The organism is Sphingomonas humi, from assembly GCF_039536725.1.
Classification (GTDB): Bacteria; Pseudomonadota; Alphaproteobacteria; order Sphingomonadales; family Sphingomonadaceae; genus Sphingomicrobium; species Sphingomicrobium humi.
In genome coordinates, this window is sequence record NZ_BAAAZD010000002.1 from 162,683 (window position 1) to 218,516 (window position 55,834).

Below are 55,834 nucleotides of genomic sequence, written 5' to 3' on the forward strand. Positions count from 1 at the left end.
GCGGCGAGGCGGCCGACTTCGGGACCATGCTTGAAACCGTGGCCCGAGCCGCCGCCGACCAGCGTCACCTTCGCATCCTGAGGGTGCGGGGCGATCAGGAAGTCGCCGTTCGAGCTGTTTTCGTATTGGCAGACTTCCGAGGTCGCGAGCGGTGCGCCGCGGAGGAGCGGGAAGCGGCGGTCGCGAAAGGCGATAACGGCGGCGAGCGCGGCATCGGTGAAGCGGCGGTCGTTGCGGTCGGGATCGACCTCGACCCCGTGGGTGTCGCGCGCGAACTTGACGCCTTTGCCTTCAAGATCGGGGAAACCGTAGAACAGGTCGCCTCCGTTGAAATCGGCCCAGCCCGGCATCTGCGCCGGCGTGAAGCGCGCGTCGGCCGACGGGGGCGCGAAGGTGAAGACCTCCTGCCGGGTCGCGACGATTCGGCCACGCAGCAGGCCGGGAAGGACGCGCGGAAGCCAGGGGCCGAGCGCGAGGACCAGGTGATCGCTCGGCGCAAGGCTGCTGGTGCCCTGGAACTTGCGCTGTTCGAAGCTGCCGCCGCTGGCGAGGAAGCGCCCGACCAGGGTCTGCACCGCGCGGCGGGCCATGAGCGCGCCGAACCCGGGTTCGTAGGTGCCGACGGCAATGCCGGTCATGTCGATCATCGGGAAGCGGCGGGCAAGCTCGGCGGGGCCGAGGGCCTGGGTCGGGAGGCCGAGGCGGCGGTGCGCGGCCATGGTGTCGAGAAAATACTGCTCTTCGCGGGGGAAGAGCATGAGAACGCCGTGCGGCACGAAGATCGGCAGGCCGGCGGCGGCGCTGAGCGTCTTCCATTCGGCCAGGCTGGCGAGCGCCATGCGAGTGTAGATGTCGTCCTTGCCGTAGGCGGCGCGGGTCATCCGCGATTCGCCGCCCGAACTGGCGCGGCTGTGGGCCGGCCCATAGGCATCGACGAGGGTGACGCGCGCGCCGCGGCGGCGAAGCTGCTCGGCGGTCCAGCTGCCGAACACGCCGGCGCCGACCACGGTCACCTGCGGGGCCGAGCCGAGCCGCTGCGCGGGGACGATCGCAGGCGCCGAAACGGCAGCGCCGCCCGCCCCGATGAGGAGCGAGCGGCGCGTGACGTCGGCTGGGCCGGAGCCCGTCATCCGCGCACGGGCGCGGGCGGCGGGGGTGGCGGCGGAGGCGGCGGTGCGGCCGGGCAGGTGTCGGTCGCGAGGATCACCGCGCCGTCGCTGCAGGTCTGGGTCGCCGGCGGCGGAGGCGGCGGCGGCGGCGGAGGCGGCGGCGGAGGCGGCGGCGGCGGCGCTACCTCGCGCGGCTTGTCGCCGAACTTCTGGCGCAGGGTGATCCCGATCTCCCGCGGGCGGCCGATATTGTAGCCGAGGCGGGCGCGGCCGCCGCGTTCGCGGTCGAAGGACAGCAGCGCGTTCTCGTCGAACAGGTTGTTGGCGTAGAGCTGGATGCCGAGCCCGCTGTCGAAGTCGAGGCCGGCCGACAGGTTCACGAGGTCATAGGCCGGAAGCAGGAGATTGACCCGGGTCACGCCGGTTCCGGTCGCGCCATTGAAGGGCAGGCCGGACACGAAGTTGCGCGGGTTGTTCTCCTGGTCGGCGGGCTGGGTGTAGCGATTGCCGACCCGCTGCCAGCTGGCAGTGACGAACCATTCTGCGCTGTCGCTGATCCGGCTGCCATAGGTCGCCGAGGTGGCGAACTGGTATTTGGGAACGCTCGGCAGGCGGTTGCCGTCGCGGATGCCGGTTGCCGCGGTCAGCGCGCCGGGCAGGGTGGTGTCGAATTCGGCGTTCACCAGGCTGCCGGCGAAGCTCAGGTCAAAACCTTCGAGGAGGCGAAGGTTGAACTCGGCCTCGACGCCGCGGGTGTGGGCCTTGGCGACGTTGAACACGACGCGGCTCGAGCAGCTGCCCGCGTCCAGCGTGACCTGGAGGTTCTTGATGTCGGTATAGAAGGCCGCCGCGTTGAAGGTGACCGGGCCCTTGCTATACTTGACCCCGCCTTCGTAGTTCCAAAGCGTTTCGTCGTCATAGTCCTGGAAGCCGCCGAACAGCGCGCGGTCGCCCGCCGAGCAGAGCGGAAGGTTGAGCGGATCGTTGACGCCGCCGAGGCGGAAGCCCTTGGCCGCCTGGAGGTTGAAGGTGAGGTTGCGGTTCGGTTCGAACGACAGGATGGCGCGCGGGCTGAAGCCGTTCGACTTGGTCTTGTCGCCGATCCGGCGGTCGCCGTTGGCGAACAGGCCGCCCGAGATGAAGTCGCGGCTTTCGGAGAAGTCGTAGTAGCGGCCGCCGCCGGTCACCTTGACCTGGCCGAAGTCGTAGGTGGCTTCGCCGAAGATCGCCTTCTGCTTGATGTCGTAGGGAAGGTCGGCGTTGTAGGGCGAATTGGTCGGGAAGCCGTTGCGGACCGCGGCGGACGTGCCCGCGCCGAGCTTCGCGTCGGTGGCCGCGTCATAGCCCGGGGTGGGCAGGCGCTGCGTATATTTGCGGTCAACCTTGGAATAGAAGCCGCCGACGACCCAGCTCAACGGACCGCTGCCGGTCGAGGACAGGCGAAGTTCCTGGCTCCATTGCTTGAGATCGGTGGTGTCGACGAGGTTCGACGGCAGGTTCACCGCCGCGGTCGGGAAGCCGAGATCGACCGACACCGAGCCGGTCAGCGCCGAGGCGTCGCGGCTGACGAGGATGTCGCGGTCGATGTAGCTGGTGATCGAGGTCAGCTCGGCCGGGCCCATGTCGACGCTCGCGGTGAGGTCGGCGAGGCGGGTCTTGTCGCGAAATTTCTCGCGCAGGAGGAGATATTGCTCGCGCTCGTCGAAGATGCGCTTGGGCGTGGTGAAGGCGTTGGAATAAAGGTTGAAGATCTCCTGCCGGTTGAAGCCGTCGGCCTCGACCTCTTGGTAGACGACGCGCGGGGTGAGACGGACCGCGTCGGTCGGCTGCCACAGCAGCGAGATGCGGGTGCCGAAGCGGGTGCCGTCATTGACGTCCTTGCCGCCGGCCGGTCCGACCGCATCGACGAAGCCCGCATATTTGGTGCCGTACCCGACCACGCGGAGCGCCGCGGTGGAGCCGAGCGGGAGGTTTACCGCGGCCTTGAGGTGGCCACCCTGCCCGCCGTCCTTGAGGGTGTTGAGATTGGCTTCGGCGAGGCCCTCGGTGCGGTTCAGCTTGGGCTGGTTGGTGATGTAGCGGATGGTGCCGCCGACGCTGCCCGAACCGAAAAGGGTTCCCTGCGGCCCGCGCAGGGTCTCGACTCGGTTCAGGTCGAACAGGTCGAAATCGGGGGTGAAGAGCGAGAGCGAGACGACGCTTTCGTCGAGGTAGACGCCGACCTGTTCTTTCACGCCCGGCTGGTCGCGAACGATCTGGCCGGCCGAGACGCCGCGCACGCTGACCTGGCTCTGGCCCGGGCCGAGGTTCTGGACCTGAAGGCCAGCGACATTGCGGCTGATGTCCTCGATGGTCGAGGCATTGGCACGCTGGATGTCTTCCTGCGTCTGGGCGTTGATCGAGAAGGGGACGTCCTGCACGCTCGACGCGCGCTTGGTGGCGGTGACGATGATGTCGCCGAGCCCGCGCTCGTCCTGGTCGGGGGCGGGATCGGCCACCGTCGAGGTCGCGGCCTGCGCCTGGGCTTCGCCGCTGGTCTGCGCGGCCGCGGGAACGGCAAAGGCGAGGCTGGCGGTGGTAGCAAGCAGAGTGCGGGCGGCGGGTGCGGTGAGGCGCATGGTCTTTCCCCTGTTCTGTTGTGGGACCGAAACTACTCCCGAGTGACGTCATCGGCGAGGGGTTGCGTGCCAGACTGCGGCCTTCGCGCAGTGCCTGTGGCGATCAGGCCACAGGTCGAACAGGCGCGGAAAAAGGCAAAATTCCCTCGATCGCGGCAAGGTCGGCGGACCTGACCGGGCGGATTCCGCGGCGTTGCAGGAAGGCGTGGCGGACCAGTTCGGCCTGCTGTTCAAGGCCATAGCGAAGGAACGGGCGGCCGGGCTGGTAGGTGTAGCGGTAGCGGCAGAAGGGGTGACGCATCAGCGGCAGGTAGAAGCGGCCCGCGCGCTGGGTCTGCCAGACGTGGGTCAGTTCGTGGATGAACAGGCCCTGCAACGCCCATTCGGCGGTGCTGAAGTCATCGCGCCAGTTGGGATCGTCGGGGTGGAAGTGGATATGGCCGCACGGCGCCATCGCGGTGCCGCACGGCTGGAACGGCCACCATTTGCCGCGCACCAGCCGCACCCGGGCGTAATCGAGGGTGGCGCCGAACACCGATTGGGCCATCGCGACTTCACCGCTGGTCAGGGGGCGGTGGGCCGCCATGGATTGATCCTCTTGGCAATGCTTCAGCGTCTCGCTAACGCACTGGCCAAAGCTACAAGGGAAGGGAAGTGTTGAGATGAGCGAGACCGCAGAACGGGTGAAGAAGATCGTCGTCGAGCATCTGGGCGTCGAAGCCGAGAAGGTGACGGAAGAAGCGAGCTTCATCGACGATCTGGGTGCCGACAGCCTCGACATCGTCGAGCTGGTCATGGCCTTCGAGGAAGAGTTCGGGGTCGAAATCCCGGACGACGCCGCCGAGAAGATCACCACCGTCAAGGATGCGATCGACTATATCGACCAGCATCAGGGCTGAGCCCGTCTCCACGGGTTTGCCGAGGAATCAGGAACAGGCTCGGCGCTACTGCCGGGCCTGTTCTCGTATGTGGGCCTGAGCGCGGGCCGCTGAAAGGGAAAGCTTATGCGTCGTGTCGTGGTGACGGGTCTGGGTCTGGTGACTCCGCTTGGAGCGGACGTCGAAACCGCCTGGAAGAACATCCTCGCGTCCAAGAGCGGCGCCGGGCCGATCACGCGGTTCGACGCTTCCCAGTACAAGTGCCAGATCGCCTGCGAGGTGAAGCCGGCCGACCATGAATATGGCTTCGACCCGGGCAAAAGGGTCGATCACAAGATCCAGCGGCAGGTCGATCCGTTCATCGTCTTCGGCCTCGATGCCGCGGGACAGGCGCTGGAAGACGCGGGCCTGACCGACATGCCCGATGCGATGAAGCTTCGCGCGGGCTGCTCGATCGGGAGCGGGATCGGCGGCCTTCCGGGGATCGAGAGCGAAAGCCTGGTCCTCGCCGAAAAGGGACCGGGGCGCGTGTCGCCGCACTTCGTCCACGGGCGGCTGATCAACCTCATCTCCGGCCAGGTATCGATCAAGTACGGGCTGATGGGGCCGAACCATGCGGTGGTGACCGCCTGTTCGACCGGCGCGCATTCGATCGGTGACGCGGCGCGCATGATCCGCGACGACGATGCCGACATCATGGTCGCGGGCGGCGCCGAGGCGACCATCTGCCCGATTGGCGTGGCCGGCTTCGCGCAGGCCCGTGCGCTTAACATGAGCTATAACGACCGGCCCGAGCAGGCGAGCCGCCCCTATGACAAGGACCGCGACGGCTTCGTCATGGGCGAAGGCGCGGGCGTGGTGGTGCTCGAGGAATATGAGCACGCCAAGGCGCGCGGCGCGAAGATCTATGCCGAGGTGGTCGGCTATGGTCTGTCGGGCGACGCCTATCACGTCACCGCCCCTCATCCCGACGGCGCCGGGGCGGAAAATGCGATGCGCATGGCGCTGCGCAAGGCGGGCATGGGGCCCGGCGACATCGATTACATCAACGCCCACGGCACCTCGACCATGGCCGACACGATCGAGCTGGCCGCGGCGAAGCGGGTGTTCGGCAACGATCTTGGCGGGGCGTCGATGAGCAGCACCAAGTCGGCGATCGGCCATTTGCTGGGCGGCGCGGGCGCGGTGGAGAGCATCTTCTGCATCCTCGCGATCCGCGACCAGATCGTGCCGCCGACGCTCAACCTCGATACGCCCGACGAGGGGACCGAAGGCGTCGACCTGGTCCCGCACGTGGCCAAGAAGCGCGAGGTGAAGGCGGTGCTGAACAACAGCTTCGGCTTTGGCGGGACCAATGCCAGCCTGGTGATGAAGGCGATCTAGGCCGCGTCGTCCGCGCGATTGCGAGGACCGTGGATGAGATAGCGCTGCTGCCTCAAAAGGTCCCGGCCTTCGCCGGGACGAGGGGACGCTACATCTCGCCGCGGGCCTTGCGGATGGCGAACCACTTGGCGACGTTGGCATTATGCTCGGCAAGCGTGCGGGCGAAGACGTGGCCACCGGTGCCGTCGGCAACGAAATAGATAAACTGGTGCGGCTCGGGATCGAGGACGGCGGCGATGCTGGCCTTGCCCGGGTTGGCGATCGGCCCGACCGGCAGGCCGGGGCTGCGGTAGGTGTTGTAGCCGGTGTCGGCGTCCAGTTCCGAGCGAAGGATTCGGCGGCCGAGTGGCTTGCCCTTGGTCACCGGGTAGATGACGGTCGGGTCGGCATCGAGCTTCATGCCGATCCGCAGCCGGTTGCAATAAACCCCCGCGACGGCGCGGCGTTCGGAGGCCTTGCCGGTTTCTTTTTCGACGATCGAGGCGAGGGTGATCGCTTCGGCTGGCGTGCCGACCGGGCAGGTGCCGGGCTTGCGGGCCGGCCAGAGCTCGGCGACGGCGCGGGTCATCGCGGCCTGCATGCGCCTGACGACCTCGGCGCGCGGTTCGCCGCGTTCGAAGCTGTAGCTGTCGGGAAGGACCGAGCCTTCGGCGATGGCGGGCACCGGGCCGGTCAGATAGGGGACGGCAGCAAGCTTCTCGGCGACGAGGATGCTCGGCATGCCTTCGGGGATGGTGACGAGGCGCTGGATCGGGGAGCCGTGCTGGAGGATGTCGAGCAGCCTGGCGCCGCTGGTGCCGGCGGGAATTTCGAATTCGCCGGCCTGGATTCCGTCGCCCGAACCGAGGAACCTCGCGAACAGCCTGTAGGTGGTGCAATTGCCGGGAATGAGGCCGCGCCGGTCGAGTTCGGGGCAGAGGCTGGTGAGGGTCGAGCCTTCCTTGACGGTGACCGTCTCGGCCTTGGCGGCGCCGCCACCCAGCCACAGCAGCAGGAGTGCGGCGGCAATCGCCACCAGCCCGAGTACGGCAGCGGCGAAGAACGCCTTCCTCATGCGCTCAGGGAAGCGGCGGGGACATAGCCGACGAGGTCGCCGGCATAGCCCCAGGCCCAGCCGCCGCGCTTGTCGAGGATGCGCACGATGGCGCCCGGCTCAAGCTCGGCGAGGATGTCGGCAGTGTCGCCGGGGGCAGCCCGAAGCGCGCAGGCCGCGGTGAGGCGGCGTTCGAGCGGGACGGCATAATGGGACGCGATGACGGTGCCCGCGAGCGCGATATCGGCCAGGTCCTGGCGATAGGCGTGGGTGCGCGGATCGGGGTGGGTGGACGGGCCGTCCAGCGGATAACCGCCGGCGGGCGCGTCAGCGGTGGGCGTGGGCGAGCTGGCCGAGGGCCGGTCGGCGGTCGGCGTCGTTGCGCTCGCCACCGCGTTCGCTCCCCCGGATGTTGCGCTTGAACCCTTCAAGAAAATCCGCCCCGCTGCTGGTCCGGACGACGAACACGTTGCGGCGGTCGTCCTGGTCTCGTTCGCGGCGCAGATAGCCGAGCGCACCCAAGGTATTCAAGGCGCGGGTGACAACGGGTTTGGAAACACCAAGGACACGGGCGAGCCCGCGGACGGTATGCGGCCCCGGAGTCAGGTAGACAATCATCAGAAGGGCCATCTGACGGTTGGTGAGATCTGGTGCTCCGGATCGCACGTACGCCACTAAGGCGCGCATCCAACCGCTCAGCGATGCGTCGCTCATGGGAATGGAAACTCCTCGCCTGCCTAGCGTGCCCGATTAACCGGCGAGGAGAGGAAATGTTGCGCCTCCGTGGCAATTTGGACGAAAAATCCGCGTTAACGCGAGACATAACGGCGCTGGAGCGCAGCGTGAACCGCGCGAAGGCCGAGCGCTTCGCCGCCCTTGGGCCGGCCGGGACGCGGCGCGGGACGCCAGGCGAAGGTGTCGAGGTGGGCCCAGGCGACGCCTTCGGGGACGAAGCGGCGAAGGAAGAGGGCGGCGGTGATGGTGCCGGCGAAGGGCGAGTCGGCGCTGTTCGATAGATCGGCAAGATCGCTCTTCAGCATGTCGTCATAGCCGTCCCACAGCGGCAGGCGCCACACGGGGTCGGCGACGTCGGTGCCCGCGGCGAGGAGGTCGGCGGCCAGCGCCTCGTCATTGCTGAAGGTGGCGGGAAGGTCGGGGCCGAGCGCGACGCGCGCCGCGCCGGTCAGGGTCGCGAAGTCGACGATGGTGGCGGCGCCTTCTTCACCCGCGCGGGTCAGGGCGTCGGCGAGGATCAGCCGGCCCTCGGCGTCGGTATTGTCGATCTCCACCGTGAGGCCGTGGCGACTGGAAAGAATGTCGCCGGGGCGGAAGGCACCGCCCGAGACGGCATTTTCCACCGCCGGAATGAGGAGGTGGAGGCGAACCGGCCAGCGTTCGGCGACGATCAGGCGGGCAAGCGCAAGTGCATGGGCCGCGCCGCCCATGTCCTTCTTCATCAGCCGCATGCCGGTCGCGGGCTTGAGGTCGAGGCCACCGGTGTCGAACACCACGCCCTTGCCGACTATCGCGAGCTTGGGGTGCGACGGGTCGCCCCAGCGCGCCTCGATCAGCCGCGGGGCGCGGGCGGGGAGGGCGGCGGCGCCGACCGCATGGATCATCGGATAGCCCTGTTCGAGCGCGTCGCCCTTGGTCACCTCGACCTCCGCGCCCGCAGCCTTCGCCCAGTCGCGCACGGCGCGTTCGAGTTCGGCCGGGCCAAGGTCGGCGGCGGGGGTATCGACCAGATCGCGCACCAGCGCGGTGGCTTCGGCCAGGCGAACCATCTCATCGACGCGGGCAGGCTCGGGGCTGAGCAGGACGCGCGGGCCGGTCGGGGCATCGGGCTTGCTCTTGTAGGCGGTGAGGCGGTGGTGGGCGAGCAGCCAGCCGAGCGCCGCGGTGCCGGGAAGCATGTCGCCGGCAAGGCGGTAGGTGCCTTCGGGCAGGCGTTCGGCCGCGGCAGCGAGGCACCAGGGAGTGAGTGCGCCCAGCTTGGCGACCCCGACCAGCACGTCGAAGTCCGCGGCCGGCGTGGGGCCGGGGATGACGAGGTGCTGCCCTGCCTTGCCCTCGAACCGCGCGGCCTCGATCAGCGCGCGGCGCTGGCCCGCCTGGTTCTTCAGCCATTCGGGAAGCAGCCCGCTGTCGACCAGGTGGAGCAGGCGGGCAGGCCCGCCGCGATCGGGACGGAGGAGGGTGGCGAAATCGGTCATGACGATGGCCTTAGCCGACAAGCTCACCGCGCTGGAAGCCGCGGCTTAGTGCCAGTCGGCATCGGGCGTGGCGGAGATACGCTCCGCGGCCTCCCGCACGTCGCCAAGGTCGACCGCGGTGTCGAAGGGATCGTCGTCGAGCGCCGTGACGCGCTTCAGCCGTCGCTGCCAGCGGTGGAGCGCTTCTAAATAGGGAAGGAAGGGCTTGCGCATCAGCGCGCCGCTGGGGAGCGGTTCGACGTCGGCGAGGCCCATGTGCAGCCATTCGCCGGTGTTCCAGTCGGTCATGTCGACCGCCGGGAAGAGGCAGATGCCGTGGAGGTCGACCCCGCGCTTCACCGCCGCCAGCGCCTCGTTCATCAGGTCGTTGAGCCAGTCGACGCGGCCGCCGTACAGGCCCGAGGTTTCGGCGATGATGCAGGGGCGGCGATATTTGGCCCAGGCTTCCTCGATCAGCGAGCAGAGCGGACGGATACGATCGTCGCCAGGTTCGAGCGGCAGGTTGGGCTTGCCGCCGCCGGTATATTCCATCTGCCCGAAGCTGTAATTGTTGAAGCCGAGGATATCGATGATCTCTCCGCTGCCGCCAAGCTCGGGGCGCTTCTGGCCGGAGATGATATCCCAGGCGAGATAGGCATCGTCGTAGCTTTCGCGGTGGGCTTCGTCGGCAAGGTTGGGGCGGTCGCGCGGCGGGACGACCCAGATCAGGGGGTCGATGTGGACCATGCGCGCGTCCGGGTGATCGGCGCGGATCGCCTTTACCGCGGCGATGTCGGCCGTGGCGAGCTGGGCGGTCCAGCGGCGGCGGTCGTCGGCGGTCCGGCCGCGCGGCGCGCACCAGCCCCACTCGCCGCCCATATAACCCCAAAAGGTCGGCTCGTTGATCGGAGTGAAGCAGAGGGGTCCGTGGTGGGCGTGCCTGGCGACATGCGCCGCGGCGGCGCGGGCATAGGCGGCGAAGCGCTGGACGAAGGCGTCGCTCCACGGGTCGAGGCCGTCGGGATAGCCGTAGTGGCAGAGGTCCCAGATCGGCAGCACGCGGTTGCGCCGCTGGGCGTCGAGCAGGGGATCGATGAGCGAGAAATCATAGTCGCCGTTGCCTCGATCGACGAGCGGCCAGGGAATTCCTTCGCGGGCGACCCCGATGCCGAGCCCGGCCAGCATGCGATAGTCTTCGTCGGCGTGGGAATAATGCTGGAGCTCCGCCGACAGGTCGCGGCGGCCGCGATCCTTCCAGTCGAAGGTCGAACATTCGAAGCCCGACAGGAAAAAGGTTGGGAAGATGCCGGGACTGTTCATGCCGGCACTACGCGGGAGCAGGGGCCGGGGTTCAGTCCGGACCCGGCCCCGCGCCCGCGCTGCGGCCCCTAGGGGGTGATCATGAATTGTTCCCAGCGGCCGTTCTCGCCGGGTTCGGCATAGGTCGAGAGGGTGAGTTCGCGGGTCGCATATTTGAGGCGGTAGGAGCGATTGACGAAGCCGCCGCGAAGGCTTGGCGCGCCGGTGGCGGTGATCTCCGGCGTGCCGAGCGGTGCAAGGCTGGAGCGATAATCGGCGGTGCGGTTCGCGTTGAAGTAATAGTTGAGGTTGTCGGTCAGCCGGGCGCGATCGAGCCTGCCGGAGACGAGCCCCGAATAAAGCGCGCGGATGTCGGCGATCCGGTCGCCCGCGACCACTGCTGCATCGGGAGTGGAAAGGACGATCTTTTCGATCCCGGCGAGGAGGCTGCCGCTTGCGCCGCTGAAATCGGCGTTGGTGAGGACCGTGATCGCCGCGCGCGAATCGGGATAGACGGCATTCTTGGTCAGGAAGCCAACGGCGGCGCCGCCGTGATCGATAGTTCTGCGCTCCCTCACCCAATGATTGGAAACACCGAGGCCATAGCCATTGGAAGCGCCGTCGGTGCGGAGGACAGGGGTCTCCTGCGTAGCCCAGTCTTCCGCGGGCATGCCGGTGCGGGTCAGCCGGGCGATGTTCCACTTGGCAAGATCGCTCGCGCTCATCGCCAGCATGCCGGTCGCATACATCCAGCCGCGGCCAGGCCAGGCGACCGGGCGCACCTGACCGAGCGCGGCGCGCTCATAGCCCTGCGGGTAGGTGGCGGTCATGTTGTCGTCCTGGTTGCGGACGTTCATGCCGAGCGGCTGGAAGATGCGGCGCTGGATGAAGGCGAGCAGCGGTTCCCCGGCGGCCTTTTCGATGATCTGGCCGGCGACGACATAGCCCGTGTTGCTGTACTGCCAGCGCGTGCCGGGTTCGTAGTCGAGCGGCTTCTTCGCCCAGCGCTCGATGATCTCCTGCGGCTGGGCGGGGCGTTCCATTGCGGCGAAGCTGTAATCCTGCGGCCAATAGTCCTGCAGGCCCGCGGTATGGCTGAGCAGCTGGCGAATGGTGATGCGGTCGCCGCCGGTGATGCCGGGCAGCCATTTGGCGACCTTGTCGTCAAGGCTGAGCTTGCCTTCGTCCTCGAGCAGCAGCGCGGCCATGGCGGTGAACTGCTTGGAGATGGAGGCGATCTGGTAAGGCTGTTCGGGCCGGGCATCGCCAAGCGTGTCGGACGCCTTGCCATAGGCTTTGGCGTACACCAGGCGATTGTCGCGGACGATGGCGATCGAGACCGCCGGGACGCCGGTATCCTTGAGCGTGTCGGCGACCAGCCTGTCGACGGCGGCGGTTTCGGCGGGCGACAGCGGCTGGGCTGCAAGGGGAGCGGCGACAAGCGCCAGCGACGCGGCAAGGAGACGGATCATCTGGCCAGAGTAAGGCCGCGCGCCGCCCTGTCGAGCGCTATGATGTCAGTCGCCGGGGCTGGCGGCGGACCCGGCGAGGAGCCCGCCGTCGATGTGGAATTCCGAGCCGGTGACGTAGGCGCTTTCGTCGGCGGCGAGATAGGCGGCCATTGCGGCGACCTCGTCCGGGGTGCCGAAGCGTTTCAAGGGGGTGTCGGCCACCATGGCCGCCATCTTCGCGTCGCGGTCGGGACCAACGCCGATCATTGCTTCCCACATCGGGGTGAGGATTGCGGCGGGGTGGATGCTGTTGCAGCGGATCCGCCAGCCCTGACCAGCGCAATAGAGCGCGACCGACTTGCTGTGGTTGCGGATCGCGGCCTTGGACGAGGCATAGGCGGCCGCGCCGGGGATGCCGACGAGGCCGGAGCGCGACGAGATATTGATGATCGAGCCGTCGCCCTTCGCCTTCATCGCACGGATGGCGTAGCGGCAGCCGAGGAAGGCGCCGTCGAGGTTGGTGCGGTGAACCGCATGCCATTCGGCGAGGCTGGCGTTTTCGGGATCGTGGGCGGCGGGCCCATGCTCGAAACCGGTGATCCCGGCATTGTTGACGAGGACGTCGCAGGCGGGGTGGAGCCGGGCGAGTTCGGCCCAATGTTCTTCTTCGCGCACGTCGAGGAGGAGGAAGTCGGCCCCGAGCGCCTCGGCGGCGGGGATTCCGGTGTCGGCGTCGACATCGGTCAGGAGGAGGCTGGCGCCTTCGTCGTGGAAGCGCCGGGCGATCGCCAGGCCGATGCCGCGGGCGGCGCCGGTGACGATGCAGAATTTACCCTCGAGCCGCCTCATGTGCCTGCTCCTCAAGCGGAACGCCGAACAGGTCGTGTTCGTCCGATTCCTCCACCAGCACGGTGGCGAAGTCGCCGGCCGACAGGTGGCCGGCGTCGCGGAGGTGGACCTCGCCGTCGATCTCGGGCGCGTCGGCCTTGGAGCGACCGGTCGCGCCGCCGGTTTCCGGGTCGACCGCATCGACAATGATGTCGAGCGTCTGGCCAACCTTGGCGGCGAGCTTCTCGGCCGAGATGCGGGCAGTAAGTTCCATCACGCGGGCGTAGCGCTCTTCCTTGACCTCTTCGGGCACGTGGCCGGGAAGATCATTGGCCGGTGCGCCCTCGACGGGTTCGAAGCGGAAGGCGCCGACGCGGTCGAGGCGGGCTTCGGCGAGCCACTGGAGGAGATAGTCGAAATCCTCCTCGGTTTCGCCGGGGAAGCCGACCACGAAGGAGGAGCGGATGGCAATGTCGGGCACTTCGCGGCGCCACTGGACCAGCCGTTCGAGCACGCGGGCTTCGTTGGCGGGGCGGCGCATCGCCTTCAGCACCTTGGGGGAAGCGTGCTGGAAGGGGATGTCGAGATAGGGGAGGACGAGACCCTCGGCCATCAGCGGCATGATCCGGTCGACGTGCGGATACGGGTAGACGTAGTGGAGGCGGACCCACGGCTTGGTGCCGTCGGGCGCGCGCAGCTGCCCCAGCGCACGGGCGAGGTCGGTCATGTGGGCGCGGACGTCGTCGCCCTTCCACGGCCAGGCGGCATGCTTGAGGTCGAGTCCGTAGGCGCTGGTGTCCTGGCTGATGACCAAAAGCTCGCGGGTGCCCTGGGCGAGCAGCTTTTCAGCTTCGCGGAGGATCGCGTCGGGGCGGCGCGACACGAGGTCGCCGCGGATCTGCGGGATGATGCAGAAGGCGCAGCGGTGATTGCAGCCCTCCGAAATCTTCAGATAACTGTAGTGTTTGGGCGTCAGCTTGAGGTGCGGCGTCGCCTGCGGCACAAGGTCCAGATAAGGCGAGCGCGGCGCGGGGGCGGCGTCATGCACGGCGGCGACGACGTCTTCGTAGGCGTGCGCGCCAGTGATCGCGAGGACGTTCGGGAACCGTTCGCGGATGACCTCGGCCTCGCGGCCCATGCAGCCGGTGACGATGACCCGGCCGTTTTCGGCCAGGGCCTCGCCGATCGCTTCGAGGCTTTCTTCCTTGGCGGAATCGAGAAAGCCGCAGGTGTTGACCAGAACGACGTCGGCGCCCTCATAGTCCGGGCTCATCTGGTAGCCGTCCGAACGGAGCTGGCCGAGGATGCGCTCGGAATCGACGAGGTTCTTGGGACAGCCGAGACTGACCATGCCGACACGCGGCGGGGTGGGAAGGACAGTAGCCATGGGAAGGCTCGGGCCCTTAACGGAAAAGTGCGGCCAAAGCTAGGCGGCGGCTATTTGCGGATGGTCTCGTTGAGCACGGCGAGGCGGATTCCGAACCGGCGCGCCTCGAGCCGGTTGAGGATGGTCCTGCCATCCTGCTGGAGCGCGAGCTGCTGATCGATGCGCAGCCCGCTGGGGGTGTGGTAGGTGATCGAGGCGATCGGACCCTGCGTGCGCATCCACACCTCGCCCTTCGCGTCGGTCAGGGTACCGCTGTAGACGCCGTCCTCGCCCTTGCGGATGATCCACACGCGAACGCGCGGGCGCTTCGATCCTTCGCGGATGCGCTGCACCAGCCGGAGGCCGCCGGGGACCGGTGTGCCGACGCTTTCGACCGTGACGTCGACCGGGCTGGCGATCAGCGTATCGAGGCTGCCCCTGCCGCTCGACTTGCCGGTGAAGAAGGCGATGGGGTCGAGCGTCGCGGTGCCCGACGGAAGCTGGATCGCGCTGCAGCCGCTGAGAGCGAAAGTCGCGGCCACCGCCGCGACGATGCCCCTGCGATCAACGGTCACGGACGAGCGCATCGACGACTCCGGGGTCTGCCAGCGTGCTGGTGTCGCCGAGCTGGTCCAACTGGCCTTCGGCGATCTTGCGGAGGATGCGGCGCATGATCTTGCCCGAGCGGGTCTTGGGGAGGCCGGGCGCGAACTGGATGCGTTCGGGGATGGCGAGCGCGCCGATATGCTTGCGGACTTCGGCGTGGAGCTCGCGAACGATGTGGTCGCCGCCTTCTTCGCCGGCGTTGAGGGTGACGAAGGCGTGGATGCCCTGGCCCTTCAGGTCGTGCGGCGCGCCGACCACCGCGGCTTCGGCGACGAGGGGGTGGGCGACGAGCGCGCTTTCCACTTCGGCGGTGCCGATGCGGTGGCCCGAGACGTTGATCACGTCGTCGACCCGGCCGGTGATCCAATAATCGCCGTCCTCGTCCCGGCGGCAGCCGTCGCCGGTGAAATACAGGCCGGGATAGGTGGCGAAATAGGTGTCGATGAAGCGCTGCGGATCGCCCCAGACGGTGCGCATCTGGCCCGGCCACGAACCGCGCAGGCAGAGGTTGCCGCTGACGTCGTCGCCATGGATCTCGCGGCCTTCGGCATCGACCAGCAGGGGCGCGATCCCGGGGAGTGGGGCGGTGGCGCTGCCGGGTTTCATCGAGGTCGCGCCGGGGAGCGGGGTCATGAGGACGCCGCCGGTCTCGGTCTGCCACCAGGTGTCGACGATGGGCAGGCGGCCGTCGCCGACCACGTCATGGTACCAGCGCCAGGCTTCGGGATTGATCGGCTCCCCGACGGTGCCGAGCAGGCGGAGCGAGCTGCGGCGGTGCGATGTGACCGGCTCGTCGCCTTCGCGCATCAGGGCGCGGATGGCGGTGGGGGCGGTGTAGAGGATGGTGACGCCGAGGCGATCGATGGTCTCCCACAGCCGCGAGGCGTCGGGGAAGGTGGGCACGCCGTCGAACATGACGGTGGGCGTGCCGGCGATCAGCGGCCCGTAGAGGGTGTAGCTGTGGCCCGTGATCCAGCCGATGTCGGCGGTGCACCAGAAGAGGTCGTCGGGCTTGGGCTCGAACACCCAGTCGAAGGTGGTGGCGACCCACACGGCATAGCCGCCGGTGGTGTGGACCACGCCCTTGGGCTTTCCGGTCGAGCCCGATGTGTAGAGGATGAAGAGCGGGTCCTCCGCCGCCATCGGTTCGGCCGGGCAGTCGGGGGAAAGGCGGTCCCTGTGGTCTTCCCAGCGCAGGTCGCGGCCTTCGCGCATGGCGACCTCGCCGCCGGTGCGGGTGACGACGATGACGGTATCGATCGCGCCGGACAGGTCGCACGCGGCGTCGACATTGGCCTTCAAGGGAATGCGCTTGCCGCCGCGCATGCCTTCGTCAGCGGTGATGACGATGCGGGCGCCGCAATCGTCGATCCGGCCGGCCAAGCTTTCGGGCGAGAAGCCGCCGAACACCACGCTGTGCACCGCGCCGATCCGGGCGCAGGCAAGCATCGCCGCCGCCGCTTCGGGGATCATCGGCATGTAGATCATCACCCGGTCGCCCTTGCCGACCCCGCGCTCGTTCAGGAGGTTGGCGAAGCGGCAGGTGAGGGCGTGAAGCTCGGCATAGGTGACGGCGTGGCCGGTGCCCGGGTCGTCGGGTTCGAACACGAGGGCGGTATCGTTCGCGCGCTCCGGCAGGTGGCGGTCGAGGCAATTGGCCGACAGGTTGAGGATGCCGTCCTCATACCAGCGGATGTGGAAGTCGGAGCGATCGAACGAGCAGTCGCCCGATCGCTCCGGGAAATGCTCCCATCGAAGCCGCCGCGCCCGATCCAGCCAGAAGGCGTGGGGGTCCGAGGCATGGGCCTCGTGAAGCGCGGCGAGATCGGTGGGGGTCATCTCAGGCGTTCTGCTCCATGTCGATCACGAAGCGATAGCGGACGTCGTTCTTGAGCAGGCGCTCATAGGCTTCGTTGACCTGCTCGATCCTGATGTGCTCGCAATCGGGGTAGATGTTGTGGCGGGCACAGAATTCGAGCATCTCCTGCGTTTCGGGGATGCCGCCGATCGCGGAGCCGCCGACCGCGCGGTTCCAGAAGATGAGGTTGGCGCCGACGAAGCCCGGCATCGGGGTCAGCGCGCCGACGATCACCATCCGGCCCGAGCGGCCGAGCAGCTGCAGATAGCCGTCGATTTCGTGGCTGACGGGGATGGTGTTCAAGATGAAGTCGAAGCGGGTGGCCGCGGCCTTCATCTGTTCGGCGTCGGTCGAGATGATCACGTCATGCGCGCCGAGGCGGCGGGCGTCCTCGCCCTTTTCGGGGGTGGTGGTGATCATGGTGACGTGCGCGCCCATCGCGGCGGCGAGCTTGACCCCCATGTGGCCGAGACCGCCGAGACCGACGACCGCGACCTTGGTGTCCTTGCCGACGTTATACTGGCGAAGCGGCGAATAGGTGGTGATGCCGGCGCACAGCAAAGGCGCGACGCGCTTCACGTCCATGCCGTCGGGGACCTTGCAGACGAAATGGTCGCGGACGACCACGTGGTCCGAATAGCCGCCCTTGGTGACGGTGCCGTCGTGGCGGTCCTTGCTGTTGTAGGTCTGGGTCGCGCCCTGGCGGCAGAAGATCTCCCACCCTTCGAGGCACTGGTCGCATTCCATGCAGCTGTCGACCATGCAGCCGACCGCGACGGTGTCGCCGACAGCATGCTTGGTGACGTCGGGGCCGACCGCGGTGACGGTGCCGACGATTTCGTGGCCGGGAACGACCGGATAGCGGCTTCCGCCCCAGTCGTTGCGGCAGGTGTGGAGATCGGAGTGGCAGATGCCCGAATGGGTGATCTGGATCGCGACGTCATTGGCGCGAAGGTCGCGGCGTTCGAATTCCATGGCACGAAGCGGCTGGTCGGCGGCGTCGGTGCCCCAGCCCTTGGCGGTGGTCGGCATGCTTATTCTCCTGCGCGGCCCAGCGTGCGCTGGGCCTGAATCAGATGGGGTTTGTCGACCATTCGGCCGTCAACGCTCAACACGCCAGCCGAGGGTTCGGCGGCAAAGGCTGCGACGATCGCGCGCGCACGGGCGATCTGGTCGGGGGTGGGGGAGAAAGCGGCATTGATCGGGCCGACCTGTGCCGGATGGATGGCGAGCTTGCCGGTGAAGCCGTCACGGGCGGCGTCGAGGGCCTCGTCGATCAGGCCAGGCTCGTCGCGGAAATCGGCGAATACGCCATCGACCGGCTGGACGTTCGCCGCGCGGGCGCCGGCGAGGGTGAGCGTGCGAGCGAGGGTGTAGGGGGCGGTGTAGCGGCCCTTGCGGTCCTTGTTGGAGGCGGCGCCGAGTGCGGCGGACAGGTCCTCGGCGCCCCAGCTCATCGCGGAAAGCGGGCTGTCCTTGACGTCGCGGTAGGAGAGCAGGCCGAACAGGGAGGCGGCGGTTTCGGTCACGATGGCGTGGATCGGGATCGAGCCCGAACGGTGCGCGAGCTCGGTGATGTCGGCGCCGCTTTCGGCCTTGGGGAGGACAAGGCCGTGGATGTCGGCGGACCCCAGCAGTTCAAGGTCGAGGCGGTGGTCCTCGGTGCGCAGCGGATTGATCCGCACCCACCATTGCGCGCCGCCGGAGCGGGCGGGGAGGTTGCGGAGCAGGTCGCGGGCGAGGGCCTTGTTGGCGGCGGCGACACTGTCCTCAAGGTCGAAGATGATCGCATCGGCGGGGCATTCGATCGCCCTCGAAATCTTCTTCTCGCTGTCGGCGGGGACGAACAGCCAGGAGCGCGGCTCGTTCATGCGGCTGGCGCCTTCTGGATCAGCGCGGTGCGCTTCATGGTGCAGACGGTTTGCCCACGCTGGTTGATCGCGCGATGTTCCCAGGTGACGAGGCCGGCGGTCGCGCGCGACTTGCTTTCGCGTTTGGATAGGCAGCTGCTTTCGAAATGCAGCGTGTCGCCGATGAACACAGGGGAAGGCAGGCGCACCTCGTCGAAGCCGAGATTGGCGACGAGTACGCCTTCGGTGGTGTCGGCGACCGACGCACCGACCAGAAGCGAGAACGTGAAGCAGCTGTTGACGAGGATCCGCCCGAATTCGGTCTCGGCCGCGGCCTCGGCGTCGAGGTGGAGCGGCTGCGGATTGTGGGTGAGGGTGCTGATCAGCAGGTTGTCGGTCTCGGTGACCGTGCGGCGGAGGGCGTGGGCTACGCGATCGCCTTCCTTCCACTCGTCATAATAGCGTCCGGGCATGGGGAGAGCCTAAGCACTCAACCTCGTTCGTGTCGAGCGAAGTCGAGACACCGTCCCTCGACTTCGCTCGGGACTAACGGATCAAAGTAGCAGCCCCGCCATCGCCTCGGTGATCGCTTCCCCGTCGAGGCGATATTCGCCGTAGAGTTCGACGAGGTTGCCGGTCTGGCCGAAGCGGTCGACGCCGAGCGGGGCGACGCGGTGGCCGAGGACGGCGCCAAGCCATGAGAGTGACGCGGGCGCGGCATCACACAGGGTGACAAGCCGCGCGGTCGGCGACAGGCGCGCAAGGAGGGTGGCGGCGTGGCTGGGCTGGCGCTCGCCGCGCCATTCGGCCGCTTGCGCCGCGCTCCAACCGCGGTGGAGAAGGTTGGGACTGGTGACGCTGAGGAGGCCGAGGCCCGGCAGGTCGTCGCGAAGGGCGTCGAAGGCGGCGAGCGCTTCGGGCATGATCGCACCCATGGCGACGATGGCGGCTTCGGCGTTGGGGCCGGGTTCGCGCAGCCAATAGCCGCCCTTCAGCGCATCGGCCTGCCAGTCGGACGACTCGCGCGGTTGCTGCGCGATGCTGCGGGTCGACAGGCGAAGGTAGGTCGATTCGCCCGCAGGATCATCGATCAGGCGGATGGCCTCGCCCATGAACAGGGCAAGCTCGTCGGCGAAGGCGGGCTCGTAATGGCGCAGGCCCGGCTGGCCGAGCGCGATGAGGGGCGGGTTGATCGACTGGTGGGCACCGCCTTCGGGCCCGAGGGTCAGGCCGCTCGGCGTGGCGACCAGGAGGAAGCGCGCATCCTGGTAACAGGCATAGTTGAGGCTATCGAGGCCGCGGGCAATGAACGGGTCGTAGAGGGTGCCGATCGGGATCAGGCGGTGGCCGAACAGGTCGCCCGACAGGCCCGCGGCGGCGAGCATGAGGAACAGGTTCGATTCGGCGATGCCGAGCTCGACATGCTGGCCGGCGTCCTTGGCGGCCCATTTCTGGGCGGACGGGATGCGGGCTTCGGCGAAGACGTCCTTGATCCCGCGGCGGTGGAACAGTCCGCGGTTGTTCACGAACGCGCCGAGGTTGGTCGAAACGGTGACGTCGGGCGAGGTGGTGAGGATCCGGTCGGCGAGGGGATCGCCCGACTTGGCGAGGTCGAGGAGGATGCGGCCGAAGGCGGCCTGCGTGCTCTGCTCCTCGCCCGATGGGGCGGGGAGGGCCGGCACTTTCCAGCCGGTAAAGCCGCGGGGCTCCTTGCTGCGGCGGATGCGGGTGGCGGCGATCAACGCTTCGGCGCCGGCGCGGGCGTTTCCGCCAAGCCCGGCGAGCGGTTCCCATTCCTGCCCTTGCGCGATGCCGAGGCTGTCGCGGTAGGCGGCGAACTGGGCCGGGTTCATCAGTCCCGCGTGATTGTCCTTGTGGCCGGCGAAGGGCAGGCCGAAGCCCTTGATCGTGTAGGCGATGAACAGGGTCGGCTGGTCGTCGCCCGACCGGCGGAAGGCCTCGGTCAACGTTTCGAGGCAATGGCCGCCGAGGTTGGTCATCAGGCGGGCCAGCGCCTCGTCATCGTGGGCGGCGATGATGTTTAGGGTGTCGGGCTGGCCGGCGAAGTCCCGCTGGAGGCGTTCGCGCCACGCCGCGCCGCCGCCGTAGGTGAGGGCGGAATAATCGACGTTCGGGCAGGAATCGATCCATGCGCGCAGCGCCTCGCCGCCCGGCTGCGCAAAGGCATCGCGCTGGAGGCGGCCGTATTTCAGCGTTTCGACCCGCCACCCGCAGGTCGCGAAGATATCGTCGAAGCGCTCGAACATGCGATCGGGGCTGGTCGCGTCGAGGCTCTGGCGATTGTAGTCGACGATCCACCACAGGTTGCGGACGTCATGCTTGTGGCCCTCGATCAGGGCTTCGTAGATGTTACCCTCGTCGAGTTCGGCATCGCCCATCAGCGCGATGAAGCGGCCGCGAGAGTCGTCGGAGATGGCGCCGCGCGCGGAGAGCCAGTCCTGGACTAGGCTGGCGAACAGGGTGATTGCGACGCCGAGGCCGACCGAGCCGGTGGAGAAGTCGACCGGGATTCGATCCTTGGTGCGCGAGGGATAGCTTTGAGCGCCGCCGAAGCCGCGAAAATTCTCGAGGGTCGCGCGGTCCTGGCTTCCGAGCAGGTAATGGATGGCGTGGAGGATCGGCCCGGCGTGGGGCTTCACCGCGACCCGGTCGTTGGGGCCAAGCGCGTCGAAATAGAGCGCGGTCATGATCGCCGCCATCGACGCGCTCGATGCCTGATGCCCGCCGACCTTCAGCCCGTCCGCGCTCTCGCGCACGTGGTTGGCATTGTGGATGGTCTGGCAGGCGAGGAAGCGAAGGCGCTCTTCAAGCGTGCTGAGGGCGGCAAGGTCGGTGGCCATGGATGGCCGTTAGCACAGCCCTTCGCCATTGCGAGCCGCTTCGCTCGCCGTGGCGCTTCAGGCTGCCTGCACCGCGGCGACGGGGGCGTTCGCCTCGTCGAAGCGCTGCTGCGCGGCGCGGATGCAATCGATGTGGGCGAAGGCCCAGCGGCCAAGCGCCTCGACCGGCTGGATCAGGCTCTCGCCGAGTTCAGTCAGCGCATAGGTGACGCGCGGTGGCACCGTGGGTTCGACCGAACGGCTGACGAGACCGTCGCGTTCGAGGCCGCGCAGGGTCAGGGTTAGCATGCGCTGGCTGATGCCGTCGATCTGGCGCTTCAGTTCGTTGAAGCGGTGGGGCGAGCGGGCGAGGATCATCACGATCAGCACCGACCATTTGTCGCCGATACGATTAAGGACCGGGGTGACGTTCCGGCAGCCGGCTGCCGCGAGCCCGGAAGCTTCTGCGAAATCAGTATCATGCATGTGACCTGATACCCTTCATGTGCCGTCTTTTTTTCGTCGAGCGGCTAGTTACCTATGGTTTCCAGGTAATCATTTGTGACTGGAGATACAATGTCCACCATCCTTCGCATCGACAGCTCGATCACCGGCGAAAACAGCGTCAGCCGACACCTCACCGGCCGTATCGTCGAGCAACAGCTTGCCGCGCATCCGGGCGCGACGGTGGTCGAGCGTGACCTCGTCGCCGAGCCGCTCGCCCACCTCACCCTCGACCAGTTCGCCGACCAGAGCGTGCTGGACGAATTCCTCGCCGCCGACACGGTGGTGGTCGGTGCGCCGATGTACAATTTCACGGTGCCGAGCCAGCTGAAGGCGTGGATCGACCGGCTGGCGGTGAACGGGCGGACCTTCCGCTACAGCGCCGAAGGCATCCCTGAGGGGTTGGCCGGGCCCAAGCGCGTGATCATCGCCCTGTCGCGCGGCGGCTATTATGGCGCCGAGCAGGGCAATGCCGATTTCGAGCATCTCGAAAGCTATCTGAAGGTGATCTTCGGGTTCATCGGGATCGTCCCCGAATTCGTCCGCGCGGATGGCATCAACCTTGGTCCGGAGGTCAAGGCCAGGTCGGTCGAGCAGGCGCTTCGCGACGTGGACCTGCTGGCGGCCTGAGGGCCAGCCCTACGCTGTTGACAGGTCGACGGGGCAGGCGCAGTTTTTCGCCTGCCCCGCGCCCCGGCCAGGCGCGCCGCCAGTGCATAGTGCCGGCCGTGCCGAAGGGGGCAACAGCATGTTCAGGAACGCCGCGGCCATTGCCGCTCTGTCGATATTCGCCGTCCCCGCGAGCGCCGCGCCGGCCGATGACGCGGTGCGCGCGGTCACCACCGTGCTCGACAAGTTCAATGGCGGCGACATCCAGGCGTTCATCGAGGCGCATGCCGCGGGCGCGGTGATCGTCGACGAGTTCGCGCCCTTCCAGTGGGGCGGCGAAGGGTCGGTCCAGCGCTGGCTGGGCGATTATGCCAAGGATGCCGAAGCCCGGAAGATCAAGGACGGCCGGATGCTCTACGGCAAGCCGCTGCAGGCCTCGGCGAGCGACAGCAGCGCCTATATCGTGCTTCCGACGGTCTATTGCCTGACCCAGGCGGGCGAGCCGCGCGGCGGGGAAGGGACCATGACCTTCGTCATGAGCCGCGCCGCGGGCGCCGACTGGAAGATCGCCAGCTGGACCTATTCGGCCCCATTGCCGAGCGCCGCGACCGCCAAGCAGGGCAAGTGCGGCAAGGCCAAGAACAGTTGATAACCGCCATCTGGCGACGCGGCCGAGGTCATGATAGCCTTTCGGCATCGGTTCGGGGGAACAGAAACATGGCAAGCACGGCAGCACCGTTGAGGGCGTCGCCACGGAGCGACGACTCGCGCTTTTTCTTCAACGCATCGCTGGTGATGGCGGCATCGCTGATCGCCGGCTTCTCGCTTCAACTGGCGGCGGGGCGATCGAGCTTTTCGGCACCGCTGCTGGTCCATGCCCATGCCGTCGTCTTCATGGGCTGGATCGCGATCTACGTCCTCCAGAACGGACTGGTCGCCGCCAACCAAGTGGCGCTGCACCGCAAGCTTGGCTGGATCGCGGTGGGCTGGGTGTTCGCGATGCTGGCGACCGCCACCGCAGTGACGTTGGCGATGGTCCGCGAGGGCCGGGTGCCCTTTTTCTTCCAGCCGCAGCAGTTCCTGATCTTCGACCCGCTGTCGCTGATCATGTTCGCGGGCCTGACCTTCTGGGCGGTCAAGCTGCGCCGGCAGACCGACTGGCATCGGCGGCTGCACTTCTGCGCCATGTCGTTGCTGCTCGGCCCCGGGTTCGGCCGCCTGCTGCCGATGCCGCTGCTGCAGCCTTATGCCTTCGAGGCGACGGCTGTGCCGGTCATGGCGTTTCCGGTCGTCGCCATGCTGCTCGACCGCCGGCGCAAGGGATATGTGCACCCGGCCTGGTGGTGGGGCCTCGGCACGATCGTAGCCTACTTCCTGCTTACCGAGGGCATCACCCACAGCCCGATCGGCGACGCGCTGTACCATGCAACGGTCGCCGGATCGCCGGCGGCGGGGATCGACGGCATGGCCTTCGGAGCGCCGCCGCCCGGCCTGTAGCGGCCGTCAGGCGAGGAGGCGCAGCGGGTTTTCGATCAGGGGCTTGAGGCTCGCCAGGAAGCTCGCCGCGTCCCAGCCGTCGACCACCCGGTGATCGCAGGAAAGCGAGAGGTTCATCCGCTTGCGGATCTCGAGCTCGCCATTCACCGGCACGACCTTTTCCTCGACCTTGTTGACCGCGATCGTCGCGACCTGCGGGGGCGAGATGACGGGGGTCGAGACGACCCCGCCCATCGGCCCGAGCGAGCTGATGGTGAAGGTCGGGTTGCTGAGTTCCTCGCGGGTCGCTTTGCCGGTCTTGGCGGCGTCCGAAAGGCGGGCGACTTCGCTGGCAAGCTGCCACACCGAAAGTCGCTCGGCGTTGCGGATGACGGGGACCATCAGCCCGTTCGGAGTCTGCGCGGCCATGCCCATGTGGACGCTGCCGTGGCGGGTGATGACGTTCGCTTCGTCGTCGTAGGTGGCGTTGATCATCGGGAAGTCGGCGAGCGCCTTGTTCAGCGCGGTGATCAGGAACGGCAGCAAGGTGAGCTTGGGGTTCTGGCCGCGATCGCGGTTCATCATCGCGCGGGTTTCTTCGAGCGCGGTGACGTCGAATTCCTCGACCAGCGCGAAGTGCGGAATGCGGCGCTTGGCGGCCTGCATGTTCTCCGCGATCTTGCGGCGGAGGCCGACGACCTTGATCTGCTCGTCGGGGCGAAGGGGGCCGGCGGCGCGGCCGGAGACCTGGCCGCCGTTGTAGAGGAGATAGGCATCGAGATCGGCGTGGCGGATGTGCTCGCCCTGATGCTTCACCTGCGCGAGGTCGATTCCGAGGTCGCGGGCGCGGGCGCGGACTGCGGGGGTGGTGAGGATGGGACCCGAGTGACTCGCGCCCTCATTCTCGTTCGTGCTGAGCGAAGTCGAAGCACGTTCGGGCGAGCGCCCTTCGACTACGCGCTCCGCGCTCCGCTCAGGACGAACGGGGTCAGGGGCGCGTTCGACATCCAGCGTCGGGTTGGCTTCTTCTTGGGCTTCGGTCGGCACCGCTGCGCCGTCGGCGAGCGGCATTTCCTCGGCATCGGCCGGAGCGGCGGAAGCGTCCGCGCCTTCGGTCTCGATCTCGACCAGCACCGAGCCGATCGCGATCTGGTCGCCGACCTCGCCCGCCAGCTTGCGCACCGTGCCGGCGACGGGCGATTCCATTTCCACGGTCGCCTTGTCGGTCATCATGTCGGCGAGCTGCTGGTCTTCCTCGACGCGGTCGCCGACCTTGATGTGCCAGGCGACGATCTCGGCCTCGGCAATGCCTTCGCCGATGTCGGGGAGCTTGAAGAGGTAGGTCGCCATTAGTCTGCCATGACCTTTTCTAGGGCTTGTTTCATCCGGATCGGGCCGGGGAAGTAGATCCATTCGTAGGCGTGCGGGTAGGGCGTGTCCCACCCGGTCACGCGCCCGACCGGTGCTTCCAAGTGATAGAAGCAGCGCTCCTGGATCAGGGTCGCCAGTTCGGAGGCGAAGCCGCTGGTCTTGGTCGCTTCCTGGACCACCAGCGCGCGGCCGGTCTTCTTCACGCTTTCCTCGATCGTCGCGATGTCGAGCGGCACGAGCGTGCGCAGGTCGATGACCTCGGCGTCGATGCCGTTTTCCTCGACCGCGGCAAGCGCGACGTGGACCATGGTGCCAAAGGAAATGACGGTGAGGTCGTTGCCGGGGCGGACGATGCGGGCCTTGCCGAGCGGCACGGTGTAGTGGCCGTCGGGGACTTCGCTGTCGGGATGCTTGGCCCACGGCTTGACCGGGCGATCGTGGTGGCCGTCGAACGGACCGTTGTAGATGCGCTTGGGCTCGAAGAAGACGACCGGGTCGGGGTCCTCGATCGCGGCGATCAGCAGGCCCTTGGCGTCGTACGGCGTCGAGGGGATGACCACCTTCATGCCGGCGATGTGGGTGAACAGGGCCTCGGGGCTCTGGCTGTGGGTCTGCCCGCCGAAGATGCCGCCGCCGTAGGGCGAGCGGATGACCATCGGCATCGTCCATTCGCCGGCCGTGCGATAGCGCATGCGGGCGACTTCGGAGACGATCTGGTCGTAGCCGGGGTAGATGTAATCGGCGAACTGGATCTCGATCACCGGCTTCAGGCCATAGGCGGCCATGCCGACCGCGGTGCCGACGATCCCGCCCTCGCTGATCGGCGCGTCGAAGCAGCGCTCCTTGCCGAATTCCTTCTGGAGGCCGGCGGTGGCGCGGAACACGCCGCCGAAATAGCCGACGTCCTCGCCGAACACGACGATGTCGGGATCGGCGGCCATGGCGACGCGGTGGGCGTCGTTGATCGCCTCGATCATGTTACGCGTCGGCATCAGCTGGCGTCCCGTCCAAGGTAGATGCGTGCTTCGCCGAGCGCCGCGTCGCGCTGTTCGGCGAGATGCCAGGGGGTGTCGGCGTAGACGTCCTCGAACATCGAGCCGATGCGGTCGAAGCCCTGGCCAGGGAGGATGCCCATGCCTTCGGCCTGCTTCTGCGCGGCGCGGACGGCCTTGTCGGCATCGGCGACGAGCGCTGCATGGCGTTCGTCGTCCCACTCGCCGAGCGCGATCAGATGCGCCTTGAGGCGTTCGACCGGATCACCCAGCGGCCATTGCTGCGCTTCGCCGGCGGGGCGGTAGCCGGTCGGATCGTCCGACGTGCTGTGCCCTTCGGCGCGGTAGGTGAAGAATTCGATCAGGGTCGGCCCGGCATTGGCGCGGGCGCGTTCGGAGGCCCACTGCACCGCGGCGTAGACGGCGAGCGCGTCATTGCCGTCCACGCGCAGCCCGGCGATGCCATAGCCGACCGCGCGCGCGGCGAAGGTCGATTGCTCGGCGCCCGCGATCCCCGAGAAGCTGGAGATCGCCCACTGGTTGTTGACCACCGCGAGGATCACCGGCGCTTGGTAGACGGCGGCGAAGGTGAGCGCGGAGTGGAAGTCGCCCTCGGCCGTGGCGCCTTCGCCGATCCAGCCCATGGCGATGCGGCTGTCGCCCTTAATCGCGCTCGCCATCGCCCACCCGACGGCCTGCGGATATTGGGTGCCGAGGTTGCCCGAGATCGAGAAGAAGCCGTGCGGCTTGTCCGAATACATGATCGGCAGCTGGCGGCCGTGGAGCTTGTCGCCAGCGTTGGAATATATCTGGCACATCATGTCGACCAGCGGATAGCCGCGCGCCACCAGCAGGCCCTGCTGGCGATAGGTCGGGAAGCACATGTCGTCCCGGTCAAGCGCGGTGGCGGCGGCGACGGCGATCGCCTCCTCGCCGGTGCACTTCATGTAGAAGCTTGTCTTTCCCTGCCGCTGGGCACGGTACATGCGATCATCGAACACGCGCACAGTGACCATGTCGACCAGCATCTTGCGCACGGTGTCGGGCGACAGCCGCGGATCCCATTGGCCGACCGCTTGGCCGTTCTCGTCGAGCACCCGAACGAGGTGATTGGTGAGCGGGTGAGTCTCGGCGGCCGCGCTGCTGGTGTCGGGGCGCGGCGCGCTTCCCGCGGCAGGAACCGCGACGTTAGAGAAATCGGGCGTGTCGCCGGGCCGGTAGTTGGGCTCGGGCACGTGCAGCGCAAGGCGCGGGGCATTGCGGCGCGTCGGGTCGGCAGGATCACTCATCGAAACGCCGCTTAGTCGGCGAACGCAGGACGAGCAACGCCAGTCAGGCGAATGGCTGACGAGGCGCCTCGGAAACGCTACAACCGCCCCGCTGAACAGGGGAGCAAAGCCATGAAAAAGTTGCTGCTGATCGGAAGCGTTGCGGTGGCCGCCTTGAGCGGCGCGGCGGAGGTATCGTTGGCACAGCCCAAGCGGGGCGCGGCGCCCGCGGCAAAGGCGCCGGCATGGGCAGGCCCGATCGCGACCTACTGGATGTCGGCCGAAACGACGACCGGGATGAGCGCGATGGGCGGCTTGGGCGGCATGGCCGCGGCGGCGATGGCGGGAGCCGCGGGCCGCGAGGCCGAGCCCGACGCGAGTGCCGGGCGGCCGAGCGTTGCCGGTGCGGTGATCGGCGGGCTGCTCGGGCGGGGCGGCGGATTGTTCGGGCGCAAGTCGAAGGGCAAGGGGGACCAGCAGCAGGGCCAGCAGGCGCAGGCGCCGCAAATGCCGCAGCAGGATGGCTATGTCCGCTCGCTGTTCCTCCAGCTCGGCAGTCGCAATCGCGCGGCCGCTGCACCAAATGCGGACCACCTGGTGCCGGCCGGATTAGGGGCGGGGACCTCGCTGCCGTTGCTGACGCCCGAAGCGGCGCGGGCAACGGTGTCGACCCCGTTCGAACGGCCCAAGGGCAAGATGCTGATCTACTGGGGTTGCGGCGAGCATGCCCGGACCGGTCAGCCGGTGACGATCGACTTTTCCAAGCTCGCGGCCGGGCAGATGCCGTCGGGGTTCGCCGGCGGGCCGCAGGTCCGCTCCGAGCAGCCGCCAAGCCTGGCGCGCTATCCCGGCTACGGCGAATGGCCCAACCGCAGGCAGACCCGCCAATTGCCCGCCAGCGCGTCGCTGGTCGGCAATCATGTCGTCCAGGGCAATTACAGCCCGGAAATCCGCTTTGCCCTTGCCGCGGGCCAGGATTTCCTCGGCCCGTTGCGGATGACCGCCAACAGCGCGGCGCCGACCGGATCGGTGCCGCTGCGGTGGCAGGCCGTGCCCAATGCGACCGCCTATTTCGCGATGGCTACGGGCGCGATGGCGGACGGGACCGTCGTCATGTGGTCGTCGAGCGAAACGCAGATGTTCGGATGGGCCAACGACTACCTCAACGCGGGCGATGCGGCGCGGCTGGTGCAGAGCCGGGTGCTGCTGAGCCCGGCGACCACCCAATGCACCGTTCCGGCCGAGGTGCAGCGTTCGGTGCAGGGGGCGGCGCTGATGATGACGGCTTATGGTCCCGAGACCAACCTTGCCCAGCCCAAGCCCGCCGGGGCGCCCGCCAGCTGGCGTCCCGACTGGACGGTGAAGCTCAGGACCAAGTCGACCCATACCGGCATGCTCGGCATGGACATGGCAGCGATGATGCGAGGGCAGTAAGCGCCTGCTTGTTGACGCGGGGGGTGTGCGAACCTAGCAGGCGGCCATGTCCGACACGCCTCCCGATCGCCTGAGTCTCGATCCCCGCAGCCCGCATTTCGACGAAACCAAGCTGCGGCGCGGTGTCGGGATCCGTTTCAACGGGGTCGAAAAGACCAACGTCGAGGAATATTCGGTGTCAGAAGGCTGGATCAAGGTCGCCGCCGGCAAGAGCCGGGATCGCCACGGCAACCCGATGACGATCACGCTGAAGGGCACGGTTGAGCCTTACTACGAGCGCGCCGCCGACGAGGATGCCGGGGGCGAGGAAGAAAAGGCCTGATTCAGGGCCTGCCCCGCACTCGGGTTGACAATCCATGCAGAAAGGGCCCGGTTCGCAGGTGATGCGAACCGGGCCCTTCTTCGTTTGGTGGCTAGCGGATGCCGGCCGCCCGACGATCAGATGCCGTTGGTACGGACGCCGCGCTGCGCCGGGGTGGCGTCGGCCGGAAAGCGGCGCTCGGTCTTGCGGGCGCGGTTCCAGTCGTAGAGCTTCTTCGCGCCATAGGCGACGGTGAGGGCGGTCCCGAGCGGGCCGAGGCCGCGGGCGGCGAGACGCGCGCCAGCCGCGCCGAGAATGGCGCCCTTCACCCCGTCGTTACGGCCAGCAATGCGGTTGCCGATGATGGCGCCAGCGATCTTACCCAGCATGGTCTTGGTTTCCTTTCGCACCTGAACTGAAGTCTTGCCGGGTAGACGCGCAGGCCCGCGACGGGTTCCTCAGAGCGCGATTGGGACGCTGCACCAAGGTTGGTGGGAAAAGCCACCAACCCAACGCCATCACGGCCCCTACGCGGAATAGAAATGGCGGAAAACCGGGATTGGCACGCTTGCTGCATTATGAACGGCATGACCGGTCGGAAGGCCGGCCCACCAGATCCAAGGAGCCAGTCATGAACATCAAGACCACCCTCTTCTCCGCCGTCTTCGCCCTGCTGCTGAGCGGGCTCGCCGTCGGAACCGCCGTCGCCCCCGCGGGCGTCGCGGTCGCTGCCCCGGTCAAGATCGCCTTCTATGCTTGAGCCGGTCGCCACCAAGGCCGGTGCCCGGTTCGAATATCTCGGACCGATCGGCGCCGCCCCGGCCGAGCTCGGACCGGTCGGCCAGGTGCTCGACACCGTCGACATCTGGCTCGCCGGAACGCTGCAGAGCCTGTTCAACCTGATCAAGCGCTGAGCTGATCTTTCCCGTTTTCCCTCGCCTGAGGACATCCACGATGAACCGCCGCATCCCGTTCCGTCTCGACAGCAAGAACCGCAAAGTCCTCGGCGTTTGCGCCGGCCTGGGCCGGATGCTGAATGTCGACCCGACCTTCATCCGCATCGCCTTCGTCGCGGTGCCGCTGCTGAGCTTCATCACGGTGACCCAGGCGCTGCTCGCCTACTTCCTGTGCGGGCTGGTCGGCGCGTTCGCGTCGGGCCGCCGTCCGTGGACCAGCGACTATAAGCGGATGGGTGAGACCAAGCGGGCGAGCGTTCACGACGTTCGCACCAAGCTCGACGAGACCGACCGCCGGATGATGGCGATCGACCACCACCTCCACAACAGCGACAGCGACGCGCTTGCCCGTGAGATCGAGGCGCTTCGCTCGGAGAAGGCATGATGGATATCCAAGCAATCGCACTGACCGGCGTGCTCGCCCTTGCCGCGCTGCTGGTTGCCTCGCTCTTCGCCTCCAAGGCCTGGCTGGCCTGGCTCGAGGTGCGCAAGCTGGAGCTGGCCCGGGGTGGCCCGACCAGCGACGAGCCGACTGCGCCGGTCAGCGGCAACCGGATCGAGCTCGCCGATCTCCGCGAACGGGTCCGCAAGCTCGAGGCGATCGCCGCCGGGATCGACCTCTAGATCAGAAGCCGAGGCGGGCGGTCAGCCTGAGGTCGCGTCCCGCCAGCGGTGCATAGTCCTTGAGGAGGGACGCCGAGCGCCGCGCCACCACATCGAAGATATTGTTGGCCGCGAGCCCCAGCGTCAGTTCCGGCCGGTTCTCCAGCGGATGCCAGTTCACCGACGCGTTGAAGAGCGTGAAGCCCTTGGTTGCCGTCTCGATCGGTGCGTTGCGGTCCTGGGCAAAGCTGTGTTCGACCTCGACCCGGCCATCGACCCGGCCATGCTTGGCATCGATGCCGCCCAGCAGCCGCAGCGGCGGGATCTGCGGCGCGGGGCCGAAGCCCTTCACCTTCGCATGGACATAGTCGGCCTGGGCATCGGCGCTGAGATCGACCCCATCCATGCTGCCAAGGTCGGCGCGGCCTTCCAGTTCAAAGCCGGTGAAGCGCGCATCGCTCTGGCGGTAGAGGAAGACCGGGAGATCGTCCTCGCTCGCGTCGGTCGGAGCAAGGTAGATGAAGTCGCTGAAGCGCATGTGGTAGGCGCTGGCGCCAAAGGTCAGCGGGCCCGAGGTGCGGCGCAGGCTTGCCTCGATGGCGACGCTCTTTTCCTTTCCGAAATCGCGATTGCCGATCTCGAACGCCTGCGTGCCCTTGTGCGGTCCGTTGGCGTAGAGTTCGTCGGTCGAGGGCGCGCGCTCCGAATAGGAGAGGCTGAGCCCGGCGCGGATGGCGGGCGCGATGGCGACGGTGCCGCCGAATGATCCCGAATAAGCGGTGAAGCTGCGCGACAGGGCCGGGTTGCCAAGGTTGGCATCGGCGTCGGCGGTGAGCTTGCTGCGTTCGACCCGCGCGCCCAGTTCGAGGCGGGCAGGGCCGGTGGTGAAGTTCTGCAGCGCGAACAGGCCAAGCTGGCGCTGACGATTGTCGGGCAGGTATTTCTCGTCGCCGACCACCGACACGCGGCGGTCGAGCCATTGTGCGCCAAACCCGCCGCCCCAGCCGCCCGACGTGCGCTGCACCGCCTCGAGCCGCGCTTCTTCGCCCTTGCTGCGGAAGGTGGTGCCGATCGCCCCGTCTTCCTCCAGTTCGTTGTGGCGATAGCGGACGGCGCCGCCGCGGAACTTCACCTCGTCGATGAAGCCCCCTACCGGCACCTCGGCGCGGGCGTCGTAGCGGGTCTGCTTGATGTCGATCTGCACCTTTTCGGCGTCGACCGCCGGATCGAGCGAATAGCGGATCGGCACCCCGTAGAGGTTGTCGAGCCGGCTGACCGACGCGCCGACGTTGAGCCGGCCGGCGATATAGGCGCCCCCTGCGGCGAATTCCTTGCTCTCCGACGCGCTGTTGGGGAGGTCTCCCCTGAGCTTGGCGAGGGCGCGAATGTCGGGGTCGATGCTCCGCTTCGCTTCCTTCCGCAGTTCGGGCGTCAGGATGTACCCGCCGGTGCGAAGGTCGTCGGTCTTGAGCCAGCTGCCATCGGCGTGAAGGACGAAATTGCCGCCCAGCGGCACGTCGACGCGGCCGTTGGCGGACCGTTCGTCGGCCGCGCTGGCAAGGGTGCCGACCGCATCGAGGTGCAGCGGCGCTTCAGGAACCGAGCGGGGGATGCGGCTGTCGATGACGTTGACCACGCCGCCGATCGCCGAGCTTCCGAACAGCAGGGCGGCCGGGCCACGAAGGACCTCGATCCGGTCGGCGGTCAGCGGATTGATCGCGACCGCATGGTCGACACTGGAGGTGGAGACGTCGAGACTGCCGATACCGTCGGTCAGTACGCGCACGCGCTCGCCGCCGAGGCCGCGCAGGATCGGACGCGAGGCGCTCGGCCCGAAGCTGGTCGCCGACACGCCGGGCTGCCGAATCAGGGTTTCGCCGATGGTCGGGCGAAGGTCGCGCTGCAGTTCGTCGCCGGACACGACGCTGATCCCGCCGAGCACGTCCTCGCGGTTGCGGCGGATGCCGGTGACGATGATGTCCTTGCTTTGCGGCAGGTCATGATCGCTGGCGCGGGGACCGGCCTGCGCCTGATCGGAGGTGGCGGCGTCCGTGGTGGTGATGAAGGCGGGGGCGACTGCTTCAGGAGCGACGGTCGCGGCGAGGGCTGCGGCGAGCGAAAGGCCGATCATGATGAGGAATTCCCGTGATTTACCGAAAGTTCGTGGGTGCGCTTACGGTGGATGATACAACATCGCAAGCAGGCGGATGACCGTCGATCGACAAAGATCATCGTCTTGTCGACCGGGGCGGGCTAAGCGGTGGCGATGTTCGTCACCCACCTTGAATGTTCGCTGACCGGTGAGCGCTATGCCGCCGGAGAGATCCACAATCTGAGCAGTGCGGGTCGCCCGCTGCTGGTTCGCTATGACCTGGAAGCGGTCGGGCGTTCGCTCAGTCGGGAGATCCTTGCGGCGCGCGCGCCGGGGATGTGGAAATGGCGCGAACTGCTGCCGCTGCCGGCCGGTGCCGAGCCGGTCAGCCTGGGCGAGATCGAGACTCCCATCCTGCCGCTGACCCGCCTGTCGGAACGGGCCGGGGTGCGGCCCTTGATGGTCAAGGACGAGGGGCGGCTGCCGACCGGGTCGTTCAAGGCGCGCGGTCTGGCGATGGCGGTCAGCATGGCCAGGCATTTCGGGATCGAGGCGATGGCGCTTCCGACCAACGGCAATGCCGGCGCCGCGCTTGCTGCTTATGCCGCCGCCGCCGGGATCGCGGCGACCGTGATTTGCCCGGAGGAAACCCCGCCGATCAACATCGCCGAGGCGGAAGCCTATGGCGCCCGCGTGCTGGTCGCCGACGGGCAGATCGACGAATGCGGCCGGCTGGTGGGCGAAGGCGCGGCGGCCGGGCGCTGGTTCGACGTCTCGACCCTCAAGGAACCCTATCGCGCCGAGGGCAAGAAGGTGATGGGGCTGGAGCTGGCCGAGCAGTACGGCTGGGAACTGCCCGACGTCATCTTCTACCCGACGGGCGGCGGAACGGGCCTCATCGGCATGTGGAAGGCGTTCGACGAGATGGAGCAGGCCGGCCTGATCGGGCCGCAGCGTCCGCGCATGGTGGCGGTGCAGGCGACCGGCTGCGCGCCGATGGTGCGGGCCTGGGAAGCGGGCGAGGAGTTCGCCACCCGCTGGGAACAGCCGGCGACGATCGCCACCGGGATCCGCGTGCCCAAGGCGGTCGGCGACTTCCTGATCCTGCGTGCGGTGCGCGAGAGCGGTGGCTTTGCCATTGCGGTCGAGGAAGAAGCGATCGCCGCCGAACTGAAGGCCGCGGCCAGCGAGGACGGGATGCTGCTGTGCCCCGAAGGCGCCGCGGTGCTTGCAGGGTGGCGCGCGGCGCTGGAGCGAGGGCTGGTCGGGCGCGACGAGCGGGTGCTGCTGTTCAATTGCGCGGCGGGCAACAAATATCCGCTGGTCCCGACCGCGCCGCATATCCGCCTGGCCGACAGCCACGGGGCGAGCCTCTGACCGTTCATCTGCGCTGACCGGCGGTCCGCAGAAACCTTACGCCGCCGGTCCAAATCATACGGCCCTTGGCCGAGCACCCCCTTCACAAAATGGTGCATTCTCCCAACATGAAGGGAGAAGAGACGGGCGGAACGGCTTGGAGCCGCAGCCAAGTATCGGAAAAGCAAGCGAAAGCAGCAGGTGGCACGGCATGTGCATCTGGATGCTTGAGCGTCGCCGAGCCGACCGCCCAGGAGAGACTAGAGATGAAAAGCCTGATCCCGAGCCGCGATTATTTCCGCAACAATGTCGCCTTGCGCAACGACACCATCCTGGGTGTCTGCGAGGCGCTTGGTCATGACCTCGGCTTCAACCCGAACTTCCTGCGCGTGCCGCTGGCCGCCGGCATCATCTTCGCGCCGATGGTGATGGTCGGCATCTACCTTGCGCTGGGTGTCGTGGCCTTTGCCAGCCGCACCTTCTTCCCGGACAAGGTCCAGCAGGTCGCCGCTGACCACGTGCAGGTAGCTGCCCCCGAAGCACACAACGAGCAGGTCGAACTGCAGCGCGCCGCCTGACCCGATCTGAGTGAGCTACTCCGCGAAAGGGTGGCTCACTCGCCCACGATCCTGCCATCCTTGAGGACGAGGCGGACCCGGCGCGTTGCCGCAATGTCGGTTGCCGGGTCCCCGTCCACCGCCACCAGGTCCGCGCGAAGCCCTGCCCTGATCGATCCGCGGTCGGGGAGCGCAAACGCCTTCGCGTTGCCCGACGTCGCCGCCGCCAGCACATCGAGCGGCTTCATCCCGCCGGCGACCATCAGTTCAAGCTCGCGCGCATTGTCGCCGTGGGCATAGACGCCGACATCGCCGCCCATGCACATCGGCACCCCTGCTTTGAGCGCGAGAGCGAAGGCCCTGCGGCTCTGCGCGACCGCGGGAGGCGCGGGGTCGGCGCCGTTCCAGCCGGCGTAGCGGGCAACCGCGTCAGCCGCCGCGAGCGTCGGGCACAAGGTGACGCCGCGCGCACGCATCTGCGCGAAGATTTCGGCGGTGCCGCCATAGCCATGCTCGATCGTGTCGGCCCCGGCCGCGATCGCCCGCCGCATGCCTTCAGGCGTCGAGGTGTGGACGGCGACCTGCCGCCCTGCGTCGTGCGCGGCCTCCACCGCGGCCTGCAGTTCGGCGAGCGAGAAAGTCGGTCGGCTGTCTTCGCCGGCACGCCAGCGATAGTCGCCGTAGAGCTTCACCACGTCCGCCCCGGCGGCGATCTGATTTCGGACGGCGCGGACCACTTCCTCGACGCCGCTTGCTTCTTCGGCCCCTTGCGGGACTTCCACGCCCGGTTCGAACCCCTTGGGACCGTAGGAGCCGCGGGCGACGATGGCTTTCGTCGCGACGATCAGGTGCGGGCCGGGGACGATCCCCTGGTCGATCGCCTGGCGAAGGCCGACATCGGCAAAGCCCGCTCCTTCGGTGCCGAGGTCGCGCTCGGTCGTGAAGCCGGCCTCGAGCGTGCGTCGGGCATGGACGACGGCGCGGGCGGTGCGCAGCGCCAATTGCTCGTTCAGGACCTGCGCGTCCCACTTCGCTTCATTGTAGGGGTGGAGGAAGAGGTGGCCGTGCCCTTCGATCATTCCCGGCATCAGCGTGGTTCCGGGAAGATCGATCGTCCGCGTGCCCGCGGGTGCCGCCAAGGCTGGCCCCACCGCAACGATCCGGTCGCCGCGGACCAGCACCTGCCATCCAGGATGGGGGGCGCCGGCGCCGTCGAACACGCGCGCGGGCTTGAGCAGGATCGCCGGTGCCTCGGCCGGCTGCAGCGCGGCTGCCGCCAGTGCCGACGACAGAATCAGGCCGATGAACATGGTGCTTCCCCCTCACGCTGATGACGCGGGCCTAGCATGCCAAGGAAGCAGAGCGACGCAAACAACGAAGGGCGACGCTGATGCGCCGCCCTTCGCCCCCTTGGAATGGTGGGGAAAGCCTCAGCCGCGGACCGGTGCGACCGCCGGAGGCGGCGGCGGCGGCGGCGGAACCGGGCAGGCGTCCGTCGCCAGGATCACCGAACCGTCGGCGCAGGTCTGCGTCGCAGGGGCGGGAGCGGGCGGCGGGGGCGGCGGCGGCGCTGCCTCCGGCTCGATCACCACCGGTGCCGGCTTGGGACGGAAGCTGAAGTTCAGCCCGAGGCGGAAGAAGCGGCCAACCGCGCCGGCCTGCGTGTAGGTCGGGTTGTAGTTGGCGGCCGCATAGTTGGCCGGGTTGATCGGCGCCTTCTTGTCGAACAGGTTTAGCACGTTGCCGTACAGGGTCACGCTGTCCGTGATCTTGAAGCTGCCGACGAGATCCACCCAGGTGAAGCTCTTGGTGCGGCAGGCGAAGTCGGCGTTGTACAGGTTGGTCGAGCAGTCCTTGCCGGTGCCCGCGCCATTCTGGTCCTCGGCCGTCTGACGATAGCCGCTGACATAGTTCACCGTTCCGGTCAGCGTCGCCGGACCGAACTCGAGGCTGTTCGACCAGTTGCCGCGCCAGCGCGGCGTGCCGGCACCCGACGAGATGATGTACGGACCCTGCGTCCCGACATAGCGCTGCAGGTCGCACGCCGAGTTGGTGTCGTCCGAGCAGGCGCGGAAGTTGAACTTGTTGATCCGCGTCGCCTCGATGTTGCTCGAGAAGCGCAGGCCCGGGGCAAGGCGGAAGTCCGCCTGTGCTGCGAAGTCGAGGCCTTCGGTCTCCAGCGTCGAGGCATTCTCGTATGGCCCGACGATGATCGCGACCGAGCGGATCCCGTTGGGGAACAACGGGTCGATCGAGTTCAGGATGACATCGTAGCCCGCCGGAAGCGCGCCGCCTTCGTAGTAGGAATCGAGCGCCTGGCTGGAAAGCGGCCCGCCGGTGATGATGTTCTTCTTCTTGATGCGATAATAATCGATCGTGAAGCTGAACTGGCGGATCGGCTGGACGATGATGCCGGCGGTCAGGCTGTTCGACTTTTCAGGGTCGAGGTCGGGGTTCGCATTGTTTCGGAAGCCCAGCGCCTGGCCGCTGCGGGTGTAGGGGCTGCCGCCCGAGCAGGAACCGCCGCTGTAGGTGCCGCCGTGCTGGACGCAGAGCGACTGGTAGGACCCCGGCGTGTAGGTGGTGAAGCCGGTGATCTGACCCGAGGTCTCCGCGAAGCTCGGTGCGCGGAAGCCCTTCGACCAGGTGCCGCGCAGCGCGAGCTGGCGGATCGGCGTGAACTTCGCGCCGACCTTGGGCGAGAAGGCGCTGAAGCCGGTCGAATAATGGTCGTAGCGGCCCGACGCCTGCAGCTCGAGCATCTTCAGGACCGGCGCCGACACTTCGAAGAAGGCGGCCGACACGTCGCGGTCGCCCTTGGCGTTGGCCTGGTTGAACCCGATGAAGTCGCCGGTCGGGTTGCCGTTCGGATTGTCGAGCGATTCGTGGCGGAATGCGCCGCCGACACCGACCTGGAGGGCACCGCCCGGAAGCTCGAACAGGTCCTTCGTGACCACGCCCTGGATGCCGTACAGCGCCGAGGTCGCGGTGTAGCTGTTCTCGAGGATGACCGAGTTGCGCACCGCCGCGCTGTTCTGCGACGGGTTGATGAGGTTGTACTGGCCGCGGGCGATGGCGGCGGTGAAGCCGGCGAGGCTCACCACATTGCTGGTGAGGCGCAGGCGGCTCTGCGTGCCGGTGGCGTCGACGCGGTACCCGAAGCCGTCGCCGAAGCTGCCTGCGACGCCGAAGGCACCGCGCAGCACTTCGTTGCGGAAGCCCGAGTCGAGGCCGAACCCGTCACGCGGACCGAAGCGGTAGTAGAGCTGCGCCGCATTGTTGAGCGGGTTGCCCGTCGCCGACGCATAGGGATTGTAGGGATTGAGCGCGCGGTCCACCGCCGTGTCGCAATTGACGCCCGCCGAGCAGACGTAATTGGGCAGGATGAAGGTCGACGTCTGGATCGGGCTGGTGGTGCGCAGCGCCTGCGGCGTACCGCCGGCGATCAGGTTGTTGCGATACCAGCTCAGCGACACATAGGCTTCGGCATTGTCGCCAAGGCGGACGGCGCCGTGCGTAACGAGTCCGTAGCGTTCGGTCTTGGGCTGGATTTCGCCATAGTTGGCGACCTGGTTTTCCGCGCAGCTGCGGCTGCCGTTCGCCGGATTGACCGTGATCGTCCCACCGACCTCGGCGCACTGTGCCGGGTTGATGAGGGTGAACACGCCGCCGCCTGCGGCCGCCGACAGCGGGATCGCATTCAGCAGGTCGTTCGGGGTGATCTGCGTCGCGCGGCGCACCTGCGCCACGGTCGGGGTCACGCCGCTGTCGAGCAGGTCGGCGTTGAGGTTGAGGCCGCCGTCGAGGCTGCTCAGGTCGTTGGTGTTGAAGGGGAAGCCGCGATCGCGGGCGTAGATCTTCTTGTTGAGTTCATATTCGGCGCCAACGTAGAAGTTCAGGCCGCGGTCGTCATAGTCGCCCCAGCCGGCCAGCACCGAGCCGCGATACTGATCGCCGCCGCCATGCTGCGAGGTGCCGCCTTCGACCGTCGCGTCGAGACCGTTGAAGGTCTTGCGCTGAATGATGTTGACCACGCCGCCGATGGCGTCCGCGCCGTAGGTCGACGACGCGCCGTCCTTCAGCACTTCGACGCGCTCGATCGAGACGCGCGGCATGGTATTCAGGTCAACGAACAGGCGCTGGCCGTCGTCCGACAGCGGATAGTTGGTGATGCGCTGGCCGTCGATCAGGGTCAGTGTGCTGTTGACGCCGAGACCGCGGAGCGAGGGAGCCGAGGCGCCGGCGCCGAAGCCGGCGGCAAAGGCGTTCGGGATGGAGCCGCTGCTGTCGGCCGACACGGCGCGAACGGCGTCCGAGACGTTGGTGATGCCGCGACGGGAAAGCGATTCGGACGAGAGAACGGTGACCGGCGACGGCGTCTCGGTGTTGGTGCGCCGGAAGATGGTGCCGGTGACCACGATCTCTTCAGGCTTGGCTTCGCCGTTGGCGTCGCTGATGGGGGTCGCCGGGGCCTGCGTCCCGACCTGCGGCGCGCCGCCGGTGGACTGGTCCTGATTTTGCGGCTGGCCCGAACTTGGCAGCCCTCCTGCATCCTGCGCCGCCGCCGGCGTCGCTGCGAGCATCCCTACGCTCATCAAGGTCAGGATCTGCCAGGCAGAAGTTCCACAAAGTTTCGAACGAAGCATCAAACCTCCCTCGGCAGCCCGACCCAATCAGGTGGTTACGTAGGCTGCCCGACACTGCCGATAGGAAAGTGTGGGGCGAGGGGGGAAGTAGAAGGCGTAAGGCCAACGCGCGCAAACCGGCAATTGTGAAATTTCGGCAACAGTTTCATGTCATTGGCGCGGGAATCTCCCCCGGCATACTCGAAACCGGCCGGAAGGTTCCGCGAAAAATTTTCGGCGGCAAAGTCAGTATGCGATCCGCTACCTAGGACTGTTCAGGCCCCCAATCGCTCGATCAGCGAACCGAGCAGGACCTGCACCGCAGACTCGCTGGCAAGGCCGCCGCGCACCAGCGAACGGGCGAGGAGGACCCGGCGGAACGCGTCGTAAAGGCCATCCTCGGGGGGACGCGGATCAGCCCAGAAGCTGTCGAGATGACCTTCATGCGTCAGGCCCGGCAGCTTGTAGATCGCCTCACCCACCGCGCAGACGGGAATGGAACGGGCAAGCGCCAGCGTCGCCGAAGTGCTGTTCACGCAAACCAGGCCGCGCGCATTGTCGAGAATGTTGTCGATGTCCCCGCCATCGATGACATGGAGGCGGCCTTCGAGGCCGTTCGCCCGGGCCATGTCCCGCGCCCAGCCGGTCCAGTTGAAGAAGCTCGGATCGAGCGGATGCTTCTTCAGTAGCAGGTGCGCATCGGCCGGCGCATAGGCGGCAAAACTTTCGACCACATATTTCGCCGCGCCCTGCATGTCGGTGAAGGGCGAGTGAGAACGGATCTGGAAGTCGCCCGACAGCTGCAGAGGAAACAGGAACAAGGGCTGGTCCTGCAGCTTCGCAAGGGTCGCCTCGGCGTGGCGGGTGTGGCGGTCGGCGTTGGCGAGCTTCCAAAGCCAGCCAAGGCCTTCCTTGATGATCGAACCCTTCCGATGGGACTTATAATGCGGGTAGCGCAGGCGCCCGATCACCACATGGTGGTAATACCAATAGGAGTCCCGTGCCCGGCGCTTGAAGCTGGCAGTGACGGGGGGAAGCTCGGGTTCGGGCGCAAGCTTGCTCGCCTGCGCGTAGATCCATTCCTTGTTGCGACGGATGGGGGAGCGGGCGTTCACCCCCTCAAGCTCCAGCGTCATCCAGTGGGGCCGGATATAGCCTTCCTCGAGGACGTGGGTGCGGACCCCGCGCAGCTTGGCAATGCCGTGCGCCTTGAGGTGATAGGGACGGCAATCGCCGAACAGCAGGATGTCGGTGACCCCGCGGTCGCGCAGCAACTGGTCGACGAACACGGGCCAGTCGGAAAAGGTGCCGCGATAGTCGATCGCCCCGGTCTTCCAGTCGAGCCGGTCGCCACCGCCAAGATTGACCCGCGTGACCCGGTGGCCGCGGCTTTCGAGCAACTGGCCGAGGCGGAAGAAGAGCGGGCCGGGCGGACCCTGCAGGAGCAGGAAGGACTTGGCCGCCATCATCGCCCCCGGCCAAGCGGCGCGACGAGGCGGCGCAGGCGGCCCTGCAGGCGGCGGGCAAGGGTCAGCGGCGACCGGCCATTGAGGTCTGCCGGGGTCAGGACGGACAATTGCTCGATCAGCACTTCGGGGGAGCAGGGCAGATTGGTCACGGGATCAACATAGCGCGGGTAGACGATCAGGGTCGCCGCGACCAGTTCGTCGAGCGAGCGCCGGGCAGTGCGGCGCGCGGGCACCGGCCCCAAATCCTCGGTCAGGCCCCAGCCGGCATAGAAAGGAACGCCATGGGTCGCGACCCGGCGATCCCGCAGAAGCGCCTCGAAGCCGGCGAGCGAACTGTTGACGTGAACTTCGTTGACGAGAGTGATCCAAGACGAGATCGACGGCGCGCGCACCACTTCGTCGGCATAGTGCAGCGCGTTCGCGTCTTGGATGGCGCCCTTGCGATGCCCGGCTTCGACGTCGGGATGCGGCTTGTAGACGATGTGGGCCTGCGGGCGGGCAGCGCGGACGCGGCGGAGCAGCTCGAGGTTGGTGAGCGGCTCCCCGATACTGCTCAGCACCGCGCGGTCGTCTTCCACCTGGCCGGGCACGAGCACGTGCAGACCGGCAGAGCGCCGCTCCAGCCGCTCCTCGCCGCGGTCATATTTGCTGAGGCCAAGCGCAACGATGCGCTGGCGAAGCGCCTTGGCGCGGGCGATCAGGGCAGGGTCGAAGGGACCGTCCTCAAGGATGCGCTCGAGCCCGCTTGGGGAACGCGCGTCGAAGTGCACGCCCACCTCGTCGACCACGATCGACTGGGGGGGCACGCAATTGGCGCCGAGCCCGGCCGAGCGGATGAAGCCATCCTCCACTTCGACCAGAATGGCGCCGGCCTGTTCGATGGCGGCAAGCTGTTGGGGCGACGTGCGCGAGCGCCAGACCGCGGCCTTGTCGCCGGCCTTTAGGGTGGCGGGCGGGCGGTTGAAGCGGTCGTTGTCACTTCCGTCCCACAGCAGTGGTTCGGTGGTCGCGCGCTTCCAGCCGGCAAAGCCGTAGACGGCCGCGATCAGGCGATTGGAATCGACCAGCCGCCGCCAGTCGGCGCACAGGGCGACGAGCTCGGGCCAGGGCAGCGGCGCGCCCGTGAACGGATCGCGATAAAGCCGCGGGCCGAGCGCCTCACGCAGTAGCGAGCGAAGCCGGGGGCGCTCGATGGGCCGGGCAGCGCTTTCGTCCGAACGGACGGGGACGCCGGCAAGCCCCGCGATCAGCAGGACAGGATCATCGGGCGCGCAGCGAAGCTCCCTGGCGCCGGCCAGCAGATGCCAGGGATCGCAGGTCATGCCGTCCGGCCACTCGATGGTTCCGGCCTGATTGGAGTCGTCCTGCGCAAGCGCGCTGCGGCGCACGAGCACGTAGCCTCCGGCGCCAGGATCAGGCTGCGCCCCCCACCAGGTGCCGCCGACACGAGCCGCCGCGAGCTGCTCGATCAGTGCGTCCAGTTCGGTGTCGCCGAGCGCGGGCGCGTCATGCGCATCAAGCTCGAAGCGGTCGATCTTGCGCTTAGGGAAGGGTGGCAGCGGGAGGAAGGGGAGAGGGTGTCGGATCAAGATGGTGGCTGTGTAGTAGCTTCTGGCGGGAAGGGCGATGGGCTTCACAAGGACGCCCGATTCTGATCACGCCGCGATCAGCTTGTCGCCGGGTCCGGAAGGCCGTCCAGCCATTGGTCGACCTTTGCGAAATGGGCGGCCCAGTCAGGCACGGTGAAGCCGCGCATCCGGTCGAGTTGCGCCGAGCGATCCGGACCATCGGCCACGAAGGCGATCACCGCATTCGCCCATGCGTCGGGATCGTCCGGCGGGAGGTAGCAGGGAATATCCCCCGCGATCTCGCGGTAGACCGCGAGGTTCGCCGCGATGACGGGTGTGCCAAGTTCAAGCGCCTCGAACACCGGCAATCCGTACCCTTCTGCAAACGACGGCATGAGGAGGGCACGGGCACCGGCGAGAAGCTCGCCAAGCTCATCGTCCGAGCAGCGGGACCGCTCTTCGACATACGGCTGAAGCCGGCCGAGCGCGTCGAGCTGCGCGAGCACGTCGTCGGCCTCCCACCCGCGGGTCCCGACGATGATCAGCCGGGGCGTCTCGGGGCCGAGGCGGCGCAGCAGTTCGGTCCAGACCCGCAGCAGCAACTGGTGGTTCTTGCGCGCCTCGATGGTGCCCAGCACGACGAAATAGGGGCGTCCCGCCGGTGCGGGCGCGGGCAGGCGGTGAAGCGCGTCGCCGCTCAGCCACGCGACGACGGTCGGCGGCATCGCAAGGCCGAGCCGGTCGGCGAGCCTGCGCATCTCGTTGGCCGTGTCCTGCGAGTTGGCGATGAGGCCGGCCCCGCTCACCAGGGCATTGCGCATCCGCCGCTCATGCTTGCGGTCCTCGCCCGCGCGGCAGAATTGGGGGTGGGTGATCGGAATCAGGTCATGAATGAGGTAGATTGCCCGAAGCCGATGCCGCGCGATCCAGGCTGGGAGGGCAGGCTCGTCGAGCCCGGTATGCCCGACGTTGAGGTAGAGTGCGCCCCTCGGCGGACGGGAATCCAGCAACGCGGGCGACGCGGCCATCAACAACCCTATCAGATTTGAACGGAAGCCTGGTCCTCCGGCGGAAAGAAGGTCAAACAGCCGCTGCGAGGAGCGGCGCGACAGGACGAGCTTGAATCCCTTGCGCTGGATCACCGCCCGCGCGCCCGGCCCATAATGCGCGACATAGGCGAGACACACGCGGTCGACCCCGGTCGGAAGCCCGCCGCGCCATCGCCGCCACAGCAGGCGGGTGACGTCGAGCAGCACAGTGCCGCGCTCAGCCTCGCTCATTCGGGGAGATCCTGCAGCAGCGCTGCGATCTCGTCCCACGACGCAGCGTCGGTCGCCGCCAGCAGCCCGATGCGATCCTCGTCGAGGCGGTAGGGGCTGCCATCGAGGCGCGCGACCCGGCCGCCGGCTTCCTCGATCATCAGTGCGCCCGGCGCATGGTCCCACGGCAGCGTGCGTTCGTAATAAGTGAGGGCGGGGGCGCCAAGCAGCATGGCCGGGTAATGCGCCGCGGCGCAGCGCGGGATCTCGTGCGTCTCAAGCCGGCCCGCCATCCGCGCGTGCACCGCCGCGAACCGCTCGGGCCGCCGCTGCAGCAAGGGCGAGAGCCCGATGGTCGTCGCCGCGGCGCCAGTATCGGTCCGGATGCGCTGTTCGCCGACCCAGCAGCCTTCGCCTAAGGCGGCCCAGCAGAAGCGTCCGCTCAAGGGATCGAAGATCCACCCGCCAACTGCCCTCCCGCCGGCGGCCAGTGCGATCATGATTCCGAAGGGCTCCTGTCCGGCGGCGAAATAGCCGGTCCCGTCGAGCGGATCGATGACCCAGCACAGCTCGTCGGCAAGGCGGCCCATCACCTCGGGAGCAGAGTGGGCGGCCTCTTCGCCGACGATCGAGGCTTCGGAAAGCAGCCTTGCCAGCGCGTCGCTGAGCAGGGCTTCGCACTCGCGGTCGGCGACCGTGACCAGCTCGCCCGGGCTCTTTTCCTCGCGGTCGGTGTCGGCGAGCGTGCGGAAGCGCGGAAGCAGGGCGACCCGCGCCGCTTCCTCCATCACGCCCCTGATCTGCCCGGTCAGCCTGGCCGCGAGGCGCCCGGCGTCATGATGGCCCTGCATCAGGCTCCCGCGGCAGCCTGCTGGAGGCGGAGGAGATCGCTGACGATGCCCTCCATCTGGGCCAGCGGGACGGCGTTGGGGCCGTCGGACAGGGCCTGGTCCGGGTCGGGATGACATTCCATGAACAGGCCCGACACGCCGACCGCGACCGCCGCGCGGGCAAGCGGATGGACGAATTCGCGCTGTCCGCCCGAACGATCGCCCATCCCGCCAGGCAGCTGGACGCTGTGGGTGGCATCGAACACGACGGGGCAGCCGGCATCGCGCATCAGCACCAGGCTGCGCATGTCGACCACCAGATTGTTGTAGCCAAAGCTGGTGCCGCGTTCGCAGACCATGAACAGGGGATCGGCAAGCCCTGCCGCTGCGGCCGCCGCCCGCGCCTTGGCGATCATCGGTTTCACATCGGCCGGCGCCATGAATTGCGCCTTCTTGTAATTGACCGGGCGCCCGCTTGCCGCGGCGGCTTCGATGAGGTCGGTCTGCCGGGCAAGAAAGGCCGGCGTCTGCAGCACGTCGACCACGTCGCTCGCCGCGCGGACCTGCTCTGGCGTGTGGACATCGGTCAGGATCGGAAGGCCGGTCTCGCGGCGAACCTTGTCCAATATGGCGAGGCCCTGATTGAGGCCGACCCCGCGAAACGAGGTCGAAGACGTGCGGTTCGCCTTGTCGAAGCTCGACTTGAAGATGATCAGCATGTCGAACTTTGCGGCGAGGCGAGCCAGTTCGTCCGCGACCCGCAGGCACAGCGCCTCGCTTTCGATCGCGCATGGGCCGGCGATCAGGAACAGCTTCCGGTCGAGACCCACTGCACGGCCGAGAAGATTATATGCGCTCACGCCCACCCTTTCGAAGAAACGCCGCCAATCCGAATGGATTCGCGGCTGGACTGCCCTCGTCCTTAACGCCAAAGGCCCGCGGCGGCGACGGGCCGCATCGCCAACCGGACGCATCCGCCGCCGGGCCGAGATTTTTAACGGTGATAACCAACCATGTTGCCTCACGGTCACAGGCGCAAACGGCGTGTCACGCAATTGCAGCCAAGCGGTTGCAAGCAGCGTCGCTCCGCAACATAGCCGACCGGCCGAAGAGATCTGGGTTTAATATCATGAAATTTAACGCAAATTTGGCCGAGAAGCCGTGGGGTCAGCTCGGCGTGCCGCATCTCGGCGACAGCCACGCAGGCGACCGGCGCATCGGCGAGGTGTCGTTCGAGCATCCGCACGGCCTCAGCCTGCCCGTGCTCGTCAAATATCTCTACACGAGCGAGCGCCTGTCCATCCAGGTCCATCCCGACGACCAGCAGGCCCGCGCTTTCGGGCATGAGTGCGGGAAGGACGAGATGTGGATTGTCCTCGCCGCCGAGCCGGGCGCGACCATCGGTCTTGGCCTGAAGCAGAGCTATGAGCCCGACGTTGTTGCGGCGGCCATCGCCGACGGGGCGATCGTCGATCTGGTCGACTGGCGGCCGGTCCGCCGCGGCGAGGTCATCTACAATCGCGCCGGGACCATCCATGCCGCGGGCGCCGGGCTGGTCCTGCTCGAGGTGCAGCAGTCGATCGACCTGACCTATCGCTTGTTCGATTATGGCCGTCCGCGCGAATTGCACCTGGCCGAGGGCCTCGCCGTGTCGCGGTTTGAGCCGCATCATGATCCGCGCGATTGCCAGCTTGGCAAGGGCGAAAGCCGGGTGCTGGCCGACGGACCGCATTTCGGTGCGGCGTGGTGCGCCGGGGGCTTGCCGGAAGGCCTGCCGGTCAATCCGGATCACTGGCAGCTGGTCGTCGTGTCCGGAACGGCGAGCATCGGCGGGCTGTCGCTGTCCGAGGGAGAGGCGGCGTATACGCAGAGCCTCGTCGGCCTCACCATGGCGCGGGATGCGGTCGTCATGCTGGCCTGGCCGGCGCAGAAGTCGATGGCCGAAGCCGCGTGACCGCCTCTGTCATTCCGAGCGGCGGCGGAGCGGTCAATTCCGCCAATTGCTACGTGCGCGGCGACGGGCTAAAGATCGGGCTGCTTGGTGTCGAAGATCTGGTCGTCGCGGCGACGGATGATCCTGTGTCGACTACGCGAAAAGGGAACCCCCAGCACGTTCGACAACTTGTTGCCGAGGCGACCGCGGGCTAATCCGCGCATCAGGTTGCCGATCACAGCGCGAAAGCCTAATTTATCGTGATGTTTCAAGACCCTAAATCGACCTTCATGACGAGGGCCCGGCTCGGCCGCGCTTTGTCGCGCGTCAACAGCCTGTTCCTTGTCACGGTAGTGGCGCCGACGCTGCTGGCGATCGTCTACTTCGGCCTGCTCGCGTCCGACGTCTATGTCTCGCAGTCGCAATTCGTGGTGCGCAGCCCCGACAAGCCGGCTGCGTCGGGACTTGGGGTGATCCTGAAATCGGTCGGCTTCTCCAACGCCGGCGAAGAGATTTTCATTGCGCAGGATTATGTCCGCTCGCGCGATGCGCTGCGTTCGCTCAACAAGGACGGCGCGGTGGCCAAGGCCTATGGCGCGCCAAGCGTGTCGATCTTCGATCGCTACAACGGCTTCGGCTGGAACGGCACTTTCGAAGACCTGTACGATTTCTACAAGGGGATGATCGGGGTCGAACATGACACGACCTCATCGATTACGACGCTGAAGGTGAAGGCCTTCACTGCCGAGGATGCGCGCCGCGTGAACCGGCAGCTGCTGGACCTTTCCGAAGCGCTGGTGAACCGCCTCAACAATCGCGGGCAGACGGACCTTCTTGGTAACGCGCAGCGCGAAGCCGAGGAAGCCGAGCTGGCTGCCCGCCGTGCTTCGCAGGCGCTTGGTGCGTTCCGCCAGCGTTCCGGCGTCGTCGATCCGGAGCGCCAGGCGACAGTGCAGTTCCAGCTGGTGTCGAAGCTGCAGGACGAACTGATCGGCGCAAGGCTGCAGCTGCAGCAATTGCAGGCGCTTGCCCCGGAAAATCCCCAAATCCCGCTGCTGCGCACGCGCATCGCCGGACTGGAACGGCAGGTTGACGTGGAAACCGGACGTGCGGCCGGCTCCCAGCGCTCACTGTCGGCGACGGCGGTGCAATATCAGCGGCTGACCCTCGACCGCGAATATGCCGACAAGCGGCTGGCGGCGGCGCTCACCTCGCTCCAGGAGGCCCGCAACGAAGCACGTCGCAAGCAGGCCTATGTCGAACGGATCGTCGAGGCCAACCTTCCCGACGAGGCGGACGAACCGCGCCGGCTCCGCAGCATCTTCGCGACCTTCATCCTTGGCCTGGTAGCCTACGGCATCTTGACCATGCTGTTCGCCGGCATCCGCGAACACCGCGACTGATGCCTGACCTTTCCGGGCGGCGCACCTCCTTCAGGGATCTCCGGCGGTCCTTCCAGATTCAGCGCCGCGTCATCAACGCGCTGGTGCTGCGCGAAATGCTGACCCGCTACGGGCGCCATAACATCGGCTTCCTGTGGCTGTTCGTCGAACCGATGCTGTTCACGCTTGGCGTGACGGTGCTGTGGACCGCGACCAAGTCGGTGCACGGATCCGACCTTCCGATCGTTGCCTTCGCCCTGACCGGCTATTCGAGCGTCCTGCTGTGGCGCAACATGCCTGGCCGATGCATCGGGGCGATGAGCCCCAACCTGCCGCTGCTTTATCATCGCAACGTCAGGCCGATCGACATCTATGCCTCGCGCCTTCTGCTGGAAGCGGCGGGCGCGACCATGTCGTTCGTCTTCCTCACCCTGTTCTTTGTCTTTATCGGGATGCTCGACCTTCCCGAAGATGTGCTTCAGGTGATGGGCGGCTGGTGCATGCTGGCGTGGTTCGGGGCCTCGCTTGCGCTTTTCCTCGGCGGTCTCTCCGAATTTTCGGAGACGGTCGAGAAGCTGTGGCATCCCATGGCCTATTTCACCTTCCCCCTGTCGGGCGCGGCATTCCTTTTGGACGCCCTTCCGGCCCAGGCCCGGGACTATCTCCTCTACCTGCCGATGGTTCACGGGGTGGAATATCTTCGTGAAGGCTATTTCGGTTCGCAGATCACGGCGCATTACGACATGGGCTACATGGCGATCATCAACACGGCCCTGACCCTGTTCGGCTTTGCCCAGCTCATGAAGGTCAGCCGCGCGGTGGTGCCGGAATGATCAGCCTCAATTCCGTCAACAAGGTCTACCCGACGCGAAGCGGCCCGGTGCACGTCCTGAAAGACGTCAATCTGACGGTCGATTCGGGCGAGCGGATCGGGATCCTTGGCCGGAACGGCGCCGGCAAATCGACCATGATCCGGTTGATCAGCGGCGCCGAATTGCCCACCAGCGGCCGGATCGATTGCGACATGAGCGTGTCGTGGCCGCTGGCGTTCGGCGGTGCGTTCCAGGGCTCGCTCACAGGCTACGACAACCTTCGCTTCATCTGCCGGGTCTATGGCGTCGACCCGGACGACAAGGTGGCCTTCGTCGAGGAATTCTCCGAGCTCGGCATCTACCTTCGCGAGCCGGTGAAGACCTATTCGTCGGGCATGCGGGCCCGGCTTGCCTTTGCCATCTCCATGGTCATCGAATTCGACTGTTTCCTGATCGACGAGATCGTGGCGGTCGGCGACGCGCGCTTTCACGAAAAGTGCCACCACGAACTGTTCGAAAAGCGCGGCGATCGCGCGATGATCATTGTGTCGCACGACGCCACCTACATTCGTGATCACTGCACCCGTGCGACGGTCCTCGCCAATGGCACGCTGCATCATCACGCCAGCATGGATGAAGCGTTCGAATTCTATCATCAGTCGACGGCCGTCGCGGCATGAGGGCGCTTGCCACGTTCGGCCATTTCATCGCCCGGCAAATCTGGTTGGCGACCCATCAGCGCAAGGCCGTCAAGCTGGCCGACGTGGCGCTGCCGCGGCTTCTGGTCGATGTCTCCACCATCATCCGCCACGATGCCCAGACGGGTATCCAGCGGGTCGTGCGGGGGGTCTGGACCGAGCTGTTGAAAAGGCACGGCAAGGAATTCGAGCTGGTGCCCGTCCAGGCGACACGCTCGCGCGGCTATTGCTACGTTCCGCTCGAAGGGATGGAATTCGGCAAGGACGAAGATGCCGAAGTGCCGGTCATCGCGCGGGCGGGCGACCGCTTCCTCGGCCTCGACTTTTCGGCTCATTTCCTGCCAAAGTACACGCGCCAGCTGAAGGCGTGGCGTGACGCGGGAGCAAGCATTCACCTGGTGGTCTACGACCTCCTGCCCGTGCAGCATCCCGAATGGTTCACGCAGCCCGGGCAGACGCATTACCGCCGCTGGCTGTCGGTCCTGATCGAGCAGGCCGACCAGGCCATCTGCATTTCAAAGCAAGTCGCGCACGACCTTGGCGAACTGTTCTACCAGCGTCGCCCGGTACGCTGCCCTGCGATCACCACCATGCGGCTTGGCGGAGACATTGCCGCCTCGCGCCCTTCGGCCGGCATTTGCGGGGAGGTTGCGGCGTTGCTGGACCGCTTCACGTTCCGGCCGGCGGTCCTGATGGTTGGAACGGTGGAGCCGCGCAAAGGCTATGACGTCGCGCTTGCCGCGTTCGAGCATCTCTGGGCCACGCGCGGGGGAGAGGCTCCGGATCTCGTCATCGTCGGCAAGCCCGGGTGGAAGACGGGCCCGTTGCAGCGACGGCTGCGCACGCATCCCGAATATGGGAAACGGCTGCACTGGCTGACCGGTGTGACCGATGAAGGCCTTTGCGAACTTTACGCGGTCTGCCGCGGGCTGTTGATGGCGTCGCGCGGCGAGGGGATGGGCCTGCCCCTGCTGGAGGCGGCATCGCACCGGCGCCCGCTTCTGGTCCGGGACCTGCCGGTCTTCCGCGAGCAGCAGCTTGCCGGAGTGCAGTATTTCGAAGACGACAGCCCCGAGGCATTGGCGGGGCCCTTGCTTCGCCTGGCCACCGATCGCGATCCGCTTCCCGTGCAGCGCGCCTTGCCGACATGGGGCGACAGCGTCACCGATCTGCTGGCGAAATTGACCCTGCCGGATGGCGCTTCAACGACCGACATCGGCGATGTCGGCGAACAGCGACGGGCGAGAGCCTGATGGGACCGACTTGCCGACAGTAACGACCTTTCGATTATCGCCTGCAGGCTTACGGCCAGCCCCGTGCGGGCCTCGTTTCAACCAAGGATACCGTTGACGGGTCCTCCGCCTTCGTCGAGATAGCAGCCTATGCCCACAATCCCTGTTTATGTTCCGTCGCTTACCGGAAATGAAGTCGACTATGTGATGGATGCTGTCAGGTCCGGATGGATCAGCAGCCTTGGTCAATATGTCGACCGGTTCGAGCAAGCGATCAAGGATGTGACCGGTGCCAGGCACGCCATCGCGGTCAGCAATGGCTCGGTCGCGATTCATCTGGCGCTGCATTGCGTGGACGTCGGACCCGGGGACGAGGTGATCGTTCCGACCTTCACCTACATCGCGTCGGTCAATGCGATCACGCTGGCGGGGGCCAGGCCGGTGTTCGTCGATGTCCGGATGGAGGATTGGCTGATCGATCCGGCCGCGGTCGAGGACGCGATCACGCCGCGTACCAAGGCGATCCTTCCGGTCGACCTCTACAGTGCGGTCGTCAGTCCGGCGGTGTTCGATATTGCGAAGGCTCACGGGATCGCAGTGGTCGAGGATAGCGCCGAAGTGTTCGGGACGACGATCGGCGGCACCCATGTCGGCCATGCTGCCGACGTCGCGACCTTCTCCTTCTTCGGTAACAAGACGGTTACCACGGGTGAGGGGGGCGCCGTCATCAGCAACGACGATGCGCTCGCCGCGCGGCTGCGGAAGGTCAAGGGTCAGGGCCAGTCGCTCGACAAGCGCTACTGGCATGACGAGGTGGGCTTCAACTACCGGATGACAAACATCTGCGCGGCGATCGGGCTGGCGCAGATCGAGCGGGTCGACCAGATTCTCGCGCGCAAGCAGGCAATCGCGGCGCTCTACCGGCAGGAGCTCGCCGACAGCGGCATGCAGTTCCAGCAGGTCCCCGGCGACGTGAAGAGCAGCGAATGGCTGGTGTCGGCCCTGGTCCCGCCCGAGGCGGACCGCGACGAGGTTATGCGGCAGATGGCGGAGAACGGGGTCGACACCCGTCCCGTCTTCTACTGTGCGCATCACATGCCGATGTATGCGACGAGGCAGACGCTACCGGTTGCCGAGGAAATCTCCCGGCGGGGCATTTCGCTGCCCTCGTTCCCCGATCTGACGGACGATCAGGTGCTCCGGGTCTGCGAAGTCCTGAAGGCGGCCCTGCTTTCCGCTCGGCGATGATGATCGAGGTTGACGATTGCTATGGAGCGGGCGGAGCTCAAAACCCTACTGGATAACAAGCTGGCGCTGAACGTCGTTCAGTCGTTGGTTTCGTTCGAGTGTGGCAGTCCGTTCAAGGTCGCGGTCAACCTGAGCAATTCCGGCGGGCATGCAATCGCCTGGCCTGCGAGCGGGAATTCGCTCAATATCGCCTATCGATGGTTCGATGCAGCGGGTGACTGCGTCGAATCCGACGGGCCGCGGACCCATTTGCAGTCGCCTCTGCCAGCCCACTCGTCGGTCGAGATGATCGTGGCCGGCCGGGCGCCGGCGGACCCCGGCAGGTACGAACTGGTCGTGTCGCTGCTGCTCGAGAATGTGCATTGGGCGTCAGACGTTGCCGATGGGGGTTGGACCAGGATTCCCGTTCTGGTCGAGCGTCCGGCGGCCTGGCCCGCCGCACTGAGAACGTCGCCAGCCGGCAGGGCCTTGCGCGGCGCTCTCGCCGCAGCCGAGATCGAGCGGGGGCTGCAAGCAGAGCCATTCGATGTCGCCGGAATTCAGGCTCCGGCTCCCATTCAGGCAAGCCCCGCGATCGAAGTCGCCGCAGCGACGCCGGTCGCGCTCCCGGCGGCGGCGCCGGTCGAAATCGTGGATCGGGTGCCAGCAAGGACTTTCCTTGTCCGCCTTCGCGCCTGGTTCCGCCACTTCTTCGGTTTGCCGGAGATGCGTTCGGCTATCGAGGAGCTTCTGAAGCGCTCGGCCGACCAGCATGCGCAGATGAACCTCCTGCTGCACGAGCAGGGCACGATCTTGAGGCAAGCGCATCGACTTGATCAGAAGTTGGATAAGCTGCTGCAACACTCGGCGTTGCAGCAGGGCGCCCTAGAGGATGCGACGGAAGAGCGCGCAAATCTCGACGCGCGGCTGAGCGATCTGAGTGATGCGCTCGCGCTGGTGCGCACCGATATCCGCCAAGCGCGCAGCAGATCCGATGCACAGCGCGAGAAGCTGATTGCGGGCCTCGATACCTTCCACGGCAAGCTGACAGACCTGCGGGCGCGGCACGACAAGCTCTCGCTGACGGCAGAGTCCATCGGCAAGGCCCTGAAAGAGAACCGCTTGTCGGCGGACGCCGGTTTCGAAGGTTCGCGGCAGGCCTTGCAGACAATGCCGTTGCAACTGACGAAGGCAATCCGCGACCTGATCGGTGCGCAGGAAACGGCATTGCTGTCGGCCCTGGGCAAGTCCGATGCGGCGCTTCGCGAGAACGTCGATGCAGCGAGCGCGAATGTCATGAATGCGCTGGCCGAGCGAGTGGGCCGATTGCAGCCGATGTTGCAGGAATTGGCCGCGATCTCGGCACGGCAGACCGATGAAGCGCTTGCGCAGCGGTTCGCCGACGCCAACGCGCTGGTAAGCGAGACTGCAGGCAGACTTCACGATGAGCTGAATCGCAGCTCGCGCGAAGTGATCGCTGCGTTCAGTCGCGGGCAGGTCGTTGACGAACTGATCCTGGGGATCCGGCAATCGCTCGAGTTGCTCATGTCGCTCGAGCGGGCAGTGTCTGACCGGAAGGACGACGAGACAATCGAGGCAAGTGCCCGAATGCTTAACAGGCTTGCGTCCACGAACGACCGGCAGATCGAAAAGCTGGATACCCTCCTGACCAGGGAAGTCATACCGGTCGCTGCCGCCAATCTGCTGCTGATTCGCAATCCGCTGGGACTGCTCGCCATCCAGGACAATGATGCGGCGGCCATCGCTTATTATTCGAACGGTCAGCTTCCCGAGCCTGGGACCGTCGCCGTGGTGCAAAACCTGCTCAAACCGGGCGAAACGTTCCTCGACGTCGGCGCGAATGTCGGCGCCTACACCTTGCTTGCGGCAAGGCTGGTCGGGCCGGGCGGAACGGTGATCTCGGTCGAACCGGTTCCGGTAACGGCCGCGATGCTCAGGACGACGGCGGCCATCAACGGCATCTCGGCCCAGACCGAAATCCACGAATGTGCGCTCGGCGAGCAGGATGGGTCGAGCAGCATCACCCTCGGCACCACCAGCGGCCACAGCAGTTTCCGCCCGCTTGACGGCGGAGCCGCTACCGAAAGCGTGCTGGTGCCGGTCAGGCGCGGCGCCGACGTGGTTGGCGATCGCGTCCCCGCCATCGTCAAGATCGATGTGGAAGGCTTTGAACTGGAAGTGCTGAGCGGGCTGCAGTCGGTGCTGGCGAACAAGACTTCGGCACTGATCGTCGAATATTCCCCCCAGCATATCGAGGCAGCGGGGCTGACCACGGCCCAGTGGCTGAAGCGACTGCGGCAATATCGCTCGCAGATCTGGATTATCGGTGACGATCCCGTCGGACTGACGCCGCTGCCACCTCAGAAGATCCCGGGGGGCGCCACGAACCTATTTTGCTGCGACAAGCTTCCCGGATCCTTGCGCTCCCTCGCAGTGGCGGTGACCAGGGCATGAAGGTTCTCGTCGCCTATGGGCAAACCGCAGAAGGGGAGGACAGGAGCAGCCAGTTCGCCGGTCTGCGAACCCTGCTTGCCGGCCAAAAGGGGATCAGCACCGAATGGCTTCGCCTGCCGGTGAGTGAGTTCAGCATGGATGAATTGCTGTCCTTGCGGTTGCTGCCGGTGGGCAAGATGGCGGACGCCCTTCTCGCCCTTGATCTGACGGCGACGCTGCTCGACCACCCACGAAAGATCGCGCTCCTGCTGGGGGAACCGAACGCGCCGGAATTGTCCGCTCAAGCGCAGGCGGCGCTGATGCGCGGCCTGTCGGAAAGCGAGCTTGTCCTGGTCCGCGACGGCGAACCTCGGCCCGCACTCTCATCCGCCTCGGCGAAGCGCGTCATCCGTTTCGATGCGGCTGATTTCAGCAAGGCTGACGCGCCGCGAACGCCCGGCGCGGGCACGAAGAAGCTGTTGAAGGCGCTGGCATCATGAAGGTCGCTGTCGTCAACAGCATGGCCCCGTTCGTTTGGGGCGGCGCGGAGGAACTGGCCTCGCACTTGATCCGCAACCTGCGTGATCAGGGGCTGGAGGCGCACGATTATCGCATTCCCTTCGCCTGGGAGCCGTACACCGGCCTGCCGTTCGAGATCGCCCGTTCGAAATTGCTTCGCTTCGACGATTACGATCGTGTGATCAGCCTCAAATTCCCGGTCTATTGCCTCGAAGCCGAGCATCACACGACGTGGCTCATCCATCAGTTTCGCCAGGCCTACGACCTGTGGAATTCCCCCTATTGCGGGATTCCGCATGACGCCGCGGGAATCCGCGTTCGCAACATCATCCACGACGAGGACCGGCGGGTCTTCACCAGCCGTGAGCGCCTGTTCACCATTTCGGAGGAGATCAGCCGGCGCTTGCGCGACGCCACCGGGGTGGTCGCGCGCCCCCTGCGGGCGCCGCTCAACGACCCGCAGCTCTTTCAGGGCGGGCCGGACGAGGGCTATATCCTGGCGCCGGGCCGCGTGAATGCCGCCAAGCGGCAATCGCTGCTGGTCCGCGCGGCGGCAAAGCTGCCGGCCAATTGCCGGCTCATCGTCGCCGGTCCGCCCGAGAGCGATGAAGACGCGCGCGCGCTGCACGAATTGGTCGAGCGCCATTCGCTCGAGGACAAGGTCGAGCTGGACCTGCGATTCCTCAGTCGGGAAGAACTGGCCCGCTACGTCAATCACAGCCGCGCGGTGGCCTACATTCCCTTTCAGGAGGATAGCTATGGCTATGTCACCATGGAGGCGTTCGAAGCCGGTAAGCCGGTCGTGACATCGAACGACGCGGGCGAGCTCCTCGAGATCGTCAAGCACGGTCACACCGGGCAGGTCGCCGAACCGACCCCTGAAGCACTTGCTGCCGCGATGGACCGCTATATTTCGAACGGGCGACTCGCAGCCTCGCACGGCATGGCCGCGCGTGAAGGCTGGCGCTCGCTGGGGATCAACTGGGGCAACACCAT

53 protein-coding genes (2 of these 53 cut by a window edge) are annotated in these 55,834 nt (G+C 67.0%); 23 read left to right on the top strand and 30 right to left on the bottom strand.

Annotation, left to right across the window (positions count from 1 at the left end; genetic code table 11):
- The 3 genes from ABD729_RS08705 to ABD729_RS08715 form a co-directional block, all read right to left on the bottom strand.
- A protein-coding gene (locus ABD729_RS08705; protein WP_344709846.1) for an FAD-dependent oxidoreductase crosses the window boundary here: on the bottom strand, positions 1–1,130 show its 5' portion. It extends 85 nt beyond the left edge of the window; the window shows 1,130 of its 1,215 coding nt (coding positions 1–1,130); the start codon lies at positions 1,128–1,130; its stop codon lies off the left edge, out of view.
- A complete protein-coding gene (locus ABD729_RS08710) occupies positions 1,127–3,727 on the bottom strand; it encodes a TonB-dependent receptor (protein ID WP_344709848.1) in 2,601 nt (866 codons plus the stop codon). The genes ABD729_RS08705 and ABD729_RS08710 overlap by 4 nt, the downstream gene beginning before the upstream one ends.
- Positions 3,728–3,830: 103 nt before the next feature.
- Positions 3,831–4,313 (bottom strand): vgr related protein, encoded by a 483-nt coding sequence (locus tag ABD729_RS08715; protein ID WP_344709849.1) that lies wholly within the window; start codon positions 4,311–4,313, stop codon positions 3,831–3,833.
- Between the two features lie 76 nt (positions 4,314–4,389).
- Here ABD729_RS08715 and ABD729_RS08720 point away from each other — a divergent pair, with 76 nt between their 5' ends.
- Positions 4,390–4,626 (top strand): acyl carrier protein, encoded by a 237-nt coding sequence (locus ABD729_RS08720; RefSeq protein ID WP_029940227.1) that lies wholly within the window; start codon positions 4,390–4,392, stop codon positions 4,624–4,626.
- 105 nt (positions 4,627–4,731) lie between these two features.
- Positions 4,732–5,988: a beta-ketoacyl-ACP synthase II gene (fabF, locus tag ABD729_RS08725; RefSeq protein ID WP_344709850.1), complete on the top strand. Its 1,257-nt coding sequence runs from the start codon at positions 4,732–4,734 to the stop codon at positions 5,986–5,988.
- Positions 5,989–6,076: 88 nt separating this feature from the next.
- On the opposite strand, the gene mltG is transcribed toward fabF, so the two are convergent.
- The 15 genes from mltG to ABD729_RS08800 all read right to left on the bottom strand — a co-directional run bounded on the left by mltG (position 6,077) and on the right by ABD729_RS08800 (position 21,797).
- Complete coding sequence (gene mltG / locus ABD729_RS08730) at positions 6,077–7,042, bottom strand: endolytic transglycosylase MltG (protein ID WP_344709852.1); 966 nt, start codon at positions 7,040–7,042, stop codon at positions 6,077–6,079.
- Positions 7,039–7,413, bottom strand: coding sequence for an SH3 domain-containing protein (locus tag ABD729_RS08735; RefSeq protein WP_344709853.1), 375 nt, complete (start codon positions 7,411–7,413; stop codon positions 7,039–7,041). The genes mltG and ABD729_RS08735 overlap by 4 nt, the downstream gene beginning before the upstream one ends.
- Positions 7,349–7,708: a MarR family transcriptional regulator gene (locus ABD729_RS08740; RefSeq protein ID WP_344711384.1), complete on the bottom strand. Its 360-nt coding sequence runs from the start codon at positions 7,706–7,708 to the stop codon at positions 7,349–7,351. Before ABD729_RS08740 ends, ABD729_RS08735 begins: the two co-directional genes overlap by 65 nt.
- A gap of 122 nt (positions 7,709–7,830) precedes the next feature.
- The gene (locus tag ABD729_RS08745; RefSeq protein WP_344709854.1) at positions 7,831–9,234 is read right to left on the bottom strand and encodes a leucyl aminopeptidase family protein; all 1,404 of its coding nucleotides are present in this window, start codon (positions 9,232–9,234) and stop codon (positions 7,831–7,833) included.
- Between the two features lie 45 nt (positions 9,235–9,279).
- Positions 9,280–10,533, bottom strand: a complete 1,254-nt coding sequence (locus ABD729_RS08750; RefSeq protein ID WP_344709855.1) for a hypothetical protein — start codon at positions 10,531–10,533, stop codon at positions 9,280–9,282.
- Positions 10,534–10,601: 68 nt separating this feature from the next.
- Positions 10,602–11,984, bottom strand: a complete 1,383-nt coding sequence (locus ABD729_RS08755; protein WP_344709856.1) for a serine hydrolase domain-containing protein — start codon at positions 11,982–11,984, stop codon at positions 10,602–10,604.
- A 45-nt stretch (positions 11,985–12,029) separates the two neighbouring features.
- Positions 12,030–12,812 (bottom strand): SDR family oxidoreductase, encoded by a 783-nt coding sequence (locus tag ABD729_RS08760; RefSeq protein WP_344709857.1) that lies wholly within the window; start codon positions 12,810–12,812, stop codon positions 12,030–12,032.
- Positions 12,793–14,178 carry a 30S ribosomal protein S12 methylthiotransferase RimO gene (gene rimO, locus ABD729_RS08765; RefSeq protein WP_344709858.1) on the bottom strand — a complete coding sequence of 462 codons (1,386 nt, stop codon included), beginning with the start codon at positions 14,176–14,178 and terminating at the stop codon, positions 12,793–12,795. Before rimO ends, ABD729_RS08760 begins: the two co-directional genes overlap by 20 nt.
- Before the next feature lie 50 nt (positions 14,179–14,228).
- Positions 14,229–14,732 carry a DUF3833 family protein gene (locus tag ABD729_RS08770; RefSeq protein ID WP_344709859.1) on the bottom strand — a complete coding sequence of 168 codons (504 nt, stop codon included), beginning with the start codon at positions 14,730–14,732 and terminating at the stop codon, positions 14,229–14,231.
- Complete coding sequence (acs, locus tag ABD729_RS08775; protein ID WP_344709860.1) at positions 14,722–16,602, bottom strand: acetate--CoA ligase; 1,881 nt, start codon at positions 16,600–16,602, stop codon at positions 14,722–14,724. The genes ABD729_RS08770 and acs overlap by 11 nt, the downstream gene beginning before the upstream one ends.
- A 1-nt stretch (position 16,603) precedes the next feature.
- A complete protein-coding gene (locus ABD729_RS08780) occupies positions 16,604–17,653 on the bottom strand; it encodes an NAD(P)-dependent alcohol dehydrogenase (protein WP_344709861.1) in 1,050 nt (349 codons plus the stop codon).
- A 2-nt stretch (positions 17,654–17,655) separates the two neighbouring features.
- Positions 17,656–18,492, bottom strand: a complete 837-nt coding sequence (locus ABD729_RS08785; protein ID WP_344709862.1) for an HpcH/HpaI aldolase/citrate lyase family protein — start codon at positions 18,490–18,492, stop codon at positions 17,656–17,658.
- A complete protein-coding gene (locus tag ABD729_RS08790) occupies positions 18,489–18,944 on the bottom strand; it encodes a MaoC family dehydratase (protein ID WP_344709863.1) in 456 nt (151 codons plus the stop codon). Before ABD729_RS08790 ends, ABD729_RS08785 begins: the two co-directional genes overlap by 4 nt.
- Positions 18,945–19,025: 81 nt before the next feature.
- On the bottom strand, positions 19,026–21,332 hold the full coding sequence (locus tag ABD729_RS08795) for a transketolase family protein (protein ID WP_344709864.1): 2,307 nt from the start codon (positions 21,330–21,332) through the stop codon (positions 19,026–19,028).
- 57 nt (positions 21,333–21,389) lie between these two features.
- On the bottom strand, positions 21,390–21,797 hold the full coding sequence (locus tag ABD729_RS08800) for a winged helix-turn-helix transcriptional regulator (protein ID WP_344709865.1): 408 nt from the start codon (positions 21,795–21,797) through the stop codon (positions 21,390–21,392).
- 90 nt (positions 21,798–21,887) lie between these two features.
- Here ABD729_RS08800 and ABD729_RS08805 point away from each other — a divergent pair, with 90 nt between their 5' ends.
- The 3 genes from ABD729_RS08805 to ABD729_RS08815 all read left to right on the top strand — a co-directional run bounded on the left by ABD729_RS08805 (position 21,888) and on the right by ABD729_RS08815 (position 23,921).
- Entirely contained in the window at positions 21,888–22,445 is a 558-nt protein-coding gene (locus ABD729_RS08805; RefSeq protein WP_344709866.1) for an FMN-dependent NADH-azoreductase, read from the top strand.
- Positions 22,446–22,563: 118 nt separating this feature from the next.
- On the top strand, positions 22,564–23,073 hold the full coding sequence (locus ABD729_RS08810) for a nuclear transport factor 2 family protein (RefSeq protein WP_344709867.1): 510 nt from the start codon (positions 22,564–22,566) through the stop codon (positions 23,071–23,073).
- A 146-nt stretch (positions 23,074–23,219) separates the two neighbouring features.
- Positions 23,220–23,921: a hypothetical protein gene (locus ABD729_RS08815; protein WP_344709868.1), complete on the top strand. Its 702-nt coding sequence runs from the start codon at positions 23,220–23,222 to the stop codon at positions 23,919–23,921.
- A gap of 6 nt (positions 23,922–23,927) precedes the next feature.
- Here the strand turns inward: ABD729_RS08815 and ABD729_RS08820 are convergent, their stop codons facing one another.
- Genes ABD729_RS08820 through ABD729_RS08830 form a run of 3 tightly spaced genes read right to left on the bottom strand, consistent with a single transcriptional unit; the run spans position 23,928 to position 27,552 of the window.
- On the bottom strand, positions 23,928–25,250 hold the full coding sequence (locus ABD729_RS08820) for a dihydrolipoamide acetyltransferase family protein (protein WP_344709869.1): 1,323 nt from the start codon (positions 25,248–25,250) through the stop codon (positions 23,928–23,930).
- A complete protein-coding gene (locus ABD729_RS08825) occupies positions 25,250–26,263 on the bottom strand; it encodes an alpha-ketoacid dehydrogenase subunit beta (protein WP_344709870.1) in 1,014 nt (337 codons plus the stop codon). Before ABD729_RS08825 ends, ABD729_RS08820 begins: the two co-directional genes overlap by 1 nt.
- Positions 26,263–27,552 carry a thiamine pyrophosphate-dependent enzyme gene (locus ABD729_RS08830; RefSeq protein ID WP_344709871.1) on the bottom strand — a complete coding sequence of 430 codons (1,290 nt, stop codon included), beginning with the start codon at positions 27,550–27,552 and terminating at the stop codon, positions 26,263–26,265. The genes ABD729_RS08825 and ABD729_RS08830 overlap by 1 nt, the downstream gene beginning before the upstream one ends.
- 111 nt (positions 27,553–27,663) lie before the next feature.
- On the opposite strand from ABD729_RS08830, the gene ABD729_RS08835 reads away from it, so the two are divergent.
- Together ABD729_RS08835 and ABD729_RS08840 are read left to right on the top strand one after the other, a co-directional pair.
- Complete coding sequence (locus tag ABD729_RS08835; RefSeq protein ID WP_344709872.1) at positions 27,664–28,965, top strand: hypothetical protein; 1,302 nt, start codon at positions 27,664–27,666, stop codon at positions 28,963–28,965.
- A gap of 46 nt (positions 28,966–29,011) precedes the next feature.
- On the top strand, positions 29,012–29,287 hold the full coding sequence (locus ABD729_RS08840) for a DUF3297 family protein (protein WP_344709873.1): 276 nt from the start codon (positions 29,012–29,014) through the stop codon (positions 29,285–29,287).
- A gap of 116 nt (positions 29,288–29,403) precedes the next feature.
- On the opposite strand, the gene ABD729_RS08845 is transcribed toward ABD729_RS08840, so the two are convergent.
- Positions 29,404–29,655: a hypothetical protein gene (locus tag ABD729_RS08845; protein ID WP_344709874.1), complete on the bottom strand. Its 252-nt coding sequence runs from the start codon at positions 29,653–29,655 to the stop codon at positions 29,404–29,406.
- A 242-nt stretch (positions 29,656–29,897) separates the two neighbouring features.
- Between ABD729_RS08845 and ABD729_RS08850 the strand changes: the two genes are divergently transcribed.
- The 4 genes from ABD729_RS08850 to ABD729_RS08865 are packed head-to-tail and all read left to right on the top strand — an operon-like array spanning position 29,898 to position 30,846.
- A complete protein-coding gene (locus ABD729_RS08850) occupies positions 29,898–30,026 on the top strand; it encodes a hypothetical protein (RefSeq protein ID WP_344709875.1) in 129 nt (42 codons plus the stop codon).
- A complete protein-coding gene (locus tag ABD729_RS08855) occupies positions 30,019–30,180 on the top strand; it encodes a hypothetical protein (RefSeq protein WP_344709876.1) in 162 nt (53 codons plus the stop codon). Before ABD729_RS08850 ends, ABD729_RS08855 begins: the two co-directional genes overlap by 8 nt.
- 40 nt (positions 30,181–30,220) lie before the next feature.
- A complete protein-coding gene (locus tag ABD729_RS08860) occupies positions 30,221–30,607 on the top strand; it encodes a PspC domain-containing protein (protein WP_344709877.1) in 387 nt (128 codons plus the stop codon).
- On the top strand, positions 30,604–30,846 hold the full coding sequence (locus tag ABD729_RS08865; RefSeq protein WP_344709878.1) for a hypothetical protein: 243 nt from the start codon (positions 30,604–30,606) through the stop codon (positions 30,844–30,846). Before ABD729_RS08860 ends, ABD729_RS08865 begins: the two co-directional genes overlap by 4 nt.
- Before the next feature lies 1 nt (position 30,847).
- Here ABD729_RS08865 and ABD729_RS08870 read toward each other — a convergent pair whose 3' ends face one another.
- On the bottom strand, positions 30,848–32,956 hold the full coding sequence (locus tag ABD729_RS08870) for a TonB-dependent receptor (RefSeq protein ID WP_344709879.1): 2,109 nt from the start codon (positions 32,954–32,956) through the stop codon (positions 30,848–30,850).
- Between the two features lie 135 nt (positions 32,957–33,091).
- Here ABD729_RS08870 and ABD729_RS08875 point away from each other — a divergent pair, with 135 nt between their 5' ends.
- Positions 33,092–34,294, top strand: coding sequence for a threonine synthase (locus tag ABD729_RS08875; RefSeq protein ID WP_344709880.1), 1,203 nt, complete (start codon positions 33,092–33,094; stop codon positions 34,292–34,294).
- Positions 34,295–34,539: 245 nt separating this feature from the next.
- Positions 34,540–34,851: a PspC domain-containing protein gene (locus ABD729_RS08880; RefSeq protein ID WP_344709881.1), complete on the top strand. Its 312-nt coding sequence runs from the start codon at positions 34,540–34,542 to the stop codon at positions 34,849–34,851.
- Between the two features lie 35 nt (positions 34,852–34,886).
- Here ABD729_RS08880 and ABD729_RS08885 read toward each other — a convergent pair whose 3' ends face one another.
- The 7 genes from ABD729_RS08885 to kdsA all read right to left on the bottom strand — a co-directional run bounded on the left by ABD729_RS08885 (position 34,887) and on the right by kdsA (position 45,441).
- Complete coding sequence (locus ABD729_RS08885; RefSeq protein ID WP_344709882.1) at positions 34,887–36,140, bottom strand: metal-dependent hydrolase family protein; 1,254 nt, start codon at positions 36,138–36,140, stop codon at positions 34,887–34,889.
- A gap of 120 nt (positions 36,141–36,260) precedes the next feature.
- Positions 36,261–39,476 carry a TonB-dependent receptor plug domain-containing protein gene (locus tag ABD729_RS08890; RefSeq protein ID WP_344709883.1) on the bottom strand — a complete coding sequence of 1,072 codons (3,216 nt, stop codon included), beginning with the start codon at positions 39,474–39,476 and terminating at the stop codon, positions 36,261–36,263.
- Positions 39,477–39,730: 254 nt separating this feature from the next.
- Complete coding sequence (locus ABD729_RS08895) at positions 39,731–40,924, bottom strand: capsule biosynthesis protein (RefSeq protein ID WP_344709884.1); 1,194 nt, start codon at positions 40,922–40,924, stop codon at positions 39,731–39,733.
- Positions 40,921–42,513 carry a capsular polysaccharide export protein, LipB/KpsS family gene (locus ABD729_RS08900; RefSeq protein ID WP_344709885.1) on the bottom strand — a complete coding sequence of 531 codons (1,593 nt, stop codon included), beginning with the start codon at positions 42,511–42,513 and terminating at the stop codon, positions 40,921–40,923. The genes ABD729_RS08895 and ABD729_RS08900 overlap by 4 nt, the downstream gene beginning before the upstream one ends.
- A gap of 77 nt (positions 42,514–42,590) precedes the next feature.
- Entirely contained in the window at positions 42,591–43,772 is a 1,182-nt protein-coding gene (locus tag ABD729_RS08905; RefSeq protein WP_344709886.1) for a glycosyltransferase family 4 protein, read from the bottom strand.
- A complete protein-coding gene (locus ABD729_RS08910; RefSeq protein WP_344709887.1) occupies positions 43,769–44,602 on the bottom strand; it encodes an inositol monophosphatase family protein in 834 nt (277 codons plus the stop codon). Before ABD729_RS08910 ends, ABD729_RS08905 begins: the two co-directional genes overlap by 4 nt.
- Positions 44,602–45,441: a 3-deoxy-8-phosphooctulonate synthase gene (kdsA, locus tag ABD729_RS08915; RefSeq protein WP_344709888.1), complete on the bottom strand. Its 840-nt coding sequence runs from the start codon at positions 45,439–45,441 to the stop codon at positions 44,602–44,604. The genes ABD729_RS08910 and kdsA overlap by 1 nt, the downstream gene beginning before the upstream one ends.
- Positions 45,442–45,710: 269 nt before the next feature.
- Between kdsA and ABD729_RS08920 the strand changes: the two genes are divergently transcribed.
- The 10 genes from ABD729_RS08920 to ABD729_RS08965 all read left to right on the top strand — a co-directional run.
- Complete coding sequence (locus ABD729_RS08920) at positions 45,711–46,535, top strand: class I mannose-6-phosphate isomerase (protein WP_344709889.1); 825 nt, start codon at positions 45,711–45,713, stop codon at positions 46,533–46,535.
- On the top strand, positions 46,532–46,729 hold the full coding sequence (locus tag ABD729_RS08925) for a hypothetical protein (protein ID WP_344709890.1): 198 nt from the start codon (positions 46,532–46,534) through the stop codon (positions 46,727–46,729). The genes ABD729_RS08920 and ABD729_RS08925 overlap by 4 nt, the downstream gene beginning before the upstream one ends.
- A gap of 75 nt (positions 46,730–46,804) precedes the next feature.
- Positions 46,805–47,917 (top strand): KpsE/RkpR family capsule polysaccharide export protein, encoded by a 1,113-nt coding sequence (locus ABD729_RS08930; protein WP_344709891.1) that lies wholly within the window; start codon positions 46,805–46,807, stop codon positions 47,915–47,917.
- On the top strand, positions 47,917–48,729 hold the full coding sequence (locus ABD729_RS08935; RefSeq protein WP_344709892.1) for an ABC transporter permease: 813 nt from the start codon (positions 47,917–47,919) through the stop codon (positions 48,727–48,729). The genes ABD729_RS08930 and ABD729_RS08935 overlap by 1 nt, the downstream gene beginning before the upstream one ends.
- The gene (locus ABD729_RS08940; RefSeq protein WP_344709893.1) at positions 48,726–49,388 is read left to right on the top strand and encodes an ABC transporter ATP-binding protein; all 663 of its coding nucleotides are present in this window, start codon (positions 48,726–48,728) and stop codon (positions 49,386–49,388) included. Before ABD729_RS08935 ends, ABD729_RS08940 begins: the two co-directional genes overlap by 4 nt.
- Positions 49,385–50,659: a glycosyltransferase family 4 protein gene (locus ABD729_RS08945; RefSeq protein ID WP_344709894.1), complete on the top strand. Its 1,275-nt coding sequence runs from the start codon at positions 49,385–49,387 to the stop codon at positions 50,657–50,659. Before ABD729_RS08940 ends, ABD729_RS08945 begins: the two co-directional genes overlap by 4 nt.
- 129 nt (positions 50,660–50,788) lie before the next feature.
- A complete protein-coding gene (locus tag ABD729_RS08950; protein ID WP_344709895.1) occupies positions 50,789–51,886 on the top strand; it encodes a DegT/DnrJ/EryC1/StrS family aminotransferase in 1,098 nt (365 codons plus the stop codon).
- Positions 51,887–51,907: 21 nt separating this feature from the next.
- Positions 51,908–54,340: an FkbM family methyltransferase gene (locus ABD729_RS08955; protein WP_344709896.1), complete on the top strand. Its 2,433-nt coding sequence runs from the start codon at positions 51,908–51,910 to the stop codon at positions 54,338–54,340.
- Complete coding sequence (locus tag ABD729_RS08960; RefSeq protein ID WP_344709897.1) at positions 54,337–54,819, top strand: hypothetical protein; 483 nt, start codon at positions 54,337–54,339, stop codon at positions 54,817–54,819. Before ABD729_RS08955 ends, ABD729_RS08960 begins: the two co-directional genes overlap by 4 nt.
- Positions 54,816–55,834, top strand: partial view of a glycosyltransferase family 4 protein gene (locus ABD729_RS08965; RefSeq protein WP_344709899.1) — the 5' portion only. 31 nt of this gene lie beyond the right edge of the window; the window shows 1,019 of its 1,050 coding nt (coding positions 1–1,019); it begins with the start codon at positions 54,816–54,818; its stop codon lies off the right edge, out of view. Before ABD729_RS08960 ends, ABD729_RS08965 begins: the two co-directional genes overlap by 4 nt.

Bases quoted from the DNA above. Each gene is read 5' to 3' on its own strand.
- ABD729_RS08710 (WP_344709848.1), bottom strand. From the start codon at position 3,727: ATGCGCCTCACCGCACCCGCCGCCCGCACTCTGCTTGCTACCACCGCC.
- ABD729_RS08715 (WP_344709849.1), bottom strand. From the start codon at position 4,313: ATGGCGGCCCACCGCCCCCTGACCAGCGGTGAAGTCGCGATGGCCCAA.
- ABD729_RS08720 (WP_029940227.1), top strand. From the start codon at position 4,390: ATGAGCGAGACCGCAGAACGGGTGAAGAAGATCGTCGTCGAGCATCTG.
- fabF (WP_344709850.1), top strand. From the start codon at position 4,732: ATGCGTCGTGTCGTGGTGACGGGTCTGGGTCTGGTGACTCCGCTTGGA.
- mltG (WP_344709852.1), bottom strand. From the start codon at position 7,042: ATGAGGAAGGCGTTCTTCGCCGCTGCCGTACTCGGGCTGGTGGCGATT.
- ABD729_RS08740 (WP_344711384.1), bottom strand. From the start codon at position 7,708: ATGCGCGCCTTAGTGGCGTACGTGCGATCCGGAGCACCAGATCTCACC.
- ABD729_RS08745 (WP_344709854.1), bottom strand. From the start codon at position 9,234: ATGACCGATTTCGCCACCCTCCTCCGTCCCGATCGCGGCGGGCCTGCC.
- ABD729_RS08750 (WP_344709855.1), bottom strand. From the start codon at position 10,533: ATGAACAGTCCCGGCATCTTCCCAACCTTTTTCCTGTCGGGCTTCGAA.
- ABD729_RS08755 (WP_344709856.1), bottom strand. From the start codon at position 11,984: ATGATCCGTCTCCTTGCCGCGTCGCTGGCGCTTGTCGCCGCTCCCCTT.
- ABD729_RS08760 (WP_344709857.1), bottom strand. From the start codon at position 12,812: ATGAGGCGGCTCGAGGGTAAATTCTGCATCGTCACCGGCGCCGCCCGC.
- rimO (WP_344709858.1), bottom strand. From the start codon at position 14,178: ATGGCTACTGTCCTTCCCACCCCGCCGCGTGTCGGCATGGTCAGTCTC.
- acs (WP_344709860.1), bottom strand. From the start codon at position 16,602: ATGACCCCCACCGATCTCGCCGCGCTTCACGAGGCCCATGCCTCGGAC.
- ABD729_RS08780 (WP_344709861.1), bottom strand. From the start codon at position 17,653: ATGCCGACCACCGCCAAGGGCTGGGGCACCGACGCCGCCGACCAGCCG.
- ABD729_RS08785 (WP_344709862.1), bottom strand. From the start codon at position 18,492: ATGAACGAGCCGCGCTCCTGGCTGTTCGTCCCCGCCGACAGCGAGAAG.
- ABD729_RS08790 (WP_344709863.1), bottom strand. From the start codon at position 18,944: ATGCCCGGACGCTATTATGACGAGTGGAAGGAAGGCGATCGCGTAGCC.
- ABD729_RS08795 (WP_344709864.1), bottom strand. From the start codon at position 21,332: ATGGCCACCGACCTTGCCGCCCTCAGCACGCTTGAAGAGCGCCTTCGC.
- ABD729_RS08800 (WP_344709865.1), bottom strand. From the start codon at position 21,797: ATGCATGATACTGATTTCGCAGAAGCTTCCGGGCTCGCGGCAGCCGGC.
- ABD729_RS08805 (WP_344709866.1), top strand. From the start codon at position 21,888: ATGTCCACCATCCTTCGCATCGACAGCTCGATCACCGGCGAAAACAGC.
- ABD729_RS08810 (WP_344709867.1), top strand. From the start codon at position 22,564: ATGTTCAGGAACGCCGCGGCCATTGCCGCTCTGTCGATATTCGCCGTC.
- ABD729_RS08815 (WP_344709868.1), top strand. From the start codon at position 23,220: ATGGCGGCATCGCTGATCGCCGGCTTCTCGCTTCAACTGGCGGCGGGG.
- ABD729_RS08820 (WP_344709869.1), bottom strand. From the start codon at position 25,250: ATGGCGACCTACCTCTTCAAGCTCCCCGACATCGGCGAAGGCATTGCC.
- ABD729_RS08825 (WP_344709870.1), bottom strand. From the start codon at position 26,263: ATGCCGACGCGTAACATGATCGAGGCGATCAACGACGCCCACCGCGTC.
- ABD729_RS08830 (WP_344709871.1), bottom strand. From the start codon at position 27,552: ATGAGTGATCCTGCCGACCCGACGCGCCGCAATGCCCCGCGCCTTGCG.
- ABD729_RS08835 (WP_344709872.1), top strand. From the start codon at position 27,664: ATGAAAAAGTTGCTGCTGATCGGAAGCGTTGCGGTGGCCGCCTTGAGC.
- ABD729_RS08840 (WP_344709873.1), top strand. From the start codon at position 29,012: ATGTCCGACACGCCTCCCGATCGCCTGAGTCTCGATCCCCGCAGCCCG.
- ABD729_RS08845 (WP_344709874.1), bottom strand. From the start codon at position 29,655: ATGCTGGGTAAGATCGCTGGCGCCATCATCGGCAACCGCATTGCTGGC.
- ABD729_RS08850 (WP_344709875.1), top strand. From the start codon at position 29,898: ATGAACATCAAGACCACCCTCTTCTCCGCCGTCTTCGCCCTGCTGCTG.
- ABD729_RS08855 (WP_344709876.1), top strand. From the start codon at position 30,019: ATGCTTGAGCCGGTCGCCACCAAGGCCGGTGCCCGGTTCGAATATCTC.
- ABD729_RS08860 (WP_344709877.1), top strand. From the start codon at position 30,221: ATGAACCGCCGCATCCCGTTCCGTCTCGACAGCAAGAACCGCAAAGTC.
- ABD729_RS08865 (WP_344709878.1), top strand. From the start codon at position 30,604: ATGATGGATATCCAAGCAATCGCACTGACCGGCGTGCTCGCCCTTGCC.
- ABD729_RS08870 (WP_344709879.1), bottom strand. From the start codon at position 32,956: ATGATCGGCCTTTCGCTCGCCGCAGCCCTCGCCGCGACCGTCGCTCCT.
- ABD729_RS08875 (WP_344709880.1), top strand. From the start codon at position 33,092: ATGTTCGTCACCCACCTTGAATGTTCGCTGACCGGTGAGCGCTATGCC.
- ABD729_RS08880 (WP_344709881.1), top strand. From the start codon at position 34,540: ATGAAAAGCCTGATCCCGAGCCGCGATTATTTCCGCAACAATGTCGCC.
- ABD729_RS08885 (WP_344709882.1), bottom strand. From the start codon at position 36,140: ATGTTCATCGGCCTGATTCTGTCGTCGGCACTGGCGGCAGCCGCGCTG.
- ABD729_RS08890 (WP_344709883.1), bottom strand. From the start codon at position 39,476: ATGCTTCGTTCGAAACTTTGTGGAACTTCTGCCTGGCAGATCCTGACC.
- ABD729_RS08895 (WP_344709884.1), bottom strand. From the start codon at position 40,924: ATGATGGCGGCCAAGTCCTTCCTGCTCCTGCAGGGTCCGCCCGGCCCG.
- ABD729_RS08905 (WP_344709886.1), bottom strand. From the start codon at position 43,772: ATGAGCGAGGCTGAGCGCGGCACTGTGCTGCTCGACGTCACCCGCCTG.
- ABD729_RS08910 (WP_344709887.1), bottom strand. From the start codon at position 44,602: ATGCAGGGCCATCATGACGCCGGGCGCCTCGCGGCCAGGCTGACCGGG.
- ABD729_RS08920 (WP_344709889.1), top strand. From the start codon at position 45,711: ATGAAATTTAACGCAAATTTGGCCGAGAAGCCGTGGGGTCAGCTCGGC.
- ABD729_RS08930 (WP_344709891.1), top strand. From the start codon at position 46,805: ATGACGAGGGCCCGGCTCGGCCGCGCTTTGTCGCGCGTCAACAGCCTG.
- ABD729_RS08935 (WP_344709892.1), top strand. From the start codon at position 47,917: ATGCCTGACCTTTCCGGGCGGCGCACCTCCTTCAGGGATCTCCGGCGG.
- ABD729_RS08940 (WP_344709893.1), top strand. From the start codon at position 48,726: ATGATCAGCCTCAATTCCGTCAACAAGGTCTACCCGACGCGAAGCGGC.
- ABD729_RS08945 (WP_344709894.1), top strand. From the start codon at position 49,385: ATGAGGGCGCTTGCCACGTTCGGCCATTTCATCGCCCGGCAAATCTGG.
- ABD729_RS08950 (WP_344709895.1), top strand. From the start codon at position 50,789: ATGCCCACAATCCCTGTTTATGTTCCGTCGCTTACCGGAAATGAAGTC.
- ABD729_RS08955 (WP_344709896.1), top strand. From the start codon at position 51,908: ATGGAGCGGGCGGAGCTCAAAACCCTACTGGATAACAAGCTGGCGCTG.
- ABD729_RS08960 (WP_344709897.1), top strand. From the start codon at position 54,337: ATGAAGGTTCTCGTCGCCTATGGGCAAACCGCAGAAGGGGAGGACAGG.